Origin of the sequence: Chitinophaga sp. RAB17, from assembly GCF_052114225.1 — a bacterium.
Taxonomy (GTDB): domain Bacteria; phylum Bacteroidota; class Bacteroidia; order Chitinophagales; family Chitinophagaceae; genus Chitinophaga.
Map to the genome: position 1 here is coordinate 288,358 of NZ_JBFREI010000008.1, position 57,671 is coordinate 346,028.

General features: G+C 43.9%; 50 protein-coding genes and 3 tRNA genes (2 of these 53 only partly in view). 26 read left to right on the forward strand and 27 right to left on the reverse strand.

The window, feature by feature from the left end; genetic code table 11:
* The 5 genes from AB4Z08_RS25110 to AB4Z08_RS25130 all read left to right on the forward strand — a co-directional run.
* Window positions 1-1,015, forward strand: partial view of a response regulator gene (locus AB4Z08_RS25110; RefSeq protein WP_441576535.1) — the 3' portion only. Its footprint begins 2,999 nt before the window's first position; only the last 1,015 of its 4,014 coding nucleotides appear in the window; its start codon lies off the left edge, out of view; the stop codon is at window positions 1,013-1,015.
* Between the two features lie 4 nt (window positions 1,016-1,019).
* Window positions 1,020-1,394 (forward strand): response regulator, encoded by a 375-nt coding sequence (locus AB4Z08_RS25115; RefSeq protein ID WP_441576536.1) that lies wholly within the window; start codon window positions 1,020-1,022, stop codon window positions 1,392-1,394.
* A gap of 2 nt (window positions 1,395-1,396) precedes the next feature.
* Window positions 1,397-2,224 carry a CheR family methyltransferase gene (locus AB4Z08_RS25120; RefSeq protein ID WP_441576537.1) on the forward strand — a complete coding sequence of 276 codons (828 nt, stop codon included), beginning with the start codon at window positions 1,397-1,399 and terminating at the stop codon, window positions 2,222-2,224.
* Window positions 2,225-2,243: 19 nt separating this feature from the next.
* On the forward strand, window positions 2,244-2,816 hold the full coding sequence (locus AB4Z08_RS25125) for a chemotaxis protein CheB (protein ID WP_441576538.1): 573 nt from the start codon (window positions 2,244-2,246) through the stop codon (window positions 2,814-2,816).
* Window positions 2,817-2,898: 82 nt separating this feature from the next.
* On the forward strand, window positions 2,899-4,155 hold the full coding sequence (locus AB4Z08_RS25130) for a hybrid sensor histidine kinase/response regulator (RefSeq protein ID WP_441576539.1): 1,257 nt from the start codon (window positions 2,899-2,901) through the stop codon (window positions 4,153-4,155).
* 45 nt (window positions 4,156-4,200) lie between these two features.
* On the opposite strand, the gene AB4Z08_RS25135 is transcribed toward AB4Z08_RS25130, so the two are convergent.
* From AB4Z08_RS25135 to AB4Z08_RS25165, 7 genes are all read right to left on the reverse strand, one after another.
* A tRNA-Ala gene (locus tag AB4Z08_RS25135) sits at window positions 4,201-4,273 on the reverse strand.
* Window positions 4,274-4,335: 62 nt separating this feature from the next.
* Entirely contained in the window at window positions 4,336-4,755 is a 420-nt protein-coding gene (locus AB4Z08_RS25140) for a response regulator (RefSeq protein WP_441576540.1), read from the reverse strand.
* Window positions 4,739-5,836: a sensor histidine kinase gene (locus AB4Z08_RS25145; protein ID WP_441576541.1), complete on the reverse strand. Its 1,098-nt coding sequence runs from the start codon at window positions 5,834-5,836 to the stop codon at window positions 4,739-4,741. The genes AB4Z08_RS25140 and AB4Z08_RS25145 overlap by 17 nt, the downstream gene beginning before the upstream one ends.
* A 19-nt stretch (window positions 5,837-5,855) precedes the next feature.
* The gene (locus AB4Z08_RS25150; RefSeq protein WP_441576542.1) at window positions 5,856-8,006 is read right to left on the reverse strand and encodes a sensor histidine kinase; all 2,151 of its coding nucleotides are present in this window, start codon (window positions 8,004-8,006) and stop codon (window positions 5,856-5,858) included.
* Between the two features lie 59 nt (window positions 8,007-8,065).
* Window positions 8,066-8,716, reverse strand: a complete 651-nt coding sequence (locus AB4Z08_RS25155; RefSeq protein ID WP_441576543.1) for a hypothetical protein — start codon at window positions 8,714-8,716, stop codon at window positions 8,066-8,068.
* Between the two features lie 86 nt (window positions 8,717-8,802).
* Window positions 8,803-9,900: a ThiF family adenylyltransferase gene (locus tag AB4Z08_RS25160; RefSeq protein WP_441576544.1), complete on the reverse strand. Its 1,098-nt coding sequence runs from the start codon at window positions 9,898-9,900 to the stop codon at window positions 8,803-8,805.
* Window positions 9,901-9,984: 84 nt separating this feature from the next.
* The gene (locus AB4Z08_RS25165) at window positions 9,985-10,104 is read right to left on the reverse strand and encodes an IS3 family transposase (RefSeq protein WP_441576545.1); all 120 of its coding nucleotides are present in this window, start codon (window positions 10,102-10,104) and stop codon (window positions 9,985-9,987) included.
* 246 nt (window positions 10,105-10,350) lie between these two features.
* Between AB4Z08_RS25165 and AB4Z08_RS25170 the strand changes: the two genes are divergently transcribed.
* Entirely contained in the window at window positions 10,351-11,076 is a 726-nt protein-coding gene (locus AB4Z08_RS25170) for a superoxide dismutase (protein ID WP_441576546.1), read from the forward strand.
* A gap of 89 nt (window positions 11,077-11,165) precedes the next feature.
* Here AB4Z08_RS25170 and AB4Z08_RS25175 read toward each other — a convergent pair whose 3' ends face one another.
* The 3 genes from AB4Z08_RS25175 to AB4Z08_RS25185 all read right to left on the reverse strand — a co-directional run bounded on the left by AB4Z08_RS25175 (window position 11,166) and on the right by AB4Z08_RS25185 (window position 15,039).
* On the reverse strand, window positions 11,166-12,788 hold the full coding sequence (locus AB4Z08_RS25175) for an ArnT family glycosyltransferase (RefSeq protein WP_441576547.1): 1,623 nt from the start codon (window positions 12,786-12,788) through the stop codon (window positions 11,166-11,168).
* A 134-nt stretch (window positions 12,789-12,922) separates the two neighbouring features.
* Complete coding sequence (locus AB4Z08_RS25180) at window positions 12,923-13,597, reverse strand: phosphatase PAP2 family protein (RefSeq protein WP_441576548.1); 675 nt, start codon at window positions 13,595-13,597, stop codon at window positions 12,923-12,925.
* Window positions 13,598-13,608: 11 nt separating this feature from the next.
* A complete protein-coding gene (locus AB4Z08_RS25185) occupies window positions 13,609-15,039 on the reverse strand; it encodes an LptF/LptG family permease (RefSeq protein WP_441576549.1) in 1,431 nt (476 codons plus the stop codon).
* 132 nt (window positions 15,040-15,171) lie between these two features.
* Here AB4Z08_RS25185 and AB4Z08_RS25190 point away from each other — a divergent pair, with 132 nt between their 5' ends.
* Window positions 15,172-15,789 (forward strand): hypothetical protein, encoded by a 618-nt coding sequence (locus AB4Z08_RS25190; protein ID WP_441576550.1) that lies wholly within the window; start codon window positions 15,172-15,174, stop codon window positions 15,787-15,789.
* On the opposite strand, the gene AB4Z08_RS25195 is transcribed toward AB4Z08_RS25190, so the two are convergent.
* Window positions 15,786-16,166 (reverse strand): START-like domain-containing protein, encoded by a 381-nt coding sequence (locus AB4Z08_RS25195; protein ID WP_089888975.1) that lies wholly within the window; start codon window positions 16,164-16,166, stop codon window positions 15,786-15,788. The two genes, AB4Z08_RS25190 and AB4Z08_RS25195, sit on opposite strands and share 4 nt — an antisense overlap.
* Before the next feature lie 363 nt (window positions 16,167-16,529).
* On the opposite strand from AB4Z08_RS25195, the gene AB4Z08_RS25200 reads away from it, so the two are divergent.
* From AB4Z08_RS25200 to AB4Z08_RS25240, 9 genes are all read left to right on the forward strand, one after another.
* Window positions 16,530-17,396: a sigma-70 family RNA polymerase sigma factor gene (locus AB4Z08_RS25200; protein ID WP_079473598.1), complete on the forward strand. Its 867-nt coding sequence runs from the start codon at window positions 16,530-16,532 to the stop codon at window positions 17,394-17,396.
* Window positions 17,397-17,624: 228 nt separating this feature from the next.
* Window positions 17,625-18,950, forward strand: a complete 1,326-nt coding sequence (gene ffh, locus AB4Z08_RS25205) for a signal recognition particle protein (RefSeq protein ID WP_441576551.1) — start codon at window positions 17,625-17,627, stop codon at window positions 18,948-18,950.
* A 109-nt stretch (window positions 18,951-19,059) separates the two neighbouring features.
* Complete coding sequence (gene rpsP / locus AB4Z08_RS25210; protein ID WP_331970810.1) at window positions 19,060-19,527, forward strand: 30S ribosomal protein S16; 468 nt, start codon at window positions 19,060-19,062, stop codon at window positions 19,525-19,527.
* A 159-nt stretch (window positions 19,528-19,686) separates the two neighbouring features.
* Window positions 19,687-20,208, forward strand: coding sequence for a ribosome maturation factor RimM (gene rimM, locus AB4Z08_RS25215; protein ID WP_441576552.1), 522 nt, complete (start codon window positions 19,687-19,689; stop codon window positions 20,206-20,208).
* A 75-nt stretch (window positions 20,209-20,283) separates the two neighbouring features.
* Window positions 20,284-20,955 carry a tRNA (guanosine(37)-N1)-methyltransferase TrmD gene (gene trmD / locus AB4Z08_RS25220; protein WP_133807269.1) on the forward strand — a complete coding sequence of 224 codons (672 nt, stop codon included), beginning with the start codon at window positions 20,284-20,286 and terminating at the stop codon, window positions 20,953-20,955.
* Window positions 20,956-21,074: 119 nt separating this feature from the next.
* Window positions 21,075-21,422, forward strand: a complete 348-nt coding sequence (gene rplS, locus AB4Z08_RS25225) for a 50S ribosomal protein L19 (RefSeq protein ID WP_133807268.1) — start codon at window positions 21,075-21,077, stop codon at window positions 21,420-21,422.
* Between the two features lie 160 nt (window positions 21,423-21,582).
* Complete coding sequence (locus AB4Z08_RS25230; RefSeq protein WP_441576553.1) at window positions 21,583-21,882, forward strand: Sec-independent protein translocase subunit TatA/TatB; 300 nt, start codon at window positions 21,583-21,585, stop codon at window positions 21,880-21,882.
* A gap of 62 nt (window positions 21,883-21,944) precedes the next feature.
* Window positions 21,945-23,390, forward strand: coding sequence for an Asp-tRNA(Asn)/Glu-tRNA(Gln) amidotransferase subunit GatA (gene gatA / locus AB4Z08_RS25235; RefSeq protein ID WP_441576554.1), 1,446 nt, complete (start codon window positions 21,945-21,947; stop codon window positions 23,388-23,390).
* Between the two features lie 10 nt (window positions 23,391-23,400).
* Entirely contained in the window at window positions 23,401-24,684 is a 1,284-nt protein-coding gene (locus AB4Z08_RS25240; protein WP_441576555.1) for a transglycosylase SLT domain-containing protein, read from the forward strand.
* A 154-nt stretch (window positions 24,685-24,838) separates the two neighbouring features.
* Here the strand turns inward: AB4Z08_RS25240 and AB4Z08_RS25245 are convergent, their stop codons facing one another.
* The 3 genes from AB4Z08_RS25245 to gap form a co-directional block, all read right to left on the reverse strand.
* Window positions 24,839-26,251 (reverse strand): cation:proton antiporter domain-containing protein, encoded by a 1,413-nt coding sequence (locus tag AB4Z08_RS25245; protein ID WP_441576556.1) that lies wholly within the window; start codon window positions 26,249-26,251, stop codon window positions 24,839-24,841.
* Between the two features lie 139 nt (window positions 26,252-26,390).
* On the reverse strand, window positions 26,391-27,584 hold the full coding sequence (locus AB4Z08_RS25250) for a phosphoglycerate kinase (protein WP_441576557.1): 1,194 nt from the start codon (window positions 27,582-27,584) through the stop codon (window positions 26,391-26,393).
* Between the two features lie 163 nt (window positions 27,585-27,747).
* A complete protein-coding gene (gap, locus tag AB4Z08_RS25255) occupies window positions 27,748-28,764 on the reverse strand; it encodes a type I glyceraldehyde-3-phosphate dehydrogenase (RefSeq protein WP_441576558.1) in 1,017 nt (338 codons plus the stop codon).
* Window positions 28,765-28,905: 141 nt separating this feature from the next.
* Between gap and AB4Z08_RS25260 the strand changes: the two genes are divergently transcribed.
* Window positions 28,906-28,977, forward strand: a tRNA-Glu gene (locus tag AB4Z08_RS25260).
* A gap of 199 nt (window positions 28,978-29,176) precedes the next feature.
* Here AB4Z08_RS25260 and AB4Z08_RS25265 read toward each other — a convergent pair.
* Window positions 29,177-29,566, reverse strand: coding sequence for a winged helix-turn-helix transcriptional regulator (locus tag AB4Z08_RS25265; protein ID WP_441576559.1), 390 nt, complete (start codon window positions 29,564-29,566; stop codon window positions 29,177-29,179).
* A gap of 104 nt (window positions 29,567-29,670) precedes the next feature.
* Between AB4Z08_RS25265 and AB4Z08_RS25270 the strand changes: the two genes are divergently transcribed.
* Together AB4Z08_RS25270 and AB4Z08_RS25275 are read left to right on the forward strand one after the other, a co-directional pair.
* The gene (locus AB4Z08_RS25270) at window positions 29,671-30,591 is read left to right on the forward strand and encodes a ketopantoate reductase family protein (RefSeq protein ID WP_441576560.1); all 921 of its coding nucleotides are present in this window, start codon (window positions 29,671-29,673) and stop codon (window positions 30,589-30,591) included.
* A 351-nt stretch (window positions 30,592-30,942) separates the two neighbouring features.
* Entirely contained in the window at window positions 30,943-31,596 is a 654-nt protein-coding gene (locus tag AB4Z08_RS25275; protein WP_441576561.1) for a hypothetical protein, read from the forward strand.
* A 72-nt stretch (window positions 31,597-31,668) separates the two neighbouring features.
* Here AB4Z08_RS25275 and AB4Z08_RS25280 read toward each other — a convergent pair whose 3' ends face one another.
* Window positions 31,669-34,446, reverse strand: a complete 2,778-nt coding sequence (locus AB4Z08_RS25280; RefSeq protein ID WP_441576562.1) for a TonB-dependent receptor — start codon at window positions 34,444-34,446, stop codon at window positions 31,669-31,671.
* 299 nt (window positions 34,447-34,745) lie between these two features.
* On the opposite strand from AB4Z08_RS25280, the gene AB4Z08_RS25285 reads away from it, so the two are divergent.
* The 3 genes from AB4Z08_RS25285 to AB4Z08_RS25295 all read left to right on the forward strand — a co-directional run bounded on the left by AB4Z08_RS25285 (window position 34,746) and on the right by AB4Z08_RS25295 (window position 39,124).
* Window positions 34,746-35,432, forward strand: coding sequence for a DUF1345 domain-containing protein (locus tag AB4Z08_RS25285; protein WP_441576563.1), 687 nt, complete (start codon window positions 34,746-34,748; stop codon window positions 35,430-35,432).
* A gap of 256 nt (window positions 35,433-35,688) precedes the next feature.
* Window positions 35,689-35,760, forward strand: a tRNA-Glu gene (locus tag AB4Z08_RS25290).
* Window positions 35,761-35,917: 157 nt separating this feature from the next.
* A complete protein-coding gene (locus AB4Z08_RS25295; RefSeq protein ID WP_441576564.1) occupies window positions 35,918-39,124 on the forward strand; it encodes a ligand-binding sensor domain-containing protein in 3,207 nt (1,068 codons plus the stop codon).
* A gap of 195 nt (window positions 39,125-39,319) precedes the next feature.
* Here the strand turns inward: AB4Z08_RS25295 and AB4Z08_RS25300 are convergent, their stop codons facing one another.
* The 5 genes from AB4Z08_RS25300 to AB4Z08_RS25320 all read right to left on the reverse strand — a co-directional run bounded on the left by AB4Z08_RS25300 (window position 39,320) and on the right by AB4Z08_RS25320 (window position 45,044).
* Window positions 39,320-40,723, reverse strand: a complete 1,404-nt coding sequence (locus tag AB4Z08_RS25300) for an MBL fold metallo-hydrolase RNA specificity domain-containing protein (protein ID WP_441576565.1) — start codon at window positions 40,721-40,723, stop codon at window positions 39,320-39,322.
* A gap of 32 nt (window positions 40,724-40,755) precedes the next feature.
* On the reverse strand, window positions 40,756-41,178 hold the full coding sequence (locus AB4Z08_RS25305; protein ID WP_441576566.1) for a DUF4442 domain-containing protein: 423 nt from the start codon (window positions 41,176-41,178) through the stop codon (window positions 40,756-40,758).
* Window positions 41,179-41,272: 94 nt separating this feature from the next.
* The gene (locus AB4Z08_RS25310) at window positions 41,273-41,776 is read right to left on the reverse strand and encodes a thioredoxin family protein (RefSeq protein WP_441576567.1); all 504 of its coding nucleotides are present in this window, start codon (window positions 41,774-41,776) and stop codon (window positions 41,273-41,275) included.
* A gap of 28 nt (window positions 41,777-41,804) precedes the next feature.
* Window positions 41,805-43,796 (reverse strand): polyphosphate kinase 1, encoded by a 1,992-nt coding sequence (gene ppk1, locus AB4Z08_RS25315; protein WP_441576568.1) that lies wholly within the window; start codon window positions 43,794-43,796, stop codon window positions 41,805-41,807.
* Window positions 43,797-43,802: 6 nt separating this feature from the next.
* Window positions 43,803-45,044, reverse strand: a complete 1,242-nt coding sequence (locus AB4Z08_RS25320; protein WP_441576569.1) for a Pycsar system effector family protein — start codon at window positions 45,042-45,044, stop codon at window positions 43,803-43,805.
* Between the two features lie 161 nt (window positions 45,045-45,205).
* On the opposite strand from AB4Z08_RS25320, the gene AB4Z08_RS25325 reads away from it, so the two are divergent.
* Together AB4Z08_RS25325 and AB4Z08_RS25330 are read left to right on the forward strand one after the other, a co-directional pair.
* Entirely contained in the window at window positions 45,206-46,057 is an 852-nt protein-coding gene (locus tag AB4Z08_RS25325) for a hypothetical protein (protein ID WP_441576570.1), read from the forward strand.
* On the forward strand, window positions 46,054-49,704 hold the full coding sequence (locus tag AB4Z08_RS25330; RefSeq protein ID WP_441576571.1) for a BamA/TamA family outer membrane protein: 3,651 nt from the start codon (window positions 46,054-46,056) through the stop codon (window positions 49,702-49,704). The genes AB4Z08_RS25325 and AB4Z08_RS25330 overlap by 4 nt, the downstream gene beginning before the upstream one ends.
* A 197-nt stretch (window positions 49,705-49,901) precedes the next feature.
* On the opposite strand, the gene AB4Z08_RS25335 is transcribed toward AB4Z08_RS25330, so the two are convergent.
* The 3 genes from AB4Z08_RS25335 to AB4Z08_RS25345 form a co-directional block, all read right to left on the reverse strand.
* Window positions 49,902-52,232: a GAF domain-containing protein gene (locus tag AB4Z08_RS25335; RefSeq protein WP_441576572.1), complete on the reverse strand. Its 2,331-nt coding sequence runs from the start codon at window positions 52,230-52,232 to the stop codon at window positions 49,902-49,904.
* A 224-nt stretch (window positions 52,233-52,456) separates the two neighbouring features.
* Entirely contained in the window at window positions 52,457-53,680 is a 1,224-nt protein-coding gene (gene lysA, locus AB4Z08_RS25340; RefSeq protein ID WP_441576573.1) for a diaminopimelate decarboxylase, read from the reverse strand.
* A 300-nt stretch (window positions 53,681-53,980) separates the two neighbouring features.
* The gene (locus AB4Z08_RS25345) at window positions 53,981-54,202 is read right to left on the reverse strand and encodes a helix-turn-helix domain-containing protein (protein ID WP_441576574.1); all 222 of its coding nucleotides are present in this window, start codon (window positions 54,200-54,202) and stop codon (window positions 53,981-53,983) included.
* Between the two features lie 122 nt (window positions 54,203-54,324).
* On the opposite strand from AB4Z08_RS25345, the gene AB4Z08_RS25350 reads away from it, so the two are divergent.
* Window positions 54,325-54,558, forward strand: coding sequence for a hypothetical protein (locus AB4Z08_RS25350; RefSeq protein ID WP_441576575.1), 234 nt, complete (start codon window positions 54,325-54,327; stop codon window positions 54,556-54,558).
* A 61-nt stretch (window positions 54,559-54,619) separates the two neighbouring features.
* Here the strand turns inward: AB4Z08_RS25350 and AB4Z08_RS25355 are convergent, their stop codons facing one another.
* The 3 genes from AB4Z08_RS25355 to AB4Z08_RS25365 all read right to left on the reverse strand — a co-directional run bounded on the left by AB4Z08_RS25355 (window position 54,620) and on the right by AB4Z08_RS25365 (window position 57,094).
* Window positions 54,620-55,018, reverse strand: a complete 399-nt coding sequence (locus AB4Z08_RS25355; protein WP_441576576.1) for an RNA-binding S4 domain-containing protein — start codon at window positions 55,016-55,018, stop codon at window positions 54,620-54,622.
* Window positions 55,019-55,090: 72 nt separating this feature from the next.
* Complete coding sequence (locus AB4Z08_RS25360) at window positions 55,091-56,461, reverse strand: dipeptidase (RefSeq protein ID WP_441576577.1); 1,371 nt, start codon at window positions 56,459-56,461, stop codon at window positions 55,091-55,093.
* A 168-nt stretch (window positions 56,462-56,629) separates the two neighbouring features.
* Complete coding sequence (locus AB4Z08_RS25365; RefSeq protein WP_441576578.1) at window positions 56,630-57,094, reverse strand: response regulator; 465 nt, start codon at window positions 57,092-57,094, stop codon at window positions 56,630-56,632.
* A gap of 389 nt (window positions 57,095-57,483) precedes the next feature.
* On the opposite strand from AB4Z08_RS25365, the gene AB4Z08_RS25370 reads away from it, so the two are divergent.
* Window positions 57,484-57,671: the beginning of a LemA family protein gene (locus AB4Z08_RS25370; RefSeq protein WP_134643531.1), read on the forward strand. Its footprint extends 391 nt past the window's final position; the window shows 188 of its 579 coding nt (coding positions 1-188); its start codon is at window positions 57,484-57,486; its stop codon lies off the right edge, out of view.

Genomic DNA, 57,671 nt, shown 5'->3' on the forward strand with positions numbered 1-57,671 from the left:
GCCCATAAAAGATGGTTGGCAGGTGATGGAAGAATTGAAAAATGATCCGCAAACAAGACCTATACCGGTGCATATCATGTCTTCCATGGAAGTTAAAAAAGAAAGCCTCCTGAAAGGTGCGGTAGATTTTATCAGCAAGCCAGTAGACATGGAAAGTATGCAGCTCATTTTCGAGAAGATGGAATTTGTATTGCAACGTTCCACCAAAAAAGTATTGATACTGGAAGAAAATGCGAAACATGCCAAAGCCCTGGCCTACTTCCTCAGCAACTACCAGGTGAGTTCTGAAATCAGTAACAGCGTGGCAGATGGCGTTTCCTTACTACAGCAAAAGGATGTCGATTGTGTGATCCTTGATATGGGTATCCCGGATGAAAAGGCCTATGAAGCGCTGGAGATGGTGAAAGAAATAAAAGGGTTGGAAAATCTGCCTATTATCATCTTCACAGGCAAAAGTTTGTCGAAGGCAGAAGAACAGCGCATCCGGCAATATGCAGATTCTATTGTGGTGAAAACGGCCCATTCTTATCAGCGTATGCTGGATGAGGTGTCTCTGTTCCTGCACCTGGTATCTGAAAATGCACCGGCAGTAGCCGGAGGCAATGGCAAAATGGGCATGCTGAATGAAGTGCTGAAAGATAAGACGGTGCTGATCGCTGATGATGATGTGCGTAATATCTTTTCCTTAACCAAAGCACTGGAAAAGCATCAGATGAAGGTATTGTCTGCCATTGATGGAAAGGAGGCATTGCAGCAGCTGAGAGAACATCAGGCAGATGTAGTGCTCATGGATATGATGATGCCGGAAATGGATGGTTATGATGCCATTGCGGCTATACGGAAACAGCCGGAACTGAGAAACCTGCCGATCATTGCTGTTACAGCGAAAGCTATGATGGGGGACCGGGAGAAGTGTTTGCAGGCAGGTGCTTCTGATTATATTTCCAAACCAGTAGATGTCGACCAGTTATTATCCCTCTTACGGGTATGGTTATATGATAAAGCCATGAAATAATTTTATGGAGCAGAAACAGGTATTAATAGTTGATGATGATATGCGCAACATTTTTGCGCTGAAAGCAGTATTGAAATCCAGGTCTATTCCCTGTTTATCAGCTGCCACGAGTGCAGAAGCGTTACAGTTGTTATCCGCAGATCATCACATTGGGGTGGTGCTGATGGATATTATGATGCCGGACATGGATGGTTACGAGGCCATTTCCGCATTACGGGCCATGCCCTGGAACAGTCAGCTGCCAGTGATTGCAGTTACTGCAAAGGCGATGGTTGGTGATCGTGAAAAGTGTCTGGAAGCAGGCGCCGATAATTATATTTCCAAACCAATTGATGTAGATGAATTACTTGTACAGCTACAACAATATTTATCCATGTAAAAGTGAGCAGGAACCCGATAAGTGAGCCCGAAGTAAATTTGTTGCTGAATGATGTACTGGAAAGGTACGGCTACGATTTTACGGAATATGCACCCGCTTCTATTCACCGGCGGGTGAATCATCTGTATCACGCCGACCGCTTTCCGAGTTTTGCCGAATATCGTTACCGTATCATTTCTGATCCGGCTTATGCGTTGCGTTTTGTAGAAGAGATCACCGTTAATGTAACCGAAATGTTCCGTGATCCCTCTTTCTACCAGGCTTTACGTACACAGGTATTGCCCATACTGGCTACCTATCCGTTTATCCGTATCTGGCATGCAGGATGTTCCACCGGAGAAGAAGTATATTCGTTTGCCATCCTCCTGAAAGAGGCGAGGCTGTTGCATAAAGCCGTGATATACGCCACAGATATTAATGCGAGTGTATTGGAGAAGGGAAGGAAAGGAATGTTCCGCTTATCGCAGATGCAGCAGTATTCCCGTAATTACATGGAATCTGGCGGAAGGGAAGATTTTTCATCTTATTATACTGCCAATTATGAATATGCCAAATTCCGTGAAGACCTGGGGGAGAAGATCATTTTTTCACCGCATAACCTGGTAACAGACGGTTCATTCAATGAATTTCAACTGATCATTTGCCGAAATGTATTGATCTATTTTAATAAAAAATTACAGGACAGAGTACTGACCCTATTTAGTGATAGCCTTGAGCAGCTTGGTTTTTTGGCATTGGGAAGCAAGGAAACGCTTAACTTTACCAGTGTAACCGGGAAGTTCAGACAACTGGAAAGCAAAGAGAAAATCTGGCGGAAGGTGCAACTGTAATGATGAAACAACAGCCCTTATGACAACTGCGCCGTATTTAATTGTAATAGGTGGTTCAGCCGGAGGGCTACAACCCATTTTAACGCTATTGCCCGGATTGGCCGCTTCTCTCCATGCAGCTATTATTATCGTTTTACACCGGCAAAGCCATTACGAATCTGTGCTAACAGAATTATTATCTGCCAAATCACCGCTGCCGGTGAAAGAAGCGGCAGAAAAAGAACCACTGCAGCAAGGTGTCATCTACATAGTACCGGCAGACTATCACCTGCTGATTGAAACAGATCATACCTTATCGCTCGATGATTCGGAGAAAGTGAATTTCAGCCGGCCAAGTATAGATGTTACTTTCAGTTCCGCTGCACTGGCTTATGGGAGCAATATGACCGCTTTATTGCTTTCCGGCGCCAACACAGACGGTACGGAAGGATTAATAGATGTACATGAAGCGGGTGGTACTACCGCCGTGCAGGACCCAGCTACGGCAGATGTAGATTATATGCCCCGACAAGCCATTGAACTGGCACCGGTAGATGTTATCCTGCCGCCTTCGGAGATGGCTGCATTTATTAACGGAATAGCCGGGGTATGATTATTGTTCCATTAGGATTTTTTAAGGAAAAGCACCAGGCAGCATTTTCCCCTATACCTGCCGCCATAAACAAGCTTGACGTATGATTTTAATTGTAGATGATAAGCCCGAGAACATACTGTCTATCAGGAAGACGTTAGAACTGTATCAGTTTGAAGTAGATGCTGCTTTATCCGGAGAGGAAGCGCTCAGGAAAATATTGAAACATAGTTATACACTTATCATCCTGGACGTACAAATGCCCAGCATGGATGGCTTTGAAGTAGCAGAAGCGTTGTCTGGCCACAGTAAAGCGAAAGATATTCCCATTATATTCTTATCAGCAGTTAATAAAGACAAAAGGTTTATTGTAAAAGGATATGATTCCGGTGGTATTGACTATATCACCAAACCAGTAGATCCGGATATCCTGCTGATGAAAGTAAAAACCTTTTCCCGCCTTTATCAGCAATCCCTGGAGCTAAAACAGATGCATCAGTCACTCAAAGAAGAAGTAGAAGTGCGGAAACTGGCGCAGGAAGCACTGATTGCACATCAGCAACAGGTAAATGAAATGCTGGAACAGAAGGTAAGGGAAAGAACAGAAGAGTTGAGAGAAATCAATAAGTCACTGGAAGCCAGCAATCATGACCTGCAGCAGTTTGCCTCTGTGGCCTCTCATGATCTGAAAGAACCCTTACGGAAAATACAGTTGTTTGGAGCCATTTTAAGAGATAAGTTTTTGCATGCGGACCCTAACGCCCTGTCGTATATGGAACGTATTGTAGGGTCTTCAGAACGCATGGCAAAGCTGATTAATGACTTATTGAACTATTCCCGTTTATCAGTAACAAGCATATACGAAATAACCGACTTTAATGAAATGGTCAAAGAGATTCTCAGCGACCTCGAATTGATGATTTCAGAAAGGGATGCGGTGATATCTGTGGAAAAAATGCCCCAGATTGAAGCGGTCCCGGGGCAGGTAAGGCAGGTATTTCAGAATATTATCAGCAACGCACTGAAATTTTCCCGCAAAGACATCTCCCCCGTTATCCATATTACCGCCGATGTGGTCACTGATTTAAACCCGGAAAGTGCCGCTTTTACAGGAGGTCAGTATTGTCGTATTGTGATCCGTGACAATGGAATAGGATTTAATGAGAAATATCTCTCCAAAATATTTACCATTTTCCAGCGCCTGCATACCTCGGAACTTTATGAAGGTACGGGTATAGGCTTAGCCATTGCTAAAAAAGTAATTGATAAACATGGCGGCATTATTACTGCCAGCAGTAAAGAAGGGGAGGGGTCGGCATTTGTGATTGTATTGCCGCTTAGGCAAGGGAAGAATAACTGAAAACAAAAAAGCCTGTAAATCTTACGATCTACAGGCTTTATGCCGTGGAGGATATCGGACTCGAACCGATCACCTCAAACATGCCATGCTTGCGCTCTACCAGATGAGCTAATCCCCCGTATTTCAAATTTCCCCTTTCGGGAGTGCAAAAATATATTTTTTCCTGATAACACCAACATTTTATAGGAAATCTTTGAAAATTCCTTCTACTGTATCCTTTAGATCTTTCAGCAGCAAGGGTTTTCGGAGCAATTTAATTACCATTGGATTGGCATTGGTGCGGGTAATATCGCTATAATCCAGGGAAGATGACACCATTACGATGTGGCATTGGGACTTAATTTTATGCGGATAGGCGTCAAACGCCTGCAGGAATTCAAATCCATCCATCTCCGGCATTTGTATATCCAGCAGGATGACAGTAGGCGGAATTTTAGGTAAGGTGATATTGGAAGATAAGAATTCAAGCGCCTTGCTGGCATTTACAAATGAAAGCACCGTTCTGCTGATTTGTTGAAATCCGATCAACTTCTCATGCAGCAATAAATCAATCTCGTTGTCATCTATCAATATGACACGCAGGTCAGGTATCGAATTCATTTCTGTTGGGGATGGTAATTTCAAATTGGGTGCCTTCGCCATATTTAGACTCTACATTAATTGTTCCGCCTATTTTGCTTAGCGCTTCCTTAACAATATATAAGCCAATACCACTGCCTGGTTTATTATTGTTTTTGGATCGGAAAAACATCTTGAAGATATTGTTCAGATGCTCACTCAAAATTCCAATCCCATTATCACGAATGCAAATGGTGGCTCTGTGAGGCTCCACTTTCACCGCGAGGTTCACCATTGGATTCGTTTCTTCCGGTTTTTGGTACTTAACAGCATTAGAAATCAGATTGTTTAAAATAACGCTGATCCTGAAAGTATCTCCCCGGAACTCTATCGCCTGTTCCACCTGGGTTTGAAAGCGGATATCGGTATTCTGTGGCTTAAATGCGGTGATACAGTCATTCAGCAGGTTGCGGAAATCAATTTTTTCATACTCCACTTCCAGGCGGGAATTGCGGTAATATTCGATGATCTTTTGTATAAAATCATCCAGCTTTAACACGCAGGTTTCCACCATGTTAACATACCCGTTGGGATCTACCACCGAATTATCCAGCCTGGAGAGGTTAATGATACCCAGCACAGACATCAATGGGGAACGCAGATCATGAGAGGTGGAGTAGATGAACCGGTTTAACTCGTCATTCGTTTTTTCCAGCTCCTCTATCTTTTCCCGCAGTTGTTTCCGCGTGCGGTATATTTCATACGCGTTGTTAATGGTTTTGTGCAGCTCATGTTCATCCCATGGCTTTTTGATGTAGGAATAGATATGGCCTTTGTTAATGGCATCTATAATATCCTCCACATCAGTATAACCGGTCATCAAAATACGCATCGGCTCAGGAAGCGTATCTTTTATTTCATTGAAAAATTCCACACCGGTAGATACAGGCATCTTCTGATCGGCGATAATAATATGCACCATGATCTCCTTCAGGAGGACTTTCCCTTCCTGCGCTGAAGTAGCCGTATAAATTTCATAACTCCTGCGAAAAGCCGCTTTGAATGCGTTTAAGTTATGAATTTCATCATCTATGTATAATATTCTTATGCGGTTTTCTCTCATTAAAGGACCTTATGGTTAATTACGATAAATGATTTGTTATGTCGAGCGGTAAATATATAATAAATTCTGCTCCTTTGTCCGGTGCAGAGTTTACTATAATTTTACCCTTATGCTTTTCAATGATACTGAATACAATAGATAATCCAAGCCCGGTACCTTCCCCTACATCCTTGGTAGTAAAGAACGGATCAAAGATTTTCTCCCGTACTGATTCTGACATACCAATACCGGTGTCCTTGATAGTAATAACAATAAAAGTACCTTCCAGTTCTGTTTTTATAGAGATGAATTCATTGTGATGTTCTTTCTTGGTTTTGATCGCATTCAGGGCGTTGGAGAAGATGTTCATGAACACCTGGTTTATTTTCCCTGCATAACACTCTATTTTCGGTAAACTGCCATATTCTTTTACAATATTTACGTAAGGTGGGATACCGTTACGTAACAATACCAGGGTAGAATCCAGCCCTTCATGGATATCGATGGATTTGACTTCGCTTTCATCCAGGCGGCTAAACGTGCGTAATCCTTTCACAATTTCCGCAGTACGGGCAGCGCCATCTTCAATACCCTTGATGAGGGAAGAAATTTCTTCGTGTATATAATCGATATCAATTTCTTTTTTGAACAGCTCAATATCCGCCAGCGATTTAGGGACGTCCGTGCTGGTAGGTAGCTGGTCATAGCGGTTCAGCAATTCTTTCAGGTCTGCAATATCCAGCTTCAGAGGTTTGATATTCGATGTGACGAAGTTGATCGGATTGTTGATTTCATGGGCTATACCGGCCGTTAGCTGACCCAGGGATGCCATCTTCTCTTTTTCTACCAGTCTGGTCTGGGTATCTTTCAGGTTAGTCAGTGCATTATTCAGTTCGAGGTTGGTCGTCTGCAGATCTTCCGTTCTGTCTTTTACTTTGCTTTCCAGTATGATATTCTGTTCTCTTACCAGTCTTTCATTTTCCTGTGAAATAGCCAGTGCCATTTGTTGAGAAGCCTCTTTTTCTGCTTTGAAAACGTTGATCTTATGTGCCAGTGCAAACGACAGCAACAGTACTTCTACTGCGGATCCTATCTGCAGTGCATAGTAGGTGAAGTTGTTGTAAGGCAGCATATTGAAATTGCGCAACACAAATACGAAGATGCTGATCAGGAATATGGACCAGGCCAGCAGGAAGAACCGCGCGGCATTCACTCCTTTCAGGCTGATACGGTAAGCTACAATGAAAGCCATGATGGCTGCCAGGAAAGCACTCATCTGCACCAGTATCTGCGCGTAGTTGTATTTATCCAGGAAAGTAGGAATAAAGCAAATCAGGTACAGCACAATAACAACATTCAACAACTTATGTCCCAGCGGGTAATTTATTTTGGTAGACAAAAACTTTTGAATGAATATGACGGCAGTGAGTCCGTTGAAAACCGGCACCAGCACCGTGGCATGCATCGCCAGCCAGGGGCTGTTAGGATACAGGAAACGGAACGAATAACCTTGTAGCGTTACCTGCGTAAGGCCTACGCAGATAATGTAACTCACATAAATCAGGTAGCTGTTATCCCGGGTAGATATATAAATGAAAAGGTTATAAAATGCCATGGCGAGAATAACGCCAACGTATATACCAAAAATCAGTTCCCGCTTATTGTTTTTCTCATATACTGTTTCATATGTACCCAGGTAAACGGGGAGCTGCAACTGTTCACCCGCCTTTACTTTCAGGTAATACTCTCTTGTTTGATTTGTAGGAACCCGGATTTCAAACTGGTAATTCTGATGATCATAACCGCGGCTTTTATACGAGGTGAATTCTCCGAGCCTGGTACTTTTTGTAGTACCATCCGGTAATAATTCATAGAGGGTAATATCATCGATGATCGGGTATTCTACTTCCAGTAAAAGGTGTTCCGCATTGGTTTGATTAAGAATGGAAAACTTTGCCCATTGCGTATATGGTGTGATCTGCAGATTCGGTACATCCTGTCCGGAAGGCTTAAAGGCTATTTGCTTTGCACCGTCTATGGTAAGCATGTTGTCTTTATCGGTATACAACGCAAGATGGCTGCCTATCTGTAATAGTGCCTTGCTGTTTTTATATACAACGGGTTGCGCTGTTGTGGGAAACAGGAATAATAGGGTAAAGATTGACCACAATACTACAATCTTAGACAGCATCAATTAAAGAGATTAATTATGAGGCTTGAATTTAAATTTATTTTTTTGTAATTATCTATTTACATGATAGAGTGTGCATGCGTAGGGATCTTTAGGCTGTAATTTACATCATAGGATCCTTTTGGCCCCACTTCTATTTTCGACTGAATCGGATTTTCCCGCAGATCGGCAATCAGTAATTTCTCTTTAGGGTCTGCATAAGGCAGCTCATAAGGGTCGTTGATTATCATTGCGGTAGCCAGGAAGTCATCTTTCGGGTAAAAGAAAGTGCCATTGTTTCCCAGCGACTCGTCAATAACAAAGCCAACACGTTTGCCAACACGGGTTGTGATAGGGGCACACAGTACATGATAGGTGTCTATCGGTAACTGGGCGCCCAGTACTACGCCTACTCTGGCCAGTACCTGGCTGCCAATCCCCATTCCCGCTACTTCTTTTGAATTCCACATTCCACATATCTCCGCACTTCCTTTCTTTACGTAAGAGTATATCTTTTCATCGTATTTACCAATTGCCGTTTCAATGGGCAGTGGTAATACGCCGTCTGCAATCTGAACACGCGCTCCCCCATATGTTTTGGTACGGCTGTCGTCCTCAACAATGATCACTATTGTGTTTTCGTGTTGCATCCAGTCGGCGCTGCCGGATGTTACCTGGGCAATACCAAAATAAATTTCCAGCAACTTGAGGTGACCGGTGTAAAATCTCATACAAGCCTCAGGATCATCCGGAGCCCTAAATACCCTTACATTAATCATGACATTGCGGAATAGCGCTTATACAAGGCATAAGTATGTTAAACAATCAACTGCTCAAAATCTATGTAATACCTGCCTGAACTCTTTAGCTGATCCAAGGCTATGCGTCGACATGTATCCGCCACCAGTGCGCCTCCTAAAACAACGGAAGAAGCAAGCTGGGGCCAGGTAGTAATGGTTTTACCAATCTCACCCAAAGAGAATTTCATTCTGGCGGAAGCATTTTCCAGGGCCAGCATAGGACTGAAGATGGGAAGCTTTTCCGCATCTGTCAACCCTTTTAGTGTAGTAATATCGACTTCCGGAATAAGCCCGTGCATAAGTGGCCTGTCCGGTTCCAGATCAAAACGTTCAATATCTATCATCCCCCTATCGTTCATTTCCATTACGACAGGGATCTTCAGCTCTTTTGCTTTTATTCTGCTTAATATTTTAATATCTACGCCATCGCATTCCTCCACAAAAATATCCAGTACACCTCCACTTGTGAAGAAGTCGTCCATATTGGCTTCCGTCATGCCATCGCCGTAAATCTTTACTTTGATAAACGGGTCGAGCTCTGCAATTTCACGGGCTGCTATCACTACTTTAGATGTTTGTAAATTATGAACCCCACAGCGAATCCTGTTCATATTGGTGAGTTCCAGTGTGTCGAAGTCTGCCAGTCTCAGTTCGCCACAAACTCTTTCCATCACCAGCGTTAATGCGATCGATTGCCCAACTGATAAGCCGACAATGCCTATCTTCTTTTTTGATAATATAGCAATTTCTGCTGCTGTGATCTTGTGTTGATTCCGGCTGGTACGTAATTCAATAAAATCTGCTTCATCTACCAGATGTACCAAACGGTCGATCCAGGAATAATATACCCAGATACCGAATTTCTCCATTGGAACATCTCCCAGGTAGGCTTGTATCTGCTCTTCTGATTCTTCTGTGGTAAGGCGCTTAGTAGGATTCCTGATTTTCATCAGCTCCCGTAACTGGGAGTAAATATTATCATTGATGCGTATCTGCGGACGGGATTTCAGAAGGGCTTCAAAAGCCTGAAGATCTTGTGCATGCTTCAAATCATAAAAAACAGGCTTATAGTCATTGCTTTCATCCTGTTGTTGCCTGAGGTACTCTTGTATCATGTTTCCTGCTTTATCGAGGTAGTGCTCTGTTTGCTCGCACTAGATTACTTTGTAATATCGTTGTGTACAGCAATTCCCATTGCTCTATAGTATTTGCTTCTTATTATATATATTTATGTAGTCGGTTATATGTTGGCTTAATTGGCGGGTTAGTGAACAGGTTTGCTTGTTACCTGCCAGGCCCGGGATAAATATGTCTGGCAATCATAAAGTTAATTACAACTAATAATTGTAACCATGATATGAATGTATGGTAAAATAGTAATTTAATATGAAAACAACCTAAAAGTTTTCCTTTATTTTGATATTAAATTCCTGTTTTTATACTTTTACCTTAGTTTTAATATTACTTTTCATCTCTTCCCACCAATGAGATTTGGTTTAATATTTGTGGCCTTTCGCGGCTGACTTCGATCTTTATTACACTATAATATATTTAAAAAAATAAATATGGATAAGAGAGAATTTCTCAAGCTTACCAGTCTTGCCGGCGCCGCTATTCTAAGCGGGCCATTGAGCAGTCTGGCCACTTCTTCTGTATCCGGCCAGCCGGCTTTTGCCGATCCTAAAGCACCCTTTGTACTTCCTGCTTTACCATATGGATACGATGCACTGGAACCCAATATCGACAAGCTCACAATGGAAATCCACCATGATAAACATCATGCTGCCTATGTGAAAAACCTGAATGATGCCATTGCCGGCAGTGCTTTTGCCAGCCTTACACTGGAAGAAATACTCAGGAAGGTGACAGATAAAGACAAAGCGGTCCGCAACAACGGCGGAGGACACTATAACCACTCCCTCTTCTGGACGTTGCTATCGCCCACTAAACAAACGCCTTCCGCAAAACTGAAAACAGCCATCACCAATGCCTTCGGTAGTTGGGAAACATTTCAGACAAAATTCAATGACGCCGCAAAAACCGTTTTTGGTTCGGGTTGGGCATGGCTGATTGTTACGCCGGATAAAAAACTGGCCATCATCAATACCCCTAATCAGGATAATCCTTTGATGCATAATATAGTGAAAGACAAAGGCACTCCTATTCTGGCGCTTGATGTATGGGAACATGCATATTACCTGAAACATCAGAATAAACGCCCTGAATATATTGACGCATTCTGGAATGCCGTTAACTGGGAAGAGGTAGAAAAACGCTATAACGCTGCATAAACACAGTATGCTATTTAAATAATGAAGCCCTTCCGGTATACCGGAAGGGCTTTCTCTTTCGCTTCGTACCGCGCTCAAACTGCGGATCGTTATTTCCGTTTCAGGAACACAAATCCATTTTTCTCTCCAATCACTTCCAGGTTAGGATGATGGCGGTAAGGCTCACTATCCGTAATACGGCAAATGAAGTAGGCGGGCTTATCTATCTGACCGTTCAGCAACCATTCCAGGTCATAATAATTTTTATTGGCGTGCGGTTGTTCCCTTGAATAATAATGTTGTGCATAGCTGTGATAGCCCAGTGCTTTTACATATACATCTTTGCCCTGTAAGGAAATGAAGTAGTCGATGGCTGCCCGCTGTGAGTAAGCCTCTATCTTAGGTGCAAAGTGTAGTACTGTAACCTGTATTACCAGGATGGAACTGATAAACAGGCAAAGCAATCCTTTGGTAATTTGCTTCCGCATCAGTAACACACCACTTACAATCACTAAAATCATATAGCCGGCACCGTAAGCCGCTTCTGCAGCAGACCAGGGTACTACTGCCTGCAGGTTTCCTTCGGCAAACTTATCGCCGATGTAAGGAATCAGCATATCCTTGTAAACACCCACCAGCGGTAATACGGCAATTGCCAGGCCCAGCAAAAGCCCGACAAACAGGATCAGTGCAATATTCCAGCTCCGTAATTGCTGTTTGCCTTCAGATAATTTATATACCTGCCATGCAGCCAGGAAAGAAAGCGGGAAATAACAGAGAGAAGAATAATGAACAATCTTCGTTTTTACAATGGAAAACAGGATCAGCACTACCCAGAATAACACCCACATCCATATTTTGAAATCTTTCATTTCGATAGCAGCAGGAGTGGAGTAGATGGTTTTCTTTCTGCCTTGTAAATAGGTGAACAGGAAGGTACTGGCGGGGAAACATCCTATCAGCAGTACAATCCAGTGGTAGAAGAAAGGACCACCATGACCGGCGTCTTCTGTTGTCAGCAGGCGGATCTGGTAAGCCACAAATTCATTTACAAACCACCAGCCATGCGCGATAATTTCGTAGCCAAACCATAACAGGGTGGTTAAGCAGGCAAATAAGGCAATGAGCCCAATATGAGAAAAGCGGATACTTATTTTTCCCTTGTTCCAGATCCAGTATACCAGCAGGGTGAGTAACGCCACGAGTATGGCCACAGGCCCCTTGGTTAATACAGCCAGTCCCAGGAATAAGCCACTGAGAATGGCCATGCGGAAGGTTTTACTGTCGTAGCCTATACGATAGGCAAAGTAGATGGAAAGGAAAATAAAGAAATTAAAAGTAGGGTCTATGATGCCTGACTTAAAATAGAAATGTGGTAACCAGGAACCGGCATACACCAGGGCCCACCAGAAACCAAAATTTTCATCTTTCAGTTTTTTACCAATGGCAAATAAACTGACAATAGTGGCAATGCCGATAATGGCATTGGGAAAACGGGCGGCAAAGTCGTTTACACCGAATATCATCATACTTCCCACCTGCATCCAGATAAACAGCGGCGGTTTTTCCCAGAAGGGCCGGAAGTCTATCTGCACCTGGCTATAGTTGTGACTCACTATCATTTCCCGTGCTGCTTCAGCAAAGTTTATCTCGTCCCAGTCAAATAAATGTACAGCACCTAAAAAAGGTATGAATAGTAAAGCAGCCACCAGGGCAATCAACAGGTATTTCATTGACAGTTTTTAAATATTTAGTATACAAATGCCCAATTACAAAAGACGGATTTGCAGATAGATATCGGCGAATGATTTATTCGCATGATGATCTACCCGCAAATCCGTCATCTATAATTCGTAATCTGTATTTTTTACGTAGTGGTATTTGCCTGTAGCATTGCTTCCGCACATACTTCCGGCGATGACGTGGTATCCCTGAATTTAAAAAATCCGTATACCGTAATAGTACTAAGGGTGCCCACTATACTACCCACATAAACATCGGCAAAGAAATGCTGTGCCAGATAGATACGGGAGTAAGCAGCACAAAGCGCCATCACTATTAACACTAAACCCAGCTTTTTATTGCGCGAAATCAGCGCCAGAAAGCTGAACATGCCAAATGCAGCAGCAGAGTGTCCGGACGGGAAACTACAGCTACTATGTACATTCACCCATTTTACCGTGTGTACCAGGGTGGCCGTTTCAGCGCCAAAATAGCTGATGGGCCTGGGAGCATCAAAATAATGTTTGGCTACCTGTACTATAATGGTGACCAGCAGTAATACTGCCAGTCCTATAAAAAATAATCTGAATCTTTGCGTAATCAGCATCAGAAACAAAACTATTCCAAACATAATACCATCACCGAGGTAAGTCAGCCCGGTGACAATCACATCGCCCCATTCGGAATGTTTCCCGTTAATACTGAGAAATAATTCCCTTTGGCTGTAGGTTGCCAGCATCACTCCTCCTACTATCAACCATAGTAAGAAGGGCAGAAAGAAGTAGGTATTCTTCCTGAACAGTGTAAACAGCGTTTTCAAGTCTGTAGGTTTTAAATTGTAGGTTGCTTTTTAAATCTCTGTAAGAACTTTTTTACTTGTTGAATAATGCGAAAATAATATTCTTTATTAAATAGCTGTGAATCATTCATAGCCTTAACAATAAGGAAACCTGCAATAGGCAGTAAAACTATATTGGATAACCACATTCCCGACCAGGTAAACATCACGCCACTTCTGGCCATTTTTTCCCCGATCATGAAAAACACGTTAAAGATAACAAAGAATATCACTGCAAAAACCAATGGTGTACCGAGGCCTCCTTTTCGAATGATAGAGCCCAGCGGGGCTCCAATCAGGAACATCACAATGCAGGCTGCTGCCAATGTGAATTTACGCTGCCATTCTACTTTATGCATCAGGATGAGACCGTGTTTGTCTTCATACTCCTGAGTAGGCTGCTCCAGGGCGCTCTGCGTTTCACGTACATTCTGTTCTGCTCTATCCAGCACCGAGCGCATGTTTTTTTCCGGTATAATCCCTTCAAAACTTTTTGCTTTCAGTGGTGGCGCAGTGGCGGCCCACGCGGTATCCTTCCATTTAAAAAACGGATAACGTACTGTTACATACGAATTTATTGTTTTACTGAACTGAACTTCTGCTTTTTGCATAGAATCTATTGCCACATCCAGCTGTCGTACATTCAGCATTTGCTGGTTAGAGGCGAACAGATCCATGTTTAACCGGTTAAAGGCAAAAGAACTAAGGTCAAACGCTTTACTATATTTCTTAAAGCCTTGTCTTATCATGTCTCCCGGAACGGTGTATCCCCGGTTACCTCTTTCTTCATAACGCCAGCCATTTTCCAGTACAAAATACAGAAAACGTTTGTTGGCTGTCAGTACCATCTGCCCTTTCTCTGCCAGGATCATGGCATTTCCGTTTTTATGATCAATGATCATTACCTGGTGGATGGTCTGATTGTCTTTGTCCTTCTGCGCTACTTTGATGGTATAATCAGGAATATCTTTATAAAAAACCCCTGCTTTGATATTAAACGCAGGTTTTGAGTTTGTAATATCGTAGAGCAAAGATTTTGCCTGCAGGTTAGCTACGGGGATCACATAATTGGCAAATAAGAAGGCCAGAATACCGATGATGGTACAAACAAACAGTAAGGGGCGTATGAACCGGAGGAGGGAAATACCGGAAGATTTCAGGGCTACCAGCTCAAAACTTTCCCCAAGGTTACCAAAGGTCATGATGGAAGACAGTAATACCGCCAGCGGCAGGGCCAGGGTAACCAGTGTGGCGCTGGTATAGGATATCAGCTGGATGATCACACCTGTATCCAAACCTTTACCCACCAGGTCATCCACATACTTCCAGAGGAACTGCATTACCAGCACGAATAAGGTGACAAAAAAGGTGGCAACAAAAGGACCCAGAAATGTTTTGATGATTAGTTTGTCGAGTTTTTTCACTGATAATGCGGTATTAAAAAAAATGGAATCCCGATATTCGTATTTTACTATTCAGGATGCTACTAAACGGTAAAGTTAGCACGATTTCACAAAGGAGTGCCAAGCCTCACCTGAAAATACCGTTAAAATTATATGGAAAATTTTGATTTAACGCCTGAAGAGGCTTCAATTATAGGCAGCGCTCACTTTATTCGCTTGAAAAACAGCGCAATAGACAAAGTAATGGGGCTGATGGGAAATTTGCAGACAGCGCTGGCGGCTTATGACCGGGACACAGATTTTCCCTTTGAGCCGGAATGGCTGTTGCAGGGTGGTAAAATTTCGAGGGGAGAGCAGTATAAAGGGTTGCCATGGGTAATGCTGGACTATCCGCGGTATTTCAGTAAAACAGGCGTCTTTGCCTTCCGTACCATGTTCTGGTGGGGGCATTACTTCATCGCTACCCTGCACCTGGCGGGTAAAGTAAAAGCGCATTTCAGCACTACCTTGGAAAAAGAGTATACGAAGCTGGCGGAAGCCGGATTTCAGGTCTACGTGCAGGAAAATCCCTGGGAGCATGATTTCGAAAATGGAAATTATTGTTTCATAGACACGCTAAGTTTAGATGAGTGGAAGACGCTGGTTAGCCGTAATGATTTTATTAAGTTGGCTAAACCCTTCGTGATCGGTCATTGGGGCGAAATAATTACTGACGTAGTAGCAGCATATGCCACGCTACTCAGTATACTTGACAATAAGCGGGGCATTTAGCTGCCGATGCGGTGGAAGAGATCTTTCACCTGGTATTCCCACAGTTGACTTTGGTCCTTCACTTCTTTCTTCTCTGCGAAATCTTTTACTATCAGGATAGTTTCATTCGTTACTTCAGAAATTTGTATGCGGAACTCAAAATATTCCTCTTTGGGAGCATGCGTCCAGTGCAGCCGGATGTACTCATCTTCCTCTTGTTCCAGGACTTCTGCTTCTTCAGCAGTACCGTTCCAGGAAAAGGAAAAAACATTATCTCTGAAATCAACTCTATCTGCAAACCACTCCTGTAAACCAGCGGGCGTAGATAAGAATTCATACAGGATACCGGGTGAGCACCGTACCGGAAATTCTAACTCGTAAAGCACTTTCTTAGACATCTCTCAAATAATTAGTAAATCAATATCATCCAGTTGCAATTATAGAAAATATTTTACTCTGTCAAAATAATTTACGGTTTTTTTTTATAGAATACCTAAAAACTTTATTCGCCTTAGTAAAACTATATATATTATGTTTTTAATAAATATTAAAATTAAACATATGGAGGGGCCGCGTGTTTTGCCTCCATAGTGGCGAATTTCCACGAGAATTGCAAGCCCTTAATGATCAATCGATTTTATTTGGAAATGATTTAAAAACAATAGATTTTTTTTGGTGGCTATCTAAAAAAAGTTATTTTTGTCAGGCATTCATCAAATCTTAACTTTTTATTAACCTGTAACTGTTCCGACTCTATGTCAATGCGCCAACTTAAAATCACTAAATCCATTACCAACAGGGAGTCTCAATCCCTGGAAAAGTATTTACAGGAGATTGGGAAAGTGGATTTAATTACGCCGGAAGAAGAGGTAAACCTGGCTATCCGGATCAAGCAGGGCGATCAGAGAGCGTTGGAGAAGCTTACTAAAGCAAATCTTCGCTTTGTGGTATCCGTTGCGAAACAGTATCAGAACCAGGGGCTGTCGCTCAGTGACCTGATCAACGAGGGGAACCTCGGGTTAATTAAAGCTGCTCAACGTTTTGATGAAACGCGCGGTTTTAAATTCATTTCCTACGCCGTATGGTGGATCCGTCAGTCTATCCTGCAGGCTCTGGCAGAACAATCCAGAATTGTTCGTTTACCTCTTAACAAAGTGGGCCTGAGCAACAAGATCAGCAAAGCGTACTCCCAGCTGGAACAGGAATATGAAAGAGAACCATCTCCCGACGAACTCGCTACCATCCTGGAAATTAATACGGAAGAAGTGGAAGCTACCCTCGGTGTAGCTGCCCGCCACGTGTCTATGGATGCGCCGTTTATTGATGGGGAAGACAATTCCCTGCTGGATGTACTCGAAAACCCGAACGCCGTTAGCGCAGACGAAGAACTAGATCATCACGATTCACTCCGCCGCGAAATAGAACGTTCCCTCTCTACTTTAACAGACCGTCAGAAAGACGTGATCATGCTGTACTTTGGCATCGCCGTTGAACATCCCATGTCGCTCGAAGATATCGGCGAAAAATTTGGCCTGACCCGTGAACGCGTTCGTCAGATCAAAGACAAAGCCATCACTAAACTCAGAACCACCTCCAGAAGTAAATTGCTCCGCAATTACCTGGGATAACGAATGTTGTCTAGCTCAGGATGATACTGATTACACCGATTGTCCTGATTTTTTTAGTTGATTTTGTAAAGATTTTATAAAGATTAGCGAAGACAGATGCGACATCCGCAACGGTCTTCGCTAATCTTTTTTAATCCCTAGAAAGAAATCTGTGCAGGCAGTATCATCTGGAGTAAGACAAATTCCGCTAAAAAAATATACTTTTGCAGTCCGTTTAAAATACCAACAATGTTTGAATCATTATCAGAGAGACTCGATTCCGCGTTTAAACAGCTTAAAGGGGAAGGCCGGATTTCCGAAATAAATATAGCCACTACTGTTAAAGAGATCCGTCGTGCATTGGTAGATGCGGATGTGAACTATAAGATTGCCAAGGAATTTACTGATAAGGTAAAGGATAAAGCGCTGGGAGAGAAGGTATTAACCTCTATCTCGCCCGGACAGCTGATGGTGAAGATCGTGAAGGATGAACTGGCGGAACTGATGGGTGGTACCGAGGCCGAATTTGACCTCAAATCCAATCCTACTGTAGTCCTGATAGCAGGTTTACAGGGTTCCGGTAAAACCACCTTCTCTGGTAAACTGGCCAGTTTCCTTAAAACCAAGAAAAATAAAAAGCCTTTACTGGTAGCAGCAGATATTTACCGCCCTGCGGCGATTGATCAGCTGAAAGTACTGGGAGAGCAGATAGGCGTAGAAGTATATAGCGAACCGGAGAATAAAAATGCGGTTCAGATTGCTGAAAATGCCATCAAACATGCAAAAGCAAACAGCTTCAACGTTATCATCATCGATACTGCCGGCCGTTTAGCGGTGGATGAAGCGATGATGACCGAGGTAGCAGCCGTGAAAGCAGCTGTTAAACCACAGGAAATTTTGTTTGTGGTGGATTCCATGACTGGCCAGGATGCGGTAAACACCGCCAAAGCGTTTAACGAACGCCTGGACTTTACCGGAGTAGTACTGACCAAACTGGATGGTGATACCCGCGGTGGTGCGGCGCTGACTATCAAATACACGGTAGAAAAGCCCATCAAATTCGTGAGCATGGGTGAAAAACTCGATACCCTCGATGTTTTCTATCCTGAACGTATGGCGCAGCGTATCCTGGGGATGGGTGATATCACCACCCTGGTAGAACGTGCACAGGAGCAGTTTAACGAAGAACAGGCCAAGAAGCTGGAAAAGAAAATCCGTCAGAACCAGTTCGATTTTGACGATTTCAAGGAGCAGCTGCAGCAGATCAAGAAAATGGGTAACCTGAAAGATCTGATGGGTATGATCCCTGGAGTTGGGAAGGCAGTGAAGGACTTAGACATCAGCGATGATGCTTTTAAGGGCATTGAGGCCATGATCAACTCGATGACGAAGGCAGAGCGTGCCGATCCCGATATGATCGACGGAAGCCGCCGTAAACGCATTGCAAAAGGAGCTGGAAAAGACATCCAGGATGTCAATCAGTTCATGAAGCAGTTCGAGCAAATGCGGCAGATGATGAAGATGATGAATAAATTTGGTGGTGGTGGTAAGGGTTTGAAGGGAATGGTGAGATAATAAGATCAGATTGACATAAATATTTTTTGCAAATATCAACTTACTGATTACATTTGCATCCCTAATTAAACAATATTTCCTAACTCGCAAAAAATAACTCGACTTATTTATGCCAGTAAAAATCAGACTGCAGAGACATGGCGCGAAGAAAAGGCCTTTCTATTTTATCGTAGTAGCCGATGCACGCGCACCAAGAGATGGTAAATTCATCCAGAAAATTGGTACTTACAATCCTTTAACAGTTCCAGCTTCCATCAACATCGATACCGAAAAGGCATTGCGTTGGTTGCAGAAAGGTGCACAACCTACTGATACTGTTAGAAGAATCTTGTCATTCAAAGGTGTATTGTATTTGAAACACCTGTTAAGAGGTGTTACTTTGAACCTGTTCGACGAGCCTACTGCTTACCAAAAGTTCGCACAATGGCAAGCTGAACACGAACAAAAAGTTTCTGCCCGCCGCGACGGTCACAAGAAAGCAAGGATTGCTGCTCCAATCGTAAGAAAGGTAGAAGACGTTCCAGCTGCTCCAGCGACTGAAGCACCAGCAGCAGAAGGAGAAGGTACAGAAGCATAAAACGGGAACGTTTTAACAATACCTGAAAAAGGAAATATTTGCAACCGCAAATATTTCCTTTTTTAATTTTTATTGAACCAGCTCTTGGCCATTGGCTTTTAGCTGTTAATAACTCGCTAAAGGCTAACTGCTAAAAGCTAATGGCTAAAAGCCGGGATTATGAGTAATTATTTTAGTATAGGTAAGCTCGCATCAGCGCATGGTTTGCAGGGAGATCTGATTTTAAGACACAGCCTCGGCAAAAAATCATCCCTGAAGGGAGTAACCGTTATTTTCCTGGAAGAACGGAAGAACAGCTTTATTCCTTACTTTATTCAGCAGGTGACCGTGAAAGACAGCGAAAGTGTGTATATCAAGCTGGAAGGTATTGATACCAAAGAAGCTGCCCATAAACTGATGCCAGCACAGGTATTCCTGCAGGAAGATGACTTTAAACAACAAACCGCTTCTTCAGCTCCCCTGGCTTTACTGGGGTATGCCGTGGAAGATCAGCAATATGGCCCTCTGGGCACCATTGAAGAGGTGATCGAGATGCCGATGCAGGTACTTGTGAAAGTATTCATTAAGGGCAAGGAAGCCCTGTTGCCGGTGAATGAACAGTCATTGGTGAAAGTAGACAAGAAGAATCAGATGGTACACCTGAATCTGCCGGAAGGTTTGATTGAATTGTACACCGGATAGCTTTTAGCTGTTAGCCATTAGTGACGCGCTAAAGGCCAACAGCTAATAGTTAATTGCTAAAAGCTAAAACAAGCTATGCGAATAGATATAATCACCGTATTACCAGAACTGCTGGAAAGCCCATTGTCTCATTCTATCATGAAAAGAGCACAGGCCAAAGGTTTACTGGAAATACATGTACACCCACTCAGGCAGTATTCCAGTCTGAAACACAGCCAGGTAGACGACTACCAGTTTGGCGGTGGTGCAGGGATGGTCATGATGCTGGAGCCTATTGTAAATGCGATTGAATCGCTTCAGGCAAAGGTGCAGTACGATGAAGTCATCTACCTCACTCCTGACGGCGAAACACTGAACCAGAAAATGGCCAACCAGCTGTCGCTTAAAGGCAACCTGCTGATGCTGTGTGGGCACTACAAGGGAATAGATCAGCGTATCCGTGACCATTTTATCACGAAGGAGATCTCCATCGGCGATTATGTGCTGAGTGGGGGAGAGCTGGGAGCAGCCGTTTTGGTAGACGCCATTGGCCGCCTGTTACCAGGTGTGCTGAACAACGAAACCAGTGCCTTAACTGACTCGTTCCAGGATAATTTGCTGGCACCTCCGGTTTATACCCGCCCCGAAGAATTCCGTGGCTGGAAAGTGCCGGACATTCTCCTCAGCGGTGATCACAAGAAAATCGATGAATGGAGACACCAGGAATCAGTAGAAAGAACAAAACAACGCAGGCCCGACCTGTTATAACTTAATGATACATAGGTCATATAGATCGCTTTACCATTTGAATAACATAATTTCTTGATTTTTAATTTGGTAAATGCTATTTCTTGACTTACTTTTGCACTCCCATAAATATTTGAAAGATGAACGCAATTTCGTTTGTTCACGAACAACTGACAGCTAACAAACAGTACCCGAAGTTTAAAGCAGGCGACAACGTCACTGTCAACTATAAAATCGTGGAAGGTAATAAAGAAAGGATTCAGTCCTTTAAAGGTGATGTGTTGAAAATCCAGGGTACAGGATCCACAACGTCTTTCACTGTTAGAAAAATTTCTGATGGCATTGGTGTGGAAAGACTGTTTCCGCTTTACTCTCCTCATATCGATGGTATCGTGTTGAACAAGGTGGGTAAGGTAAGAAGAGCTAAGCTTTACTACCTGCGCGAACGTGCTGGTAAGAAAGCCCGTATCAAAGAAAAAAGGGTTTAGTATAAATACAGGGAAATTTGTTAAAAGCGGGACCTTACCGGTGCCGCTTTTTTCGTGTGCTTAAAATGGTATTAAAACTCAGGCCGGATAACGCAAAGGGGTGAAAAAGCCGATTATATGCTCTATCTTTGTCGCCTGAACAATATAAACATTTGAGAAGATGACTGCTGTTTTTGTTAAATCATCATTTTTGATTCTTCAGGATATAGGAATGTCCGAGCTGCTTTTAATTGCTGTGGTAGTATTGCTGCTTTTTGGAGGCAAGAAAATCCCTGAATTAATGCGTGGCCTGGGTAAAGGTATCCGTGAATTCAATGACGCCAAGAACAATGTGCGCCAGGAAATAGAAGAAGGTATGAAAGAAAAGCCTGTTCAACCTTCAGCACCGGCAACCACTGATGCGCCGCATACAACCAGCACTGTAATTTCGGATGCTACGCAACAGCATAACGGGCAGTAATCAGCCCGGCTCCCTGTAGAGAGTATATTCCTGATTTAGTTTAATTTTTAACTGGTTTAGTCTTGTCTGAATTCAGCAGTATAATTACTTTCCATAAAGCATTATACGCCGGCAGCACAAGCTGTACGGAGAGAGTACGTTATTACCTTGACCGTATAGCCCAGCTAAAACATTTGAATGCCTTCCTGGAAGTGTATGAGAAGGAGGCCCTGGAAAAGGCACGTGAGCTTGATACCCGCATTAAAAACGGGGAAAAGCTGGGTGCACTCGCAGGTGTGGTGGTTGGTATTAAAGATGTAATCTGCTATAAAGGCCATAATGTAAGTGCCGCTTCCCATATACTGGAAGGGTTTACTTCCCTGTTTTCTGCTACTGCAGTCGAAAGATTGTTGGCTGCAGATGCTATTATCATTGGGAATCTCAACTGCGATGAATTCGCAATGGGGTCTACCAATGAAAATTCTGCTTTTGGACCTACCCTGAATGCCCTGGATAATACCCGTGTACCGGGTGGCTCCTCCGGCGGTTCTGCGGTAGCTGTACAGGCAGATTTATGCCAGGTGAGTCTTGGTAGCGATACCGGTGGCTCTGTTCGCCAACCGGCTGACTTTTGTGGCATAGTTGGACTAAAGCCCACCTATGGCCGTATTTCACGCTATGGGCTCATTGCTTATGCTTCTTCATTTGATCAGATCGGTATTTTTGGCAAGGATATTGCCGATGTGGCGTCTGTTCTACAGGTGATAGCAGGACCAGATGAGTTCGATAGTACTGCTTCTCAAAAAGAAGTGCCTGACTATAAGGAAAACCTGGAGAACAATAAATCGTTCAAATTTGCGTATTTAAGAGATGCCCAGTACCACGATGGTCTGGATGCAGAGATGAAAGATGGCTATATTGATTTCTTTGAAAGTTTGCAGTCACTGGGTCATACGGTATCAGGAAAGAGTTTTGAGTACCTTGACCATGTAGTTCCGGCCTATTATGTGCTCACTACAGCAGAAGCATCCTCCAATTTGTCCCGCTTTGACGGGGTGAAATATGGGCACCGAACACCCGAGAAAAACCTGGATCTGACCGAATTTTACAAAAAAAGTAGATCAGAAGGATTTGGAAAAGAGGTAAAACGTCGTATATTACTGGGGACTTTTGTGCTGAGCGCGGGCTACTATGACGCATACTATACTAAGGCACAACAGGTTAGGCGTCTTGTAACAGATAAACTCAACGATATATTAGAAGAATACGACGCCATTTTAATGCCAACTGTGCCATCCACAGCATTTAAATTAGGGGAAAAAACAGATGACCCTATAGCTATGTACCTTGCAGATATTTATACGGTACTGGCAAATCTGGCAGGGGTTCCGGCTATATCCGTTCCTTTGTACCGGCATTCAAACGGGATGCCATACGGTGTACAGATCATCACAAAGAAGTTTAGCGAAGCAAACTTGTTACATATAGCTCATCAGGTGATGGCTAAGGAGCAGGTTACTGTTGTTTAAAATAAATTGTATGAGAAAAATCTTTTTACTACTGCTGTTGCCAGCAACAAGTTTATTGAGTGTGAGTGCGATGGGGGGCAATAGCAATCCTAAAGAGACGGTGTATCCGATTGGAGCGCCTGATACTTCTGTACTGAAATTGAATCACAAGGTACGTTTACCGAAGGATACAACTGTACAGGCGTCACCGACCTCCGTGGCCGTGAAAAAAGCAGCACAAAGTCTGCCTAATACTATTCGCAGCGCGAAAGTATATGAACAGATCAATAATAACCTGGTTGCCGGTTACGTAAGTAACTATGCTACCCGGTATAGTCAGCATTTACAAATCATGATTGATAAGGGCCAACCTTATTTCAATATGATTGAAAAAGTGTTCCGTGACAATGGTATCCCTGAGGAAATGAAATACCTCGCGGTGATTGAATCCAGCTTTAACACCAATGCCCGCTCCAGAGTGGGTGCAGTAGGCGCCTGGCAATTTATGGCTGGTACTGCCCGCATCTTTGGTTTAAGCGTGGGTAAAAAAGTAGACGAAAGAAAAGATTTCTATAAATCTACCCTGGCTGCCGCTCAGTTCCTGAATCAACTGTATGCACAGTTTGATGACTGGTTGCTGGTAGTAGCTGCTTACAACTGTGGTGCAGGTGGCGTACAACGCGCTATCAATGCCAGCGGACGTAAAGACTTCTGGGGCATGCAATATTTCCTGCCTGCAGAATCACGTAACCACGTATACAAATTCATCGCTACCGGTTATATACTCGACAGATTCAATAACTTCTTCGGTGTAAGTGATGATGTAAATCCAACTATTACGGTAAATATGCCGGCTGCTGATAACGTATCTGCGCCTATCGCAAGAGGACCGTTAACAGAAGACGAAATATTCAATACTGTAGAAATCAACGTAACCGGCAAATATCGCCTGGAAGCTATTGCAAAGAAACTGGATATGCAGGTGGCAGAGTTAGACCGCTTCAATCCTGGTTTTACCAAAGCAATGAGCAGCGCTGAAAATAACTATGACCTGCGCATCCCGAAAGAAAAGATGAAGCTGTTCATGGCTGAAAAAGATGAAATGCTGAAAGAATCCGTTCAGCTCACACTGGATGATAAAGCAGTAGGTGTAGATAAATCCAAATTCCCACCAGCAGTGAGAATGGGAGACAAGAGCACCACAGTAGCCAAGAAAACAACGACTACTTCCAGAAAACATTATACTGCAAAGAAACACCACAGCGCTAAAAAGCATACTGCGACTAAAAAGAAGCATACTACTAAAAAGAAGTAATCACCATCACTGGTGTAACGATATAAAAAAAGAGCGTGTATCAATAGGATACACGCTCTTTTTTTATATCATTACACCAGTGGAAGTTGGATGTTTGTTGTAGTTGTTCCACGGGCTTTAAGCATTGTATTGCAACAATACCATACCGGATTTGCTACACAGTCATTAAGCCTTTACGCTTTTCACTGAAGGCCACCAGGTCCAGCAATGGACCTGTCATAAAGGTAGTAGCCAGTGCCATTAACACCATCATCGCAAATATTTCGGGAGATAGAATACCAAGATCAAAACCAATGTTGAGTACTACCAGCTCCATTAACCCGCGGGTATTCATCAGGGCGCCGATAGATATCGACTGCCGCCAGGTTTGACCCATGAGTCTTGCGGTAAAAGTACTGCCACCGAATTTACCTGCCACAGCTACCAGCATAATCATGCCGCATACAATCCATAGATCTCCGTGGTTCAATAAACCGATATGTGTTCTTAAACCGGTATAAACAAAGAAAATAGGCAGCAGCAACATGACGCTTACATCTTCCAGCTTATCGGTCAGTAGTGTTTTGATATTGGTGTTGGCAGGCATGATCACACCTGCCAGGAAAGCGCCAAATAAAGCGTGTATACCTATTACTTCCGCCAGCCAGGCGGATATCAGGAGTACAAAAAATACCAGGGATACTGATGCTTTCTCTCTGCCTTTTGCCATTTGTGCCGCGGTAATTCTGGCGAGCCAGGGACGTACCAGAAGCAGCATCACTGTCACAAATACCAATGCCAGCAAAATGGTGACTACCGCACTTAATACGCCACCAGCATTTACAATAGCTACTACTACAGCCAGAATACACCAGGCGGTAATATCATCGGCAGCGGCACAGGTAATAGCCATAATGCCCAGGGGAGTATGGGTTAGTTTCCTTTCCTGGACAATACGGGCTAACACTGGAAATGCGGTAATACTCATCGCAATGCCCATAAACAAGGCAAAAGATAAAAAGCTAACATTAGCAGGGGCAAAGCGGGTAAAGAGGAAATAAGCCAGCCAAACGCCCAGGAAAAAGGGGACTATAATGCTGGCATGACTGATCATGACTGCATCGTGGGCTTTATTCCTGATTTTACTGAGATCCAGTTCCATGCCTACAATAAACATAAAGAAGGCCAGCCCTATCTGGCTGAGGAACTGTAAGTTTTTAAGGGATTCTACAGGGAACAGGAAGGTGGAAAAAGCAGGCATGGCCCAACCTAACAGGGAAGGCCCCAGCAATACGCCGGCGATGATTTCGCCTACTACTGCAGGTTGCTTTAATTTATTGGCGATAATACCAAACAACCGGGCGGTAAGCATAATCGCAATAATTTGCAGTAGCAGCAGTCCCAGTGGGTGTTTCAGATTGTCGAGGTAGCGCCACCAGCTATGTGTATCTACAGCAGCCGATACCGGCGCAGCAGGAGCGATGGCGTGCGGGTTAACGGGGAGAGATTGTCCCTTCTGAAGGATCACCCAGATCAGCGCGGCGAAAACACCGATGATGGCGGGGTACCATAGAAAGCGTTTGTTCATGACAAAAAAGTGTTAATGATTGTATGCAAGATATAAAAAAGCGAAAAGCTATTACAGCGATGAAGTGTTGCGCATATTAATTTTTCGCAAACCCTTCATCGCTGTGATAGCTTTTCGCCTTATATTTTACTACTACAGCTTAGCTGATAGCAGCAATGCCTGGCAGTTCCTTTCCTTCGAAGAACTCCAGTAAAGCGCCACCACCGGTAGATACATAGCTTACCTTGTCTGCGATACCGAACTGGTTTACAGCAGCTACGGAATCACCACCACCTACGAGGGAGAACGCTCCTTTTGCAGTGGCAGTAACAATAGCGTCAGCTACACCTTTGGTACCAGCCTGAAATGCGGCCATTTCAAATACGCCCATAGGACCGTTCCATAAAATAGTGTTGGAGGCAGCAATGGTTTCTGCAAACAGTGCAATAGACTTAGGTCCTATGTCGAGGCCCATCCATCCTGCAGGGATGTTATCATTAGAAACTTCCTGGGTATTGGCATCAGCAGCAAACTTATCAGCAGCAATAGAATCCACTGGCAATATCAGCTGCACACCTTTTTCTTTTGCTTTTGCTACCAGTTCGTTGGCCAGGTCCAGTTTATCATTTTCGCAAAGGGAGCTACCTATTTCTTTGCCTTGTGCTTTCAGGAAAGTATACGCCATACCGCCACCAATAATGAGGTTATTGGCGCGATCCATCAGGGTTTCAATGATCAGTATTTTATCACTCACCTTGGCGCCACCGAGAATAGCGGTGAAAGGAGAAGCGGCATCATTGAGTACTTTCTGGGCGCTGTTTACTTCCGCTTCCATCAGCAAACCAAACATGCGGTTTTCCGGTGCATAGAATTGTGCAATAACGGCAGTAGAGGCGTGTGCACGGTGTGCAGTACCAAATGCATCATTTACATATACATTGCCCAGTTTAGACAGTTGTTCTGCAAACGAAGCGTCACCTTTTTCTTCTGCTTTGTGGAAACGCAGGTTTTCCAGTAACAGCACTTCGCCCATCTGCAGGTCGGCAGCAGCTTTTTCAGCAACCGGACCTACGCAGTCTTCTGCAAACTTTACAGTAACACCACCTAATAAAGAAACGAGGTGATATACCAGGTGTTTTAAAGAGTATTTATCGGTAGGACCATCTTTCGGACGACCCAGGTGAGACATCAGGATAACGGCACCACCATCTTTCAGAATTTTCTGGATAGTAGGTACAGCTGCGCGCATGCGGGTATCATCGGTGATTTCAAATTTATCGTTCAGGGGAACGTTGAAATCCACACGAATCAAGGCTTTGCGGCCATTGAAATTATAGTCAGAGAATTTGCTCATATGTATCAATTTAAGATAACGAGAAAGGGGTATTATTAAAAAACCGCGGTACCAACAGCGCAAAGCAAGTATACAACCAAAAAATTTCTGGCCAATTGCTGCTATGGTGTAGTCCCGCGGAAATTTAAAGACTCCCGGTTTGCGCCGGGAGTACTTCGTATAATTATTTGCTGATCAGACCGGCAAAGTACTTAACAGTACGCACCAGTTGTGATACATAGCTCATTTCGTTATCGTACCAGGATACGGTTTTAACCATCTGGTGCTCACCAACAGTCAGTACTCTGGTTTGAGTTGCATCAAACAGAGAACCGAAGTGAATACCGATGACATCAGAGCTTACAATTTCATCTTCAGTATAACCGAAAGATTCGTTGGAAGCAGCTTTCATGGCAGCGTTTACTTCTTCAACAGTTACTTTTTTGTTGAGGATGGTAGTCAGCTCAGTTAAAGAACCGGTGATAGTAGGAACACGTTGTGCACTACCATCCAGTTTACCTTTCAGTTCAGGCAATACCAGTCCGATTGCTTTTGCAGCACCAGTACTGTTAGGTACGATGTTAGCAGCAGCAGCACGTGCACGGCGCAGGTCACCTTTTGGATGTGGAGCATCCAGGGTGTTCTGGTCGTTGGTGTAAGCGTGTACAGTGGTCATTAAACCTGTAGCAATACCGTAGCTGTCCTGCAGAACTTTAGCCATAGGAGCCAGGCAGTTGGTGGTGCAGGAGGCGCAGGAGATAACAGTTTCGCTGCCATCGAGGATGGCGTGGTTAACGTTGAAAACGATCGTTTTCAGATCACCTGTAGCGGGAGCGGAGATAACAACACGTTTAGCACCGGCAGTAATGTGAGCAGCAGCTTTATCCCTGTCAGCAAAGAAACCGGTACATTCGATTACTACATCGATGTCATGCTCTTTCCATGGAATTTGAGACGGATCTCTCTGTGCATATATTTTCACATCTTCACCGTTCACATTGATTGCGTTTTCAGAATGCTTAACGTCTGCATCGAATCTACCCTGTGCTGAATCGTATTTCAGCAAATGCGCCAGCACGTTAGGGCTGGTGAGGTCATTGATAGCTACCACATCAATGCCGGGCATTTTGTAAATCTGGCGGTATACCAAGCGGCCAATGCGACCGAAACCATTAATACCAATTTTGAGAGTAGTTCCCATTTTACATCGTGATTTGAGTATGAAAAAATCGAGAGCGAATTTACAACCAATACCCTTATTAATCAATATAAATTTAGGTTATGAAAATATTTTTTTGGAAATATAAAATAACATCCTACATTTGCAATCCGAAAATGATGCGCCGCGTTGGTCAAGGGGTTAAGACGCCTCCCTTTCACGGAGGAGTCACGGGTTCGATTCCCGTACGTGGTACAAGAAAAAGGTTGCTCATTTTGAGCAACCTTTTTTTATATGTTGAAAGTCTATCCGGCCTAAACAGCTTTAGTACTGATTTACCCTTTTCAAAAGCAATTTCCTCTTAATCAGACAAGCTTATTTCTTTTATCCTTCACAAAAGAGTCCAGAGGTTTCATCATGTATATGTATTTGAGAAAAGTGTCTGCTAAATACATTATTTTTTAATCTCAAATTTATCTTTCCAGCCCTCATGCCATTTAAACAAAGCAATCAACGGTTCAGATAAACTTCTTCCAAAATCAGTTATTGTATATTCTACTCTTGGCGGAACTTCAGGATATAGCTTTCTCTCAATCAATTTATAATCGAGCAGTTTTTTAAGGGATTGATTCAGCATTTTAGGAGAGATACCTTTGATCTGTTGCAGGAGTTCGCTATTCCGTTTGGTTTCACCCATAAGCGTTATCAGGATTAACAGATTCCATTTATCAGAAATAAGGGTACAACAGTTATACAACGTGTTACTCTTATCAAAATCTACCCCTACAGATACGATCTTCTGCAGTTCTAAAAAAATCTCAGCTTTTTTTTTCTCGTCATCCATTGCTATGTACATTTCTTTCTTCAAAGTGCCTAAGATACCTTGCCGTGCCTACATCTATCTACCTAATATTAGCTCTAAATTCGTCATAAATATAAAATTTTACGATGAGAATCTTAATGTTCGGACGCGGGGTAATCTCTGCGCAATACGGTTGGGCACTGGAAAAAGCTGGTCATTCAGTTGATTTTTATGTACGGCCAGGCAGGGCCAAAGAATACGGATCAGTTATACCTTTAAACATATTCGGATTAAAAGGAACTAAGGTTAAAGAACACTGGCAGATCCGTATGCGGGAAGACCTGTCTCCTGACCATGACTACGACTTGATCTTCGTCAGCGTACAACACTATCAGTTTGATAAAGTAGCTGCATTCTTAAATACCCGGGCAGGAAAAGCAACGATCCTTATATTCAATAACTTCTGGAATGATCCATTCATAGCTGCTGCGGCTCTTCCTCTTCATCAGGTGGTATGGGGATTTCCTATGGCCGCCGGCGGCTTTGACAAAAATGGCGTGCTGAATGGAGCACTTTTCGGAAAGGTACAATTAGCTAAAGATCTCACAGAAAGAGGCGTGGCAGTTCGTAATCTGTTTCGGACAGCAGGATTCAGGATAAATGAACACAATGACTTTCGCAGGTGGTTATGGATTCACTTCGCAGTAAATGCTGGTATGCTCTCTCAGGCATTAAAAGCGGGATCAATAGGATCGGTGGTAACATCCATCTCTCATATGAAGAGTGTAACACTGAATGTACGGGAAATATTTCCAGTGTTGAAGAAGCGGGGAATAGATGTTAAGGCAGATGCAGGAGAAGCGGCTATCTTTAAACTCCCTCCCCTGTTGGTTGGTTTAGCCATGAAGGCTCTCACAAAACTCAGTCCGGCTTTGAGGCATTCTCTTATGAATCACTCGAACCCGGAAGAGGTGAAGTCATTTTGTAAAGATGTACTGGAAGAAGCAAGAAGACTTGGAATCAGCGTACCCCGACTGGAATCTATTGAGCTGTTGTTACGTTCATAGTTAAATGCAGAATAGAGTGCAGTGAATAAAAATCTCTCCCAATAGTTCGAACCCGCTGTACGAAAGATATATAGCCTTGTTAATGAAAGTTTACAAGGCTTTTTTGTTTTAATCTCCTGATGGATAAAGATAGCGCCTATGGAGAACAAGTTCGTTCCTATAACAATGGTACCCATGAAGTTTCTGTTGGATACTACTTTAAGAGAATGGATAATGCCAGGCGGACTTCATTGAGACAAGTCCGTTGTTCGTACTTCTGACAGGGCAATAATACTGTTTCCATATACGATTTTTTAGTAGTAGGTTTGTCTTGATTAGAAAGAAGAACCTATTGTTTAAAAGTTGTAGCCCATGAAAATTATATCTGCCATTCTTTATTTTCTTAGCCATCATCCGGGATGGTCATTCCCGATTATTCTGCTATTTTTTCTATTATTATTTGCCTGGAGAAAGAAGGCCGTATATGGTATACTTGCACTCCTGATGCCCATGGCCAACATCTTTCTGGCGCATATGCTGAATGCCTGGTTTTTAAATGCGTATGGCATTAAAGGTTCGGCTATTATCACAAAGGAAGAACAAACAAATTCCACGCTCAACGACCAGTATATTTATGATTATGATGTGTTGGTGAAAACAGCAGATGGACAAGATGTGCTGACTGGTTTTTCTACGATGTCGGCAGCTATTTATCCGATCAGGAACGGCATCCTTATTCCAAATGTGAATGAAACTTTCGTCGTGAAATATATTCCGGGCTATGAAAAAAATATTGTGATCTTAAGTGATGAATCCAACTACGGCATCGTGAGGAAAATGGCAGAGAATCAGCAGGAGGTGCAGAAAGCGTGGATACAGTATAAGGCGAGTCCGCAGAATAAAGCTTTCAAAGAAGAGTATCTGCGGGAGTTAAAAACATATGTAGCAGATAGTGATAATGCAGCGGACCCGGATGTGATCAATAATTATAAATCTATCATTCAGCAACTGGAAGCGGAAAAGTAAAATCAGTGATAAAAGAAAAGTGGCTATCTCTATAGAGACAGCCACTTTTTTATTCATGCTAAAAGTAAATCTTTAAAAACTCAGACTCAATCTCGCAAACAGGAACCGGCCGTTAAAGCCAAATTGTTGTGATGCACGGGAGTAAAGGAAGCGGCCGGAACTCTGGTTAGCCAGAGATAACTCATCCGGGTATACATCCAACAGGTTATTGGCACCAATAGTAAGTTGTAAACCGGGAATGAAACGATAGCTCGCACTCAGATCGGTGACTACCTTACCGCTGTATACATCCTGGTTGGCTACTATATTGGTGGCTTCCGTTACTTTTCCGAAGTACACATTACGCAGGAAGAAACCCCATTTCTGAATAGAATAATTCAGTGAGAGATTCGCTTTTGTTTGTGGTACGGCAGACTCCAGGTAGATGCGGCTGGCCTCATCAAAATAAGTGCTTTCCAGGCCGGCTAACTGAGAGGATGAATGGATAGGCCCTACCAGGGAGGTTTTCGTAAATGTACCGGAGAGGTCTGCCTTAAAATTACCTTTGCCCGGATGTGCAGTGTAGGTGATCACCACGTCTATACCTTTAGTTTCAGTGTTGATGGCATTGGCGAAGAACCGCGCTGTTTGTGCGTTGGCAGAGCGGAGAATATTATAAATTTCCTGTTCTTTCGGTGTGCCGTTTTGTTTACCGGAGAATTGACCGGTATATACAATGCGGTCATCTATACGGATGTAATAACCATCTACTGTTAACTTCAACGGGCCGAGATTGCTGGTGAGGCCGGCGCTGTAGCTGCGGGAAGTTTCCTGTTTTAATTTAGGTATTCCCAGCAAAGCCGCTACACGGCTATCGTTGGTGAAAGTGCCTGATTCCACGAATGCACCATCTGTGAATATACTGGAGGTGGCATTGAAGTATCGCTGATGCAGGGACGGTGCTCTGAAGCCAGTGCTGGCAGCAGCTCTTATCAGGAGTTTAGGGCTGAACAGGTAACGGCCAGCCAGTTTCCAGTTAAGCGTAGAACCAAAATCGGAGTAGTTTTCAAATCGGAGTGCACCATCTACCAGGAGTTTTTCTGTAAAGTTTACTTCCACATCTCCATAACCGGCAATAGCCGTACGGGAGGCGTTGGTGGCGTTATCCGGACTGAAACCCGGAAAGCTTTGTGCACCGCCGGCAAAGGCATTGCCGTTGGCCGCGAAGCGGGTTGGAATATTTCCTTTAGGATCCGGAATTAATATAGGTTTTCCGGTAGCATCCGTACCAATTTTGAGCGCATTGCCGTAGTTGGTATAGGAAGATGTTTCACCTGGCAGTATGCGATAATTTTCATAGCGATGTTCTGCACCAAAGGCAACGTTGATGCCATTTAACGGATCACTGAAAAACCGGCTGAAATCCAGATTGGTGGTGTTTTGCTGAAAGCGGTAGCCACCAGCTTCAAACGAAGTAGGAGAGGCTTTCAGCATAGATGCGTTGAGGGTATTATCTACGGTGAAGTCAACACCATTTTCGCCGAAAGTATTGCTGAAGTCCACTTTCCATTCATGCAGAGAGCCCCTGATACCTGCTGCCAGTGACTTGTCGCGATTGTCTGTAACAATCAGCGGCAGAAAGCCATTGGGATAGATTGTATCATTGTTCTGTGTAAGCTGGGAAGGTGTTCTGAAAAAAGCAGCTGCTTCAGCATGACGATAATTTAAACCACCAAATGCATACACTTCTGCTTTATCGCTAACGGGGAGGGAAGCATTGAAAAACAGGCTACCACCGCGGTTGGCCGACTGCCCGATTCTTGAATTAAAGTCATTGCGGGTTAATCCTCTTTTAGCGAGTTCCTGGTCAGTGATATCTTTTCCGGTAGGGGTACCTGGTACGGTGGCCAGGGCCGGATCGTTATAATCATTGAAGATGGTACCGGTGAAAGTGCCGGTGCGGTTGGTATAATTGCGGTAGTCGTAAGAACCGGCCAGGTTAATGAAACCGCCTTTGTCACCCAGTGGGAGACCATAGTTGATATTGGCTTGTACATTCTGTCCGTCCAGGTTGTTTTCTGAATGCTTTGATACATATCCGCCGGTAGATACATTCACGTTTACCTTATTCACTTCATCATTCAGAATGATATTGATCACGCCTGCAATCGCATCTGAACCGTATTGTGCAGCTGCGCCATCACGCAGTATTTCAATTCTTTTGATGGCGGCAGTGGGAATGGCGTTCAGGTCTGTACCTACAGATCCTTTACCAAAGCTGCCGTTTATATTCACCAGGGAAGTGGTATGTCTTCTTTTGCCATTGATCAGCACTAATACCTGGTCGGGGCCAAGACCACGCAGGGAAGCGGGATCTATGTGATCCGTTCCATCAGACAGGGCCTGGGTATTGGAGGTGAAGGAGGGGGCTACATAATTGAGTATCTGGTTAATACTTACCTGTGGAGAGTATTGTGCTATTTGTTTTACATCGACTACATCTACCGGTACAACGGTGGTGAGCTGGCTGCGGGGAGCACTCCTGGAGCCCAGTACCACTACTTCATTCAGGTCATCGGTGGAGTTAAGGATAAAGTCCAGCGATGCATTTTGACCGGTGGTGACAGTAACATCTTTTGTTGCCGTTTGGTAGCCTATGTAGCTGACACTCACTTTATAGGTGCCGGGTTGAATCGCTATTTTATAGTGTCCGCCAAGGTCGGTAGCGGCGCCGGTATTACGCCCCACTATTTTTACAGAAGCGCCTACCAATGGTTGCTTTTTATCCGCAACAATTCCTTCAATTGTTTGTCCATAAGCAGTATAAGACAATAGGAAAAGCCATACAAGGGCGTACAATTTTGGTTTCATACAATTTTTTTTATTACTGAGATGATCGCTAAAGGAGTTTGTTTTCTTTAGGAAATAGGGAACAAGGATTATTATTTATTGATGGCCCGAAGGCAGGGTGGCGGTGGCGGACAGCATCCCGTTTGTTTGTGGGCGACTGGTTGTTTGTCTGCAGTCATAGACTTTGATTAATGTTACGCTAAAGTAGCTAAATTGGATGACCCAAACAATAGTCTACTAAATTTATAGGATAATAATTTATAAGCATGATACGTATGCTTTGAAAAACAGGGTTATCTTTAAACAATAAGCAATCTGTTATGAAACATAAGAAAGCCGTTAAGTTGCTGGTAGCGATGCACCCCATGCAGCGGATTTTGGTGAGTCTTGGCTTAGCCGCGCTGGTTTTTGTCGTCTTGTTTTTTACCAGGGTAGCCCTGCACCCATTGATCATATATGGGATATTATGGGATGTATTTGCGCTTTCCTACATTACCACTGGCTGGGTTGTTTTTTATAACCGTACGATAGACGAAATACGCAAGTGGGCGAGAGTGGATGATGGCAGCCGTCTCTTTGTTTCTTTCATCGTCTTGGTAGCATCTGTTGCCAGCCTGGTGATCGTTTTATTGCTGATGTTATCGAAGGAGATTTCCGGCGGATCAAAGCTGATTTATCTGCCGGTGGCGATTACCGGTATGCTGGCTTCCTGGACCATGGTGCATACTACCTTAACGTTTCACTATGCCAACCTGTATTATGATGATGATGAGAATGATGTTACCAAACATGCGGGGGGACTGGAGTTTCCGAAGGAAAAATGCCCGGATTATATAGATTTTGCCTATTTCTCCTTTGTGATAGGGATGACGTTCCAGGTATCGGATGTGGAAATCAGTGCGCGGGTGATACGGCGTACGGCACTGGCCCATGGATTACTTTCTTTTGCATTGAATACATTCGTAGTGGCATTAACCATTAACCTGATCGCTGGGCTAAAACAATAGGTCGTATAGCCTTGAGGGTTAGGTCCATGTACCCATCTCCCCCAAAAAAATGATGGAAGAGGATTGATGGTGCACATTAAATGCAAAATAGTATCTAAATGCCCGTTGGTAGCGGGAAAGGATGGGACAGCTTGCAGTATAAAACCGAAAAAAAATGCCGCTTAAAAGCACGGAAATTCTTACCTTTACAAAAGAATCGAAAAAAAATTTTGGATTGTAAAACATTTTCCTATCTTTGCAATCCCAAACGAAAAATGCCGCGTTGGTCAAGGGGTTAAGACGCCTCCCTTTCACGGAGGAGTCACGGGTTCGATTCCCGTACGTGGTACAAGAAAAAAGGACTTCTGCAAAGAAGTCCTTTTTTTATTTCGCCGATTTATTCCCGCACCTGAATTTTAGTTTGCCAGCAATCGGCCGGCATGCTGCATATTCACAACAACATTTAGTACTTTTATTCCTACACTGCTTCTTTCCCGGAAATTGCAATGATTCTAAGGCATATCAAGGCTAAAGCCCAACGATGGCAAAATGCAGTCAGGTATATCATTTACCTGCTGTGGATACTTGCATACCTCCCTGCCTCCTTTGCCCAGCAGCCTGGGAATGTATCCTATAACTTTTCCCATCTGGATATCGGCAACGGATTGGCCAGCAACCACGTTTCCGCCATTATGCAGGACAGGAAAGGGTTTATATGGATTGCCAGCACCGCCCTGCAGCGCTATGACGGTACCAACCTGGTGACCATTGCCAGCTTTGACCGTGTACCCGGCTCCATTTATTATGATGACATCTGTTTGTGTGAAGACAAGAAAGGTCGTATCTGGATGGGTACTCCCGATAATATTCGTGTATACGACCCTGTTACAGACCAGGTAAGGGCATTGAAGATATCTGACAGGGATATCAGGCCGGAAGGGCTGCAATGCAGCCAGATTGTGCAGGATCATGACGGTATCATATGGGCTACCACCCATGATGGACTGCTCCGCTTCAACGAAAAAGCGTTTAATTTCCAAAAAGCCGCCATTATCCCCGAAGCCGACAGGATCCAGATGATGGACGCTATCATGGAAGATGAATCCGGTAATCTCTGGATCAGCGGAAAAAAAGGGGTTTATATACTGGATCGCCAGCGCAAACATTTGTACAGCAGGGCCAACAACCCCGAACACCTGTCCGTACTGGATATTGATAATACCTTTAAGAAAATATATACAGATGCCTACCACCAGATATGGCTGGCAGGCAGAAGTGCACAACTGTACTACTATGACCCTGTTACTCATAAAGTAAACAACTATATTTTCGACAAGCCAACCGGTAAACCAAACTGGCAAAAGCCCGTTTATGGTGATGCCATCTTCGATATCATCTCCGACAAGGAAAAAAATACCTGGATGGCTACGGAAAAGGGGGGCGTTTTCCGCTATAATGGCGCCCTGAAGACTTTTGACCTGAAAATCATTGCCAACAATGCAGATGAAAAAGGCTTTCATTATACCTATGAAGCCAACTGCTTTTTAACTGACCGGGAAGGCCATCTCTGGATTGGTACAGATCGCGGCATAAATATTCTTAGTCTGCATAATAAAACCTTCCGTTTACTGGATGACCGCACGAGATTTCCCAATACCAAAGAACATCTCCCGGCAACAGAAGTCACCGGCATTTACCAGGCTACCAATGGCAATGTATACGTAGGCTACTGGGGGCAAGGGTTCAGCCGCCTGACAGCCGACCTGAATCTGGTCCAAAATTATGTACATGATGATGGCGATCCAAGTATCACCATCCCGGAAGAACGGGGGCTGGTATGGAGTTTCGCTGAATTAAAAGATGGCACCATCCTCGTGGGACAGGAAAACGGCAACCTTTCCCTGTTCAATCCCACTACCGGCAAATTCATCAAACACCTGACATCGCCTACGTTCTATGAACAAACGCTGCTGCACCTACAGGTACAAAACGATACCACCGTTTGGATTGGCTTATATAAAAGAGGGCTGGCCAGCTGGAACCCGGTACGAAACACTTTCCAGGCTTTCAATCAAATAACCGACTCACTGAAACGACCGGTATCTGTAATGGATATTGTGCCGCAAGGCGATACTTCCCTCTGGCTGGGAACCAGCAGCGCAGGCCTTATGCGATTCAACACCCGCACACGTAAGATCGCCACCAGGGAATCGTTTTCCTGGAATGCGCGTGTGTACAACAATATAACCTGTTTGCTGCCTTATAACGACAGCACGCTACTGGCCGGAACAGACCACGGCCTGTGGATCTATAATCCCCTGAAACATACTTATAAACCATTGCTCACGAACAACAAATTGTTTGATCAGTGGGTGCTGAGTATGGAAGAAGGAGAGCCCGGTGAAATCTGGTTTACCACGCAATATGGCTTTTATCGGTATTCCCCGTTGGACAACAAGCTGGAAACATTTATCCAGGGAGATGATATTATTGACAACGCCCGCAAAGTACGCAGGCGCATTGTTAAACTAAAAAATGGCAATCTGCTGGTAGGCGCATCTGATCACTTTGTTTCTTTCGATCCGCAAAGTTTGCGCGTGGCGCCCCCTCCGCCCGATGTAACCATCGTAAACCTCAGAGTTCCAGATAGCCTGGTGCTTATTCAGGCCGCCCTTCGGGATAGCGTACCGGTGAACCTGACCCATAGGCAAAACTTCATTGGCATCGAATTTAAAAGCCTGCAATATCACCAGGAAAGGATCCGTTACTATTATCAGCTGGAAGGGGTAGATGAAAACTGGGTGCTGACAGATAACATCCTGGTTGCTAAATATACCAACCTGCCACCAGGCAATTATGTTTTCAAAGTGCGTGCAGTGAATACGGCCGGCACGTTTTCAGATCATATCACCACACTGCTGTTATTTATTAAACCTGCTTTCTGGCAAACCGGCTGGTTTAAGCTGTTATGCTTTCTGCTGGCGGTATCGCTGGTATATCTTTATTTCAGGTTGCGTATTCATGGTATCAAAAAAGAAGCTAAACAACGGGAGGCTATACAACAGCAAATAGCGCAACTGGAAATGAAAGCCTTGCGGGCACAAATGAATCCACACTTTATTTTTAATGCACTGAATTCCATCCAGACATTTATGATGAAGAGCGAAACAGAACAGGCATTATCCTATCTGAGCCGCTTTGCGAAATTAATCCGTAATGTACTGGACAACTCACAACTCAATAACATCACAGTTGCGCAGGAAGTAAGTGTATTGGAAAACTATATGGAGCTGGAAAAGCTGCGCTTTACAGATGAATTTGAATACGAAATTATTGTAGACCCGTCACTGGATGCTCATATGGTAGAAGTACCTACCATGATCATCCAGCCTTTTGTGGAAAATGCTATCTGGCACGGACTACTGCATGAAAAAAACAAAGGTAAACTGACTATCATCTTCAAAAAAGTAGATGAACGTATACGTTGTACAATAGAAGATAACGGTATTGGCAGAGAAAGGTCTGCGGCCATGAAACGATTGAATAAACCCCGGCATCAGTCCCGTGGACTGCAAATTACCAGAGACCGGCTATCACTGTATAATAGCCGTTTTAATGTAGATGCCAGCTTTGATATTGAAGATCTTATTGATGAAGAAGGAAAGGCAACGGGGACCAGGGTTAATTTGTGGTTTCCATTTGTGGAGGAATAAGCGGATTTTGTCTTTGGGCAGGATTATACTGATTATACTGATTTTGCGGATGTTGTTTTTTTGATTTTGTAAGATTTTAAAAGATTTTGGGAAGATATCAGCGAATTTATCCGCTAATATCTTCCCAAAATCTTTTAAATCAAAAAGTAAAAATCAGTATAATCAGTATAATCCTGCCCAAAGACAAAAATTCGCTCAGCTCAATCCCAGCTCAAAATGCCGCTCAGGAATTTCAATATCCAGGAAGCCTTTTTTCAGCAACCAGTTTCTGAAAATCTGTTGTACTTCGTATTCTCCATGTACCAGGAATAATTTCTTCACAGCTTTCGGATCCTGACAGGCGAGCCACTGACTTAAGTCTTCATAGTCGCCATGTGCACTCATAGAGCGGATCACGCCTACTTCAGCATTTACCTGGAAACGGGTACCATAAATAGATACTTCTTTGGCGCCGCGCATCAGGCGACCGCCTAGCGATTGTGGTTCACAGTAACCTACAATGAGAATGGTATTCTGTGGTTCATCGATGTTATTGGCGATATGATGTTTTACGCGCCCGGCTTCGGCCATGCCTGATGCAGAGATGATCACGCAGGGTTCCTTGCGGAAGTTCAGTGCTTTGGATTCATCTACGGACTTGATGTAACGCAGGCCCGGGAAGTCGAATGGATCATCGTCTCTTTTCAGGAGATTGGATACTTCTTTGTTGAATACTTCCGGATGTGCTTTGGTAACGGCGGTGGCTTCTGTAGAGAGCGGGCTGTCTACAAAAATGTCCGCCTTAGGCAGGGTGCCTTTCAGTTGTGCATTGTTGAGGGCATACAGCAATTCCTGTGTGCGGCCAACGCTGAATGCAGGGATAATGAGTTTACCTCTTTTTTCCACGCAGGTTTCGCGGATATAGCGGAGCAGTTCATCATCGGCAGGTGCGGCATCAGCGTGCAGGGTGCTGCCGTAGGTAGATTCTATCAGGACATAATCTGCCTGCGGGAAGGTAGCCGGCGATTTCAGGATAGCATCGTTATAACGGCCTATATCACCACTGAAAGAGATCTGTTCTGTTTTACCGTTTTCCGTAATCCGCAGATGCACAGATGCGGCGCCTACAATGTGGCCGGCATCGGTGAACATGAGTTGAATATCCGGATCTATATGGGTCCAGGTATTATAGCCCATCGGCTTTAAGGAGCCGATGGCAATTTTGGCATCGTCCACACTATACAGCGGTTGTATGTAGGGAAGACCTTCCTGGGCCATTTTTTTATTAGTGAATTTTGCATCTGATTGTTGTATTTCGGCAGAATCCATCAGCAGGATTTCTGTCATATCGCGGGTAGCAGGTGTACAAAAGATATGACCACCGTAGCCCATTTTCACTAAGCGGGGAATCAGCCCGGAGTGATCGATATGTGCGTGCGATAATACCATGTAAGTCACCTCCTGTGGATCAAATCCGAAGTCCCTGTTCAGGGAATCAGTTTCATGTCCCATACCCTGGAACATGCCGCAATCCAATAAAACCTTTTTACCATTCTTGAGTGTGATCAGGTGTTTTGATCCGGTAACGGTGCGCGCGGCGCCATGAAATGCAATCTTCATATCTGTGTTTTAGGGTGAACCGGGTTCACCATTTACGATTTACTTTTAAACGACCAGGTGATCGCGAAAGAGGCAATTAATATGCCGTCTTTATCTCTGCCTTCACTATGGAGAGTAACGGTTTCCGCTGCCTCATTGTTCAGTGTTTTTTCAATGGCAGCTCTTAGCAGGGGCAATTCTGAACAGGTAAAAAACGTGAGGCCGGTGGCCTTTTTAACAAAAGTAGATTCCATGCCGGTAACGAGCATGGATACACGCCGTGAGGCGCTGCGCACATACATCATCGCCGGTAGCCCGGTGCTGAGTTCTGCGGCCATGGCCAGACAGGCGAAGTAAGTAGATTTGAAAGGGTTCTGTGATAACCACCGAAATGGTACGGAGGTAACACAGTTATCTGCTTCGAGTGATTGGAGCCGAACGCCGGACAGCCATGCTGCCGGAAGTTTCCAAAACAAATAGGCTGAAAATTTAAACGGATGCTGTGCAAACTTTTGAAAAGATTGCACAGCATCCGTATTAAAAGTGGTAATGCCGTTATCCATGACGATGTTATTCGTTGATGTAATGGGAAGGCAGCAATGCTGCTGGTGACCATTGTTTCAGGAACTCCTGCACTTTTTTCTTATCATAGGAATCTGCAGATTCCAGTAACCCGGAATTCTGTGTATGTAACCGGTTGCCTTTTGCATCCAGTATTACCAGTACCGGAAAACCGAAGCGCTGTGGATATCCCAGCTCTTTCAGGATAGGCAGATTCTTATTTTCTTTGCTGTAGTTAAGATGATACACTACATAGTTGTTGTTCAAATCCGCTTTCAACTCAGCATCATCCCCGATAAATTTATAGAATCTTTTACACCAGATGCACCAGTTACCACCGATTTGCAGCAGCACATGTTTATTTTCTTTAGCGGCTTGTTTTTCGGCGGCAGCGATGTCGGCTTTTGCATCGGCGGCAGGATTATAAATGTGTTCCAGGTCATGGGTTTGCGCCTGGGTGGCAGGAATCGCAAAGGCAATACTTAGTAACAATGTCCAAACATACTTCTTCATAAAAATCGATTAAATCAGGATATCTAATTTACACTATATTTTGCACATACGACTGAATGGCCTGCTGGGCATTGTTTGGGTCCTGCAATTGCAGGTTTACAATGTCTTTCAGCTGTTGCTGCAGGGCCGGCACATATACCGGCACACATACTTCTATGCGGCGGTGGAGGTTACGGTTCATCCAGTCTGCTGAGCCCATATATACTTCTTCCTGGTTATTATTATGGAAGATGAATACGCGGGCATGTTCGAGGTAGCGGTCTACAATCCTGATGATGCGGATATGCTGACTTTCCGGAATGTCCGGCACCAGGCAGTTGATGCTGCGCACAATCAGGTCTACCTGTACACCAGCCTCACTGGCTTCGTACAGCTTGCCTATCATGCCTCTTTCCTGCAGGTTATTTATTTTGATGATGATGCGGGCAGGCTTGCCTTCTTTTGCATGTTTGATTTCCCGGTCTATCAGGCCGGCAAATCGTGTGGTCATATTGAACTGTGCTACCAGCAAATGTTCGAACTGCAAAAAATTATAGGCCACCGGTTGTTCCCTGCTTTGCAGGTAGAGGAAGAGTAATTCCATCTCCCTGGTAATACCTGTATGGGCGGTAAACAATACATGATCAGTATAGAAACGGGCAGTGCTTTCGTTAAAGTTACCGGTAGCAATTAATCCGCAGTAATCCCACTGGTAGCCGCGATTGCGTTTCACCAGCGCGGTTTTGGCATGTACTTTCATGCCTGGAATGCTATAGATCAGTTTTACGCCGGCATCTTTCATTTTCTTTGCCCAGCGTATATTATTGGCTTCGTCGAAACGGGCTTTCAGCTCCACGAATACGGTAACTTTTTTACCGTTCCTGGCGGCGCTGATCAATGCCTGCGCTATCTGGGAACCGGAAGCGATGCGGTAGAGCGTGACGTAAATTTCCGCAACATCCGGATCAGTAGCGGCTTCACTGAAAAAGCGCAAAATATAATCATAGCGCTGATAAGGAAGATGAATCAGCAGGTCCTGTTGTAATACGAGGTCCAGCAGACGATCGGTAGCTGCTATCGTTTTATTTTCCGCAGGAATTACTTTGGGATAATCTGCATGTACCAAACCAGGAGGTTCCGGCAGATTGGCCAGGTCTTTCAGGTTATGATAACGTCCGCCCATCACCATTTCATCTTCCCGTACATCAAACTGTTGTGCCAGGAAATGCAGCAGGGGCAGCGGGATGGAGGCATCATACAGGAAACGGGTAGGTACGCCTAACTCACGTTTACGGATCAACGTTTCTACTTCTTCCAGTATATCGCCTTTTATCTCATCCATATCCATATCCGCGTTGCGCGTGAGTTTCACGCTATGGCAGCCGGCAATAATATAGTCAGGGAAGAGATAACCCAGATGTGTGCGGATAATATCATCCAGGAAAGCAATATAGTGAGTGCTTTCCAGTGAAGGTAACTGCAGAAAACGGGGCAGGGATGCCGGTATATTCACAATGACATATTCCTGTATGGTATCATTGTTTTTAGGTACCAGTGTAACTGCCAGGTAAAGCGCATTGTTTTCGAGGAACAGGTTCTTTTGTTTACCCATGAGCCATACCGGTTGTAAATAAGCCAGTATAGTAGTCAGGAAATAGTTTTTGGTAAACGCATGATGTGCTTCCAGCAATGGCTGATTATAGTACAGTTGTATACCCTGAGATAATAATGCCGGCAGCACACTGCCGGTAAATATTTGTCCGTATTCCTGTTGTTGCCGGTTGATTTCCTGCAACACTTCGGTGAGGGTATCGCTGCTGATAGATTCATTTTCGCCTGCTGCCGGATCATTTTCCAGTACTTTGTTGATGGCTAATACTGCCGGCATTCTCACGCGAAAAAACTCATCCAGGTTGGAGGAGAAAATAGACAGAAATTTAATTCGTTCGTATAGTGGTACCTGTTGGTCTGCCGCCATTAGTAATACCCGGTAATTAAACGATAACCAGCTGAGATCGCGGTTATATAAAGGAACACCCATGAATCATTATGCTTTTACCGGGAAGAAAATTGCTGCAATCAAAAATGCAAGCACAGAAATAATAAGACCAAACATGAAAATATTGTAAGAAATACGCAGCAGCTTATATTTATGCCCCAGTACTACACCGAGGAAATAGATATCCCTTGTCATGCTGCTATAGAGGAAGTCAGAATCATTCATCATCTGTTTCATGCCCCATTGATATTCTTCCAGTTGCATCTTATAAAAGTTACCAAAGAACAGCAGGTTAGCATCTTTCTTTTCAATATCCACTTTGGTAAATACACCACTGGTCACATTGGGTCGGGTAGCCAACACCGAAAAAATAACGGTCAGTACGGCGGTGGTCAGGAATATGACAGAAGGAATCACCATATTGGGATAGTCTTCCAGCCTTCTTACCAGTACGCTCAATATCACGGAAATGATAATAGAGTTTACCGAAATCATGATATGGGCTTTACTGTCGGCCATGGAGCTAAGCCGGATATGATTGGTAGAAGTGGTTCTGAACATGGTTTCCACGCCCCGATCCGGTTTCTTTATCTTATCCTTGCCTTTATCTTTCTTCACCTTTTCAGTAGCCGTTTTGGGAGCTTCAGGGCTACCCGGAACAACGCTGACGTCTTCGGCCGCTTCGGCTGATTTTTTCTCCAGCTTCTTTTGCAGTTTAGCGAGGTTGTCTTCTTTTTGTTGTTTGAACAGCGTTTGGGCGTAATCCGTCCAGTAGTGATGTGCTGTTAAAAAAGCGATATTGTTGGTGAGCCATTTAACGGCGGGTATTTCCTGCTCATAAGTAAGCTCTAATTCCTGCCGTAGTAATTTGTTGCGGTCTGAAAATTCTTTGGATCCCAGGTGGGAAAGATCCGCATCACAAACAATCTGTTCTACCAGGGTATGTGGCGACTGTGGCATTTTGGTAGCCAGAATAGCTCCCTGTACCATGGCCTGAACATTTTCAGGGACCTGTTGTTGTTGTAAAAACTGCAGGGCTTCTTTGGCGCCATTTTCTTCGTGCAGCTTTCCTTCTCCCAATAAATAACCGGCGTCATGAAACCAGGCAGCCACATATACTGCCAGTAATTCGTCATCCTGTAAACGGTAGTGGGCGGCAATCTGGGCGGCAGCCTGTACTACCTGTTGCGTGTGAACAAGATTGTGATACACCAGGTTAGGGTGCGGGTGTTGCTCATACTGGGCTAGTACATAATCCCGGGCTGCGTCTATAATAACATTGTTTTGCATAAGGAAGACGAAAATTAAGATAAGGAACGGCGAAATATGTTGTATGCTTCTCGCTTTTTGTTGTGCATATAACGGTATGTTCGCTATTTCGCGTATACAAATCGCAATTGTAACCTAAGTTACTGCATTTTTGAGTTAAATTTATGCTATAAAGTTACACTATGGATGTCCGGATCGGGTTAATCTTTCTCCTCTTCTTACTGTCATGCAATGGTTTCAGCGACAGGGAACAAAAAGTCTATGCTTCTCCGGCTGGCTATGATCTGAAGGAGCCGGTGCGCTATCGCCTGCGGGAGTCTATGCAGGAAATTTCAGGAATAGAACTGTTTCCCGATGAGCATAGAATAATAGCCATTAATGATGAGCAAGGTAGAATTTATGATGTAGATGTGGCGGCAACAAAGCCCTATCCATATTATAAATTCGCCAAGGACGGGGACTATGAAGATATTTGTCATACCGACAGCGGCTGGTTTGTGCTCAAAAGCAGCGGTTCCCTCTTCCACGTACATGGCCTGTTTACCGACAGCATTTCTGCTGACCATTACAAACTGCCCAAGCAGGGTAAAAAGGAATTCGAAACCACTTATTACGACTCCGTTAAAAACAGTATCGTGATGATCTGTAAGAACTGCGAAGACGATAAAAAGGTGGGATTTACCAGCGCCTACCGGTTTGACCTGGCCTCCAAAACATTTGATACCACTGCCATTTACCGTTTCGACAACCGGGAAATTGCCAAGCTGGTGGGCTCAGATATGCGTTTTTTCAAACCTTCCGCCGCCGCCATTCACCCTATTGAAAAAAGACTGTATATCGTGGCATCCGTTAACGGCCTGTTGGTAATTTGCGACCTGCAGGGCCATGTACAGGAAGCCTATAACCTGAAACATCGTTTATTCCTACAGCCGGAGGGAATTGCTTTTGCACCTAACGGGGATATGTTTATTTCTAATGAAGGCGGTTATGACGGTACCGCCAGTATTCTTAAATTCACTTATAAGTCCAAATGATCAGATCAGCCATCATCTTTATTGCCTTATTCATCTTCGGTTACCATACCGGATATGCCCAAACACCCGATGTCGTAAAACGTATTATTCTCATCGGCGATGCAGGAGAGCTGCACAGCAACGGACAAAATGCCGTAGTGGATGCCGTTCGTAAAACATTTGATCTGCAGGATAATAGAAATACCATTTTATTCCTGGGAGACAACGTATACCCGAGAGGGGTACCTGACTCCAGTAGCCCAAAGTTTCCCATTGCCAAAGAAATTATCGACTACCAGATTAACCTGGTACGGGGCACCAAAGCGCAGGGATATATTATTCCGGGTAATCACGACTGGGATAAAAGCAAACCCGATGGCTGGGATATTATCCGCAACCAGCAACAATATGTAGATTCACAACACCTGGATAATGTACAGTTTGAGCCCAAGGAAGGTTGTCCTGGTCCGATAGAAGTGAAGATCTCCGATAAGATCACCCTTATCATCATGGACAGTGAATGGTGGGTGTTTCCCTATCAAAAGCCAGGGATAGAGTCTTCCTGCGATTGTAAAGATAATGACGAAGTCCTCACCAAACTATCTGAAATAGTAGCCCTGAACCGTAATAAGCTGATCATTTTTGCTACGCATCATCCGTTCCGCAGTTACGGTATTCACGGAGGATATTATACTATCAAACAACACATTTTCCCGTTAACAGATCTGAATCCTGCCCTGTATGTGCCTTTACCGGTAATAGGTTCTATCTATCCTATTGCACGTGGCGTATTTGGTACCCCGGAAGATATTCCCAATCCCAAATACCAGCAGATGATCAAAGGGGTAGAAGAAGCATTCAAACCGCATGGTCCGGTAGTATTTGTATCGGGACATGATCATACACTGCAGCTCATAAAAGATAAACAAAACAGTTATGTGGTAAGTGGCAGCGGGGCAAAACATAACCGGGTTAAGAAAGGGCCGAAGTCTTTGTTTGCTTCTACAGCCAACGGTTTCAGCGCCGTAGAATTAATGTCGGATGGCACGGTGCGGGTACAGTATTATTTCGCAGACAGCGGAGCAACACCGGTTTACAGCAATAATCTTTTCCGCTTGCAGGATATTCAACAGCAGGCGATGACCTATACTACGCCGGCACAATTACCTCCATTTATAACAATGGCCGCCGATACACAGTATAATAAGGCCGGTAGCTTTCATAAATTTTTGCTGGGAGAAAATTACCGGAAGGTATGGGCCACGCCTTTGAACTTCCCGGTGTTGGATCTGAGAACGGCTAAAGGTGGACTGAAAGTACTACAGCGTGGTGGTGGTAAACAAACACATTCTCTTCGTCTGGAAGACAGCACTGGTACAGAGTATGCGATGCGTTCCCTGAAGAAATTTCCGTTGGCAGCAATTCCTGAACTGCTGCGGGAAACCATTGCCCGTGACGTGGTGCAGGACCAGATATCTGCCGCTAACCCTTACGCGCCGCTGGCGGTGAGTGTGCTGGCAGAAGCAGCCGGCATACCACATACCAATCCCACTTTTGTATATCTGCCTGCAGATACCGCACTGGGTCCTTTTACCAACGTGTTTGGAAATGAAGTATATCTCTTTGAAGAAAGAGAACCTGTTACCGGCAAAAATGATAAAACCTATAACACCCAAAAGGTGCTGGCAAAAATATGGGGTGATAATGACGTGCATGTAGACCAGAAATCGGTACTGCGTGCCCGTTTATTCGATATGTACATCATGGACTTTGATCGCCATGATGATCAGTGGCGCTGGTACAAGGAATCACATAAGGGAGAAGATTACTATTACCCGGTACCACGTGACCGCGACCAGGCATTTTTCATCAACCAGGGATTAATACCCCGTGCAGCCGCGCGTCCATGGTTACTGCCAGGCGTACAGGGCTTCCGTGATTATATTCCTGATGTTAACGGTTTCAACTTCAGTACCCGTTATTTCGATCGCTCTTTCCTGAATGAAATGGACGAAAAAGACTGGAAGAAACAAACGGAAAGACTGTTGAAGAAGATGACTGATAGTGTGATACAGGCCGCAGTAAACGCTTTCCCGGATACCATCCGGTCGCTGGTAGGACCTATGATGTTGCATCGCCTGGCTGTTCGCCGCGATATCCTGGAAAAGAACACGATGAAGTATTATCGTTTCCTCGCCAAAGGAGTGGATGTACCGGCTACAGAAAAAAATGAGCTGATCACCGTTGAAAAGCAGTCTGGTGGCAATGTAGCGCTGAATATATTTAAGATTAGTAAGAAGGGCGCCATACAGCAGAATATCTATTCCCGCACTTTTGACCCGGCAGTCACCAAAGAGTTGAATGTATACGGCATGGGCGGCAATGACCGTTTTGAAATAAAAGGAGATCACGCTACGCCTATACGTATACGACTTATTGGCGGTAAAGAGGCAGACACGTACATTGACAGTACTACCGTAAAGGCAGGGAAACGGATACGCATATACGATCAGCGTACCGGCAATGATACATTTGCGCTTTCCCGTAATGAACAACGCCGCCTGTCTAACGATCCGGCTAATATCAAGTACAACAGAAGCGCATTCCAGTACGAAAAAACAATGCCTTTACTGGCTGGGGGCTATAACAGGGATGACGGTCTTTTGTTAGGTCTGGGCTTATCTGTTACCCGCCATGCTTTCAGAAGGGAGCCTTTTTCCGCGAAGCACCTGTTCACCGCTACGCACGCTTTGGCTACGCGCGCCTGGAACTTCCGCTATGAAGGAGAACTGACGGACGTGATCGGAAAAACGGATCTGTTACTCTTCGCCAGAGCGAAAGCACCGAACAATACCATCAACTTTTTTGGCTATGGTAACGAGACGACATTTGACAAGACCAATAAAACCATTTCCTACTACCGGGCCAGATTCAATTTCTATACGGCAGAAGCATTGCTGAAAACATCATTCGGCAATCATATGTACGTGGCATATGGTCCTACGTTTAATAATTACGCTTTTAATAAAGAGGAGAACGATAACCGTTTCATCACCAACTTTAAAGACAATGGACTCGACTCTGCCGGTATCTACAGCAATAAATCATATGCCGGCGGTAAAATAGTGGCTACTATCGATACCCGTAATAATAAAATCATTCCTACCCGTGGTATCCTGTGGACAACTACTTACGCAGGTAATTTTGGTTTGAACAACAACAGTCATAATACTACGCAGTTGCAATCTGACCTGAGCCTGTATATGAGCTTCCGCATCCCTGCTAACTTTGTTATTGTAAGCAGGTTTGGCGGTGGTAAATTATGGGGCAATTATGAATACTTCCAGGCACTCACTGTTGGCGGTGTACAGAATTTGCGCGGATATCGCAATTTCCGTTTTGCCGGTGATGCCAGCGTATATAACAATACAGAAATACGGGTAAAACTATTTGACCTGAAAACATACATATTACCTGCGGGGGTAGGATTGATTGCCTTTAATGATGTAGGCCGTGTATGGAGAGAAAATGAAACCTCGCATGTATGGCATGATGGATATGGTGGTGGTGTTTTCATAGCACCTATCAATGCACTCATCATTACCGCGGTGGTAGGGCATTCCAAAGAGGAAACCATACCATATGTAACGTTTGGATTTAAATTCTAGCGAATTTTGTCTTTGGGCAGGATTATACTGATTTAGATGATTTTCCAGATTATATTTTTTTGATTTAAAAAGATTAGCGAAGACTGATGCGTATCTCCACATCTATCTTCGCTAATCTTTTTAATCTTATAAAATCCCAAAACAAAATCTGGAAAATCATCTAAATCAGTATAATCCTGCCCAAAGACAAAATCCGCTTACTCCTGCTCCATATTTACTCTCACCCGCAGCGCCTTCAATCCGCTTACACCCTGTAATTCTTCCAGGTCGAGCATCTCAATTTCAGGCAGCAATATTTTTTTGCTCTGGAGGAAGGTGATATATTTCTTCAACTCTTCCATTTCTCTTACATAAGAGTATACCATGGCAATAGTACCGGGTTGTGTTAATCTTTCGCCGGTATCTTTTATATGTACTTTGTCGATACGTTTTTTGATGATCTCATAACGCACGTTGTAAGCGCCTTCCACATCAAACCGGCGTTCATCGCTACGGAAGCTGATGGTGATAGGTGCGCTGTGCATCAGGATCATTTGCGTGGTTTGCAGCGGTACCTTCAGTTTAGGGCCCAGTTTATTGGTAAGTCTTGCGATGTGCGCCATAGATGAAAGCTGCCACAGACGAAGGTTACGCAGGTATAGTTGATCGAATTTCTTTTCCTGTGCAATAGACTGACCAATGTAAATGGTATACTCTACGCCATCGGTACGGTATTTCTCAAAATAACAAGGGAAGGAGTGTTGTATGTATTGGCGCTCTTTTTCCAGGTATTGACTGATCGCTGCGTTAATCTTAGACAAGCTTTCTTCATATTCTCTCCGGTGATGATATACATGCCCTTCTGATTTATCCATTTTGGCGAAATAGCTTGCCAGCAATGGTTTCAGCGACTCGTTATCATCACACAGATGTTCCAGCACCGGCTGTATTTCGTTATCCATGAACTCATTTACTTTCAGATCTTCACCTGCCTGCAAACTATCACTGAGATTGTTGAGCAGGTCATTTGTTTTGAACTGAAGTTCTTCCAGTAAAGGAAGGTGTATGGTTTGTTCGATGGTGGCGAGGGTATCGCGAATCAGTTCCAGCTGTTCCTGTAAATCTTCCCGGATGGCATTGCCTTGTTGTACGGAGGAGTTACGGATATCCACCGCGCCGTAGAGTGGATATACCTCATCGAAGCTGATGCTTTCAATATCTTTTCTCTCTTCTGCCGGTGTGAGCAGGTAATCCCAGGCGGCGTCCACAAACTTCCATTCTACGGAAGGTTGTAATGCGGTGAACTGATCTTTGATCACTTCATTCAGTCGGCTCTCCAGTATGTTCATACTGCGGTTCAGCATCAACACCAGCAGGGGATAAGTATTCTGAAACTTCCATAAAGGATCTGCAGATAACCGGTTAGGAGTGGAGGAAGCCAGTTCCAGCACGCCCAGTATTTCCTTTTTATGGGTGATCGGGAATACCAGGAAGCTTTTGATGTTTTTTATCGGCAAATATTTGAGAAATGTATGCGGCGCAATGGTTGTTTCATTTACATCCGGAATGATCAATGGAATAGGATGCAGCTCCAGGTGCTCCAGTAATGCCGAGAAGAAATGCTGTTGTTGTTTTTTGTTGCCTACGCCCAGGATGGGGTCTGTATTGGAAAATTGTTCTTCCAGTACATTTTTTCCATTCACTTTAGGGAAAGGAACCAGGTGGGCTGTGACGTCTGGAATACCTAATATAGTAGGAATCATTTTTTCCAGGGTGCGGTAGCTTTCCACCTCGTTGCTGGTGCGCATATTCATCACCAGGCTTTTGATATTATTGAGGGTTTCTGATTGAGTCACATCTTTCACCGTCCATATCACAAAGCCTTCCAGTGAAAACATGCTGGTAGGCAGTAGTTGCTGGAGTGATTCTTCCGTCACCTGTTTGGAGCAGAACTGTCCATAATCCAATGGGGGGAGATCTCCATTTACTTTTACATCTACAAACCGGGGGTCTATGTTCACTTTCACATAACGTTTGCCTCCATCCGGTGTTTCCACGGTATGGATTATTTCGTTTTTATAGGTCATGGGAAAATGATACACTTTTTCCAGGATCAGTTTATAGAGCCACGTCATCTTATCTTTCTTCACCTGGGTCAGGGAAACACCATCCGGAACGGTACTCAGCTCCTGGCCGTTTTGTGTAAAGAGTTGTTTAAAGAGATCGGAATAGTAGAAGATGGCGAATTTAAAAGGAACGCCGATGCCATAAATATCTTTAGTGGAATCTGTGGTAACCGGGAAAATGGCGGATATCAACAGATCCAGGTAGTCTTTATATTTACTGAGATCACTATCCGGGGGGATAGGTTGTAGTACTTCCGGGTTGCTTTCAAACTTGTCAATGATCAGTTTATAGAAGGAGGAGCGAACTTCTTCGGCATTCTTCACCTTCTCCTTTAAATAATTCAGGAAGGGAACGAATGATATGTTAGACTCAATTACTTTATCATCGTTAAATATACCTGGGTGTGCAGTTAAAACTTTCATATCTACGTATAATTATAACCAAAGGCTATCGTTTTTGGTGTGCCAGTAATAAATATCTTATTACAATTTACAGTAAAATCAGTGTGCAGGATTACAGTGGGGGGTACTAATGTAGACGTAAAGGTAGGGGAAATATTGTATGATTGACAGCATTGGGGAATGCAGGTGATTGTTAGCAGGAGTATCTCCCTGAAAATCAAATACCTGCATCCCCAGGCTGCAAATTATTGCAATTCAATCTGGTTTCTAAGCAGATCGTCTATCGTATCACGTTTACGGATCAGGTGTGGCTTACCATCTTTTACCAGTACTTCCGCTGGTTTCAGGCGGGAGTTAAAGTTAGAAGACATTTCAAAGCCATAGGCGCCGGCGTTATAAAACACCAGGTAGTCACCTTCTCGTACCTCATTTATTTTCCTGTCCCATCCAAAGGTGTCTGTTTCACAGATATTACCTACTACGGTATAGATGCGTTCCGTGCCTTTTGGATTGGAAATATTGCGTATTAAGTGGAAAGCCTCGTAAAACATAGGTCTGATCAGGTGGTTGAATCCTGAGTTTACACCTACAAATACATTGGCAGTCGTTTGTTTGATCACATTCGCCTTTACTACAAAGTAGCCGCTTTGGCTTACCAGAAACTTTCCTGGTTCAAACCACAGCTGCAGCGGGCGTACATATGATTTGGCGAAGTTGTTGAAAGCCTCGCTCAGTTTTTTACCGAGCAGATCGATATCCGTTTCAGGATCGCCCTGTTGGTAAGCTACCTTAAAGCCACTTCCCAGGTCAATAGACTCCAGGTCGGGGAAATGCTGAACCATTTCAAACATCACTTCCACACCACGCAGGAACACATCTACGTCCTTGATTTCAGAGCCGGTATGCATATGCAGGCCGGTTACTTTCAATTTGGTAGAATTGATAATACGTTCGATATGACGCATCTGGTGGATGGAAATACCAAACTTACTATCGATATGCCCGGTGGAGATTTTAAAGTTACCACCAGCCATGATATGCGGGTTCAGACGGATGCAGATAGGATAGCTACCACCGAACTTATTGCCAAACTGCTCCAGGATGGAGAGGTTGTCTATATTGATGATTACCCCCAGATCTTTTGCAGCAATAATTTCCTGCAAATCCACACAGTTAGGGGTAAAAATGATATTCTTAGGATCAAATCCGGCTTTCAGGCCCAATTGTACTTCCTGGATGGATACAGTATCCAGTCCGCAGCCAATAGAATTGATATACTTRAGGATGTTGATATTGGTCAATGCCTTACAGGCGTAGAAAAAGCGGGTGTCCGACTTATGAAAGGCCTTTTGCAGCTTTTCGTACTGAGTTTTAATCTTTTCTGCATGGTATATATATACCGGGGTACCAAATTCTTCTGCTACTTTCACCAGGAAATCGGCAGTAAGTACGTCGCTTTGTTTAGGCATTGAAAATCCTTAGTTTAAGAATGAGTTGGCAAAATTACTACGCAAAAGTGAGAAATTGTAGAAAAAAGGGGAATACCAGGTAATAGAGGGGTAAGTAGCTGATTTTGTTGGGATTTTCTGTTCAATAGGGGGCGGTTATTACTTCTCGTATACTTCTCGGGTACTTCTTGGGTACTTAGGACTCGTCTATCTATTACATTTCCATTATACTTCTATTACTGTTCCACTACACTCTTACTACTGTTAGATTACTCTTTTACTACACTCTTACTACACTCTTACTACTCTTTCACTACTCTCCTAACAATCAATTAACTTACAAGGAGACACTTCCAGCACCTCGGCTAACTGAAGAATGGTAGTATATCTGATATCCACCTGGCCTCTTTCAATTCGGCCTATATCTGCGGAATCAATATTACAGTTTGCAGCCATGTCTCGCTGACTCCATCCTTTTGCTTCGCGGAATGTGCGGACTTTCCGACCAAAGCTTTCCAGTTTTTCTTGTTTATTGATGTCCATATTCTCAAGTCGAATATGAACAAAATGAATAGAAAAACAGAGGGGGTATTCCCCCTTAGTTGATGAAATATACTTATCTTTGATTCACGTTGAAATAATGATTAACCATAACCATACACACCATGCAAACAACCAAACCCTCCACACAGAACCATCTCCGCTTACTCTTCGAAGGCTTCGCCGGCAGCGCCATTAAATTCCGCGAAAAAGTTTGCCAGGAATGTGGCTGGAGTGAAAGCACCTTTTACAAAAAAGTGCGTGAAGCAGGGAACAATAAGGCTTTCAGCATCGCTGAAATGGAAAAGATAAAAGACCTGGCCTGGGAGGTACAACAGGATTTAAAAGACCGGCTCTAAAAAACAAAAGGTGCCTCTGAAGTACAAAGAGGAACCTTTTTATAAAATATCTTATTAACAATTATTCTTCTTCATCTCCTTCCATAAAGCCTTCTATATTTCTGCGGTCTTTCTTGGTAGGGCGGCCAATTTTACTTTGACGCTTACCTGTCTGGAATACAGATGCCACGAAAGCAGGAGCCAGTTTGTCTTCTTCCGGCGTATTATCTATGTAGTATTTAATGGCTTCGCTATAGGCCTGCCTGTTAGCCAGTAAGCCGGTTACTTCAATGACCCATTTGCGGCCTTCTGTTCTGATTTCAAATTTATCGCCTATAGATACTGGTTTAGCGGCTTTCACGGAGTTGCCGTTCATCTTTACTTTACCGCCATCACAGGCATCTGAAGCCTGGCTACGGGTTTTAAACACCCGGATAGACCAGAGATATTTATCTACGCGTACTTTTTCGTTGCTACTCATAGTAAAGCTTTTAGCCTTTAGCTATTAGCTTTTAGTCTGACTGCTAAAAGTTAATAGCTAAAGGCTTCTTTGTTATTTGCTCATTTCCGCAAAGAACTTGTGGAAATAAGGAATGGTTTCAATGCCTTTGTAATAGTTAGCTAAACCATATTTCTCGTTGGGAGAGTGCAGGTTGTCGCTATCCAGACCAAAGCCCATCAATACTGTTTTCAGTCCCAGTTCCTTTTCAAACAGGGCCACGATAGGAATGCTACCGCCGCCGCGAACAGGAATCGGATCTTTACCGAAAGTAGTAAGAATGGCCTGGTGAGCTGCCTTGAATGCAACAGAGTCGATTGGTGTTACATAAGGGCTGCCACCATGATGCTTGGTTACTTTCACTTTCACGCTCTTTGGCGCTATGGCTTCAAAGTGTTTGGTGAACAGGTCGGATATTTCGTGCCAGTCCTGGTTAGGAACGAGGCGCATGGATATCTTGGCAAATGCTTTGGATGGCAATACTGTTTTAGAGCCTTCGCCGGTGTAGCCGCCCCAGATACCGTTTACTTCCAGGGTAGGACGTATGCCGGTTCTTTCGATGGTGCTATAACCTTTTTCGCCCCAAACGTCTGCTACGCCAAGATCTGCTTTGTATTCCCCTTCATCAAAAGGAGCGGCGTTCAGCGCTTCTCTCTCTGCTGCACTCAGTTCCTGTACTTTGTCGTAGAAGCCAGGGATGGTGATGTGGTTGTTTTCATCGTGCAGGGAAGCAATCATTTTAGCGAGGATGGTAGCCGGGTTAGCCACAGCGCCACCATATACACCACTGTGCAGGTCGCGGTTAGGACCGGTTACTTCTACTTCCATATAAGCCAGGCCACGCAGGCCGGTATCTATGGAAGGGTTTTCCAGGCTGATCATAGACGTATCTGAAATTAATACCACGTCTGCTTTCAGGCGTTCTTTATTTTCTTTCAGGAAGATGCCCAGGTTGGCGGAACCAACTTCTTCTTCCCCTTCAATCATAAACTTGATATTGCAGGGGATGGTGTTGGTTTTGTTCATCGTTTCAAAAGCCTTTACGTGCATGTAAAACTGACCTTTGTCGTCTGCGCTGCCACGGGCATATATGTTACCGTCTTTGATAACCGGTTCAAATGGACCACTATGCCACAGATCCAGTGGATCTGCGGGTTGTACATCGTAGTGGCCGTATACCAATACAGTTGGTAAGGAAGGGTCTATAATTTTTTCTCCGTATACAATCGGGTGACCAGCAGTCTGACACACTTCTACTTTGTCGGCGCCAGCTTCCTGCAGGCGCAGTTTTACAGCTTCTGCACATTGCTGAGTATCTCCATTATGACGGGAATCCGCACTCACAGAAGGAATGCGTAACAGCGCCAGTAATTCATCCAGGAAACGATCTTTATTCTCCGCCTGGTAATCTTTCCAAACTTGCATGATTCAGGAAATTAGGTTCACAATGTGGTGCAAGTTAAAGGAAAATCAACATTCAGAAATTGCAGAAGATGGGATTTTGATGAACGGCCATGCGTAAAGGCAGTGACATAAAAGAATGGTATATTCCTGTAGGGAACATACACCATACATTGTTCACCCATCAATTGATCAGGAAATTAACTTCTGTCTTACCAGGAATTCCAGCTTCTGGTTTACATCCAACAGTTTGGCGGTCAGTTCTTTATTTTCCTTGCGAAGTGCATATACTTCATAAGCCTTTTCGATATTATGTTTCAGCTCTTCCTCGTTCCAGGGTTTGGAGAAATACTTGTATACCTGTCCTTTGTTAATGGCGTCTACTACCGCGTTGATGTCGGCATAACCTGTCAACAGCATGCGTATCGGCTCGGGGTATCTTTCCAGTATTGATTCGAAAAACTCTATCCCGGTTGTTTTGGGCATACGCTGATCCGAGATAATGATATGAAATTCCTGTTCTGCCAGGAGCTTTTCCGCTTCTTCTGCAGAGGTGGCCGTAACAACATTGTACAGCCTTCTGAACGAAGCCTTAAAGGCATTCAGGTTGTGTATTTCATCATCAATATAGAGTATATGGATGTGTTGTGCACTCATTTAAGCAGACTTAGTTCCAAGTTATTGATAATAAATGAGTTAGAAACAATGAAACCTTCGATATCGATTTTGTTATCCATTCTGCCCCATTCACCTTAAATCATATAGTAAAACGTTCAACGTTTTACACGTAGCAAAGGTACATATAAACATACTGTTTTATGATGAATATTTCAAGGATGAATGAACTTTTTTAAAAAAATGCCGTTTCCTTATCCAATAGCTATTTAGTGGCTTAGTTTCCATATTTTCGTGTAGTTATGAAAAGCGTGCGTTTACCGCTTTTTTTATAGCGTTCACCGGTGAAAACAACACTTACGCCGGCAAGCCTCAAAACAGGAATAGGTTTTGCATTATTGTCGGCACTTAAAACTTAAATTTTAATTCAGATGAAAACAGGAATTATTGCAATCGTAGTACTCGTATTATTAGTCATGTTTGGTTGTGGCAAATACAACGGACTTGTGACTAAAGATGAAAACGTGAAAAATAAATGGGGTGTGGTACAGAGTAGCTATCAACGTCGCGCTGACCTGATTCCTAACCTGGTTGCTACCGTGAAAGGTGCGGCTAACTT

Coding starts and splice junctions, on each gene's coding strand:
- AB4Z08_RS25300 (WP_441576565.1), bottom strand. CDS start 40,723: ATGAAGATTGCATTTCATGGCGCCGCGCGCACCGTTACCGGATCAAAA.
- AB4Z08_RS25345 (WP_441576574.1), bottom strand. CDS start 54,202: ATGGACATCAATAAACAAGAAAAACTGGAAAGCTTTGGTCGGAAAGTC.
- AB4Z08_RS25240 (WP_441576555.1), top strand. CDS start 23,401: ATGAGAAAAATCTTTTTACTACTGCTGTTGCCAGCAACAAGTTTATTG.
- AB4Z08_RS25285 (WP_441576563.1), top strand. CDS start 34,746: ATGAAACATAAGAAAGCCGTTAAGTTGCTGGTAGCGATGCACCCCATG.
- AB4Z08_RS25275 (WP_441576561.1), top strand. CDS start 30,943: ATGAAAATTATATCTGCCATTCTTTATTTTCTTAGCCATCATCCGGGA.
- AB4Z08_RS25200 (WP_079473598.1), top strand. CDS start 16,530: ATGCGCCAACTTAAAATCACTAAATCCATTACCAACAGGGAGTCTCAA.
- AB4Z08_RS25355 (WP_441576576.1), bottom strand. CDS start 55,018: ATGAGTAGCAACGAAAAAGTACGCGTAGATAAATATCTCTGGTCTATC.
- AB4Z08_RS25280 (WP_441576562.1), bottom strand. CDS start 34,446: ATGAAACCAAAATTGTACGCCCTTGTATGGCTTTTCCTATTGTCTTAT.
- AB4Z08_RS25170 (WP_441576546.1), top strand. CDS start 10,351: ATGGATAAGAGAGAATTTCTCAAGCTTACCAGTCTTGCCGGCGCCGCT.
- AB4Z08_RS25310 (WP_441576567.1), bottom strand. CDS start 41,776: ATGAAGAAGTATGTTTGGACATTGTTACTAAGTATTGCCTTTGCGATT.
- AB4Z08_RS25145 (WP_441576541.1), bottom strand. CDS start 5,836: ATGAGAGAAAACCGCATAAGAATATTATACATAGATGATGAAATTCAT.
- AB4Z08_RS25320 (WP_441576569.1), bottom strand. CDS start 45,044: ATGCAAAACAATGTTATTATAGACGCAGCCCGGGATTATGTACTAGCC.
- AB4Z08_RS25130 (WP_441576539.1), top strand. CDS start 2,899: ATGATTTTAATTGTAGATGATAAGCCCGAGAACATACTGTCTATCAGG.
- AB4Z08_RS25270 (WP_441576560.1), top strand. CDS start 29,671: ATGAGAATCTTAATGTTCGGACGCGGGGTAATCTCTGCGCAATACGGT.
- AB4Z08_RS25335 (WP_441576572.1), bottom strand. CDS start 52,232: ATGAAAGTTTTAACTGCACACCCAGGTATATTTAACGATGATAAAGTA.
- ppk1 (WP_441576568.1), bottom strand. CDS start 43,796: ATGGGTGTTCCTTTATATAACCGCGATCTCAGCTGGTTATCGTTTAAT.
- ffh (WP_441576551.1), top strand. CDS start 17,625: ATGTTTGAATCATTATCAGAGAGACTCGATTCCGCGTTTAAACAGCTT.
- AB4Z08_RS25150 (WP_441576542.1), bottom strand. CDS start 8,006: ATGCTGTCTAAGATTGTAGTATTGTGGTCAATCTTTACCCTATTATTC.
- AB4Z08_RS25140 (WP_441576540.1), bottom strand. CDS start 4,755: ATGAATTCGATACCTGACCTGCGTGTCATATTGATAGATGACAACGAG.
- AB4Z08_RS25265 (WP_441576559.1), bottom strand. CDS start 29,566: ATGGATGACGAGAAAAAAAAAGCTGAGATTTTTTTAGAACTGCAGAAG.
- trmD (WP_133807269.1), top strand. CDS start 20,284: ATGCGAATAGATATAATCACCGTATTACCAGAACTGCTGGAAAGCCCA.
- AB4Z08_RS25160 (WP_441576544.1), bottom strand. CDS start 9,900: ATGATACAAGAGTACCTCAGGCAACAACAGGATGAAAGCAATGACTAT.
- AB4Z08_RS25360 (WP_441576577.1), bottom strand. CDS start 56,461: ATGCAAGTTTGGAAAGATTACCAGGCGGAGAATAAAGATCGTTTCCTG.
- AB4Z08_RS25325 (WP_441576570.1), top strand. CDS start 45,206: ATGGATGTCCGGATCGGGTTAATCTTTCTCCTCTTCTTACTGTCATGC.
- AB4Z08_RS25330 (WP_441576571.1), top strand. CDS start 46,054: ATGATCAGATCAGCCATCATCTTTATTGCCTTATTCATCTTCGGTTAC.
- rpsP (WP_331970810.1), top strand. CDS start 19,060: ATGCCAGTAAAAATCAGACTGCAGAGACATGGCGCGAAGAAAAGGCCT.
- gap (WP_441576558.1), bottom strand. CDS start 28,764: ATGGGAACTACTCTCAAAATTGGTATTAATGGTTTCGGTCGCATTGGC.
- AB4Z08_RS25230 (WP_441576553.1), top strand. CDS start 21,583: ATGACTGCTGTTTTTGTTAAATCATCATTTTTGATTCTTCAGGATATA.
- AB4Z08_RS25195 (WP_089888975.1), bottom strand. CDS start 16,166: ATGTCTAAGAAAGTGCTTTACGAGTTAGAATTTCCGGTACGGTGCTCA.
- AB4Z08_RS25295 (WP_441576564.1), top strand. CDS start 35,918: ATGATTCTAAGGCATATCAAGGCTAAAGCCCAACGATGGCAAAATGCA.
- AB4Z08_RS25250 (WP_441576557.1), bottom strand. CDS start 27,584: ATGAGCAAATTCTCTGACTATAATTTCAATGGCCGCAAAGCCTTGATT.
- AB4Z08_RS25115 (WP_441576536.1), top strand. CDS start 1,020: ATGGAGCAGAAACAGGTATTAATAGTTGATGATGATATGCGCAACATT.
- rplS (WP_133807268.1), top strand. CDS start 21,075: ATGAACGCAATTTCGTTTGTTCACGAACAACTGACAGCTAACAAACAG.
- AB4Z08_RS25125 (WP_441576538.1), top strand. CDS start 2,244: ATGACAACTGCGCCGTATTTAATTGTAATAGGTGGTTCAGCCGGAGGG.
- AB4Z08_RS25365 (WP_441576578.1), bottom strand. CDS start 57,094: ATGAGTGCACAACACATCCATATACTCTATATTGATGATGAAATACAC.
- AB4Z08_RS25350 (WP_441576575.1), top strand. CDS start 54,325: ATGCAAACAACCAAACCCTCCACACAGAACCATCTCCGCTTACTCTTC.
- AB4Z08_RS25155 (WP_441576543.1), bottom strand. CDS start 8,716: ATGAGATTTTACACCGGTCACCTCAAGTTGCTGGAAATTTATTTTGGT.
- AB4Z08_RS25175 (WP_441576547.1), bottom strand. CDS start 12,788: ATGAAATACCTGTTGATTGCCCTGGTGGCTGCTTTACTATTCATACCT.
- AB4Z08_RS25245 (WP_441576556.1), bottom strand. CDS start 26,251: ATGAACAAACGCTTTCTATGGTACCCCGCCATCATCGGTGTTTTCGCC.
- AB4Z08_RS25190 (WP_441576550.1), top strand. CDS start 15,172: ATGGAAAATTTTGATTTAACGCCTGAAGAGGCTTCAATTATAGGCAGC.
- rimM (WP_441576552.1), top strand. CDS start 19,687: ATGAGTAATTATTTTAGTATAGGTAAGCTCGCATCAGCGCATGGTTTG.